We start from the raw sequence: 57,671 nt of genomic DNA, 5'->3' as shown, positions 1-57,671 counted from the left end.
TACTAATTGCGCTGGAAATCTCTTTCACCAGTGTTTGGACAGTCAACTTGGCGCTTGCTTTAATGGGCTTAGTGATCATTCTTTTCAGCCGTCCTAAGCTGAAAAGATTAGTCCTACTATTCTTCGTCCCGTTAATTCCCGCAATAGCACTGGCAGTAGCAATCTTATTACAGTCTAATGCTGGTATGCATTTCGCGCTGGTCCTATTTACTCGGATCTACGCTTACGTCTTCGTGGGCTCCGCGGCAACCTTAACCACTTCCATTTCTGATTTAGTGATGTCGCTGGAACAAAACGCTCACGTTCCAAGTAAATTTGCTTACGGCTTTTTAGGGGCGTTCAATCTGCTGCCAAAAATTGTCAGCGAAGTGAACATTATCCGGGCAGCCGGTAATATGCGCGGTCAAGCATTACACTTTTGGTCACCTCAGTTGTACTTCAAGGCAATCCTTGCATCACTGGACTGGTCAGAAAACCTGGCAGAAGCCATAACTTCTCACGGCTTCTCTGAAGGCGCGCCACGGACCTATTTTAAACAGATCCGCGTTCGCTGGTGGGATTGGCTGATTCTTTTCGGCAGCCTGGCAGCGCTTCAGTTTGTCCTTTTTGGACTGCACCTGCAGTAATTTGATTACCTCATTTGACTTAAAAGTTTTATAATATAGTTTAAAGAAGGTGATCATTATGGCTCGAAAACCACTTAAATTCACTACAGCATTTGGCGTTACCGTAATGGTATTGGGTGCGCTACTTGAATTGGGCGCGTTCTTCTATCATCTCGGCAGTATGGTCAGTGCTGAAACGGTCTTTACCGGCGCTATCGTTTTGACCATTGGCCACGCTTTTTACGGTATCGACAACCTCTTTTTATCCCTGCTGCTAACCTTTTTCAGCTCAATTGGAATTGGTTACTACGTTTTGGTACAAACTAACAGTTGGCTATGGTCGATTGTCGCCGCAATTGCGTTTTTTGCCTTCATCGTCACGCTGTTTGGATTCAGATCATCCATTCGCAATAAACACGGCATCTGGTAATTCGCGAAAACAGTATGCCATAAAAAAGCAACCTACTTAACGTTAAGTAGGTTGCTTTTTAGCTATCATCAATAGGCATTCCCGACAATAGTGTAAGTGACACCGCCGTCCACTGACTTTAGCAGTTGACCAGAAGCGTTTGTTTTATACCATGCAATCGTTGGACTGGTGCTTGGATCAGCACCCTGCGCCTTCATGTTTGGTGACTGATGATTTTCCTGCACTTGAACAGTATAGGTACCAGCACCAGACTGACTAAATTGGAACGTCAGATCCTGTGGTGCGTACCGGCCACTCAAAGACTGTGAAATCCGGTTTGCCACCGTTTGCTGCGTTACGGCTGGATGAGCTTTCGTTACCGCAGTTTGAGCGTGATTAGCTTTAGCCTGCTGCTGAGTTGAACTGCCACTCTCGCCGCTTATCTGATTAGTCTTTTCTGATTGAGATGACGAATCAGAATCAGCAGTCGTTTTTTTTGATGAAGAATCACTGATTGAATTAACCTTATCAGCTGCCTTTTTAGCAACCTTAGTGGTTTTCGGTTTAGTTGAACCAGAATGCGATTTAGTTTGTGAACCGCAGCCTCCAAGTAAGCTCAAGACAGCTAATGGTAATACTACTTTAATTAATTGTTTCATCGCTTGTCATTCGGCAAACCCATCCCACAGAGTCTGCCTCTCCCCCTTACTTATTTAAACCCATTATAACATGAGTACAACTAGATACGAGGGGGAAAGCGGACTACTTAACTGTGCCGGCAAAACTTGGCATAAAGTAGCTGCTGATGGTTTCAACATCAACGTTTTGACCTGGTTGAGGTGCAGCTACGAACTGGTGATTACCAATGTATATGGCGACGTGATGCGTTGCTCCGGCTGAACCCCAAAATAGCAGGTCACCTGGTTTAGCTTGTGAAACCGGCTTAGTAGACACTTTACTCTCCTGGGTAACCGTGTAGTGACCAAGATGGATGTTAGCAGCATGTGCGTAAACGTAATCCGTTAAACCAGAGCAGTCCATACCTTGCAATGATTCACCGCCCCAGACGTAGGGAATGTTCATGGTAGCCAATTTTTTAGCTAAGTTCACTACAGCCTTAGCTTGCGATGTTTGACCAGTTTCACTGCCGCTGATAACGGCATCAGAAGTCGCCTGTGTCGATTGTGTCGAGCTAGCAGTATCAGCACTCATCTCAACAGCATCGTGAGCAGCCTGCGTTTCACTTTGATTAGGCAAGGCTTGAATCGTTGCAGCTGAAGCCGTGGTCATCGTTGCACCAAACAGTGAAACGGCAGCTGTCAGCATCAATAAACTTTGTTTTAATTTCATATTAATCACCTCGTCTTAATAATTGATAGTATTCATTATACCTGAACCACATCACGAAAAGATTACAGCGCAATTGGTTTTATGTAACATCCTATTAATTACAAACTTTCTTTTTTGACTGACACCTTGCCACATCCCTGTTTAAGACCAGTGCAATGACTTTTTCAATTCCAGCTTATGATAGACGATTGGCCAGCAGGGCTCTAATTCTTTGGCGGACTCCCGAAAATCGTATATAATGAAGTGTAGGTTTAGTTGTGTTTAGTTTTAAGTCATATCAGGTGGAGGTATATTATGGAACAAGAAGTTAGCGGTATTGCAGAAAAAATTATTCAATATCAAAAGAAACATAATCTTACAGATACTGAACTGGCCTTAAATCTTCACATTACAGTTGAAAGATTGCACAATATCAAATCACAAGAGAGTGCACCAACCTCTGAAGAAACTGCGGTACTGAATCATTTTATCGGCGTAAACTAATTCACTGAATACAGCGCAAGCAGTATTGAGACTTAACGAATAAAGGGAACCGCCTGTTTACCAGATTCTATCTGATAAGCAGGCGGTTTCTTTACGCTGTCATTGCTTTTTTAAATGCGTTATAGGTGGCTTCATCATACGCCACCATCGTGACTTGAAGGGGTGCGTCAAAGTGGCGGATCGTAGAAACTGCGATGTCGCACGCATCCGCTAAGGGATAACCATAAATCCCAGTACTAATAGACGGGAAAGCAACCGTCTGACAATTATTTTCCACCGCGCGTTTCAAACTATTCTCATAACAATTACGCAGTAACTTAGGCTCTTCAAAGGAACCGTCCCGCCAAATTGGACCCGGTGTGTGAATCACGAATTTAGCCGGTAAATTAAAACCCGGCGTCACTTTTGCTTCACCAGTTGGACAGCCATGAAGTTTTCGGCAAGCAACATCCAGCTCCGGCCCCGCTGCTCGGTGAATAGCACCATCAACGCCACCGCCGCCAACCAAGCCAGTATTAGCTGCGTTGACAATAGCGTCCCCCTTAAACTTGGTAATATCGCCCTGAATCAATTTTAAATCAGCCATTTGATCACCTCATCTTTTCTTCCTGGACCACCAGTGCTTCTTAGGTTGCTTAGACTGCGAATGCTCGGGTTTACCCAATCGCGCCATTCCAACCCGCATCGGGTTAGAAGCTAAGTCATTCAGATTCAATGGCGTCTTTACCGAATCAGGTTCAGCTGATTTATCCTGTTTATTTGAGTCACTCATTTTTACATCCAACTTTCATGTTTTATGCTTATTTTACGGTATAATATGCCTAGTGCGTATACTTATATTTAGTATACCGCCAAACTTGAAATTGGTGAATGACGATGCCTATTAGTCAATGGCATTGATTTTATTAAAGAGGTGGACTTATGTCTATTCAAATCGTAACGGACTCAACCGTTCAGCTAACAGCTGAAGAACTGGCAACACTGCCGATTACAGTGGTCCCGTTGATCGTCCGGTTAGGAAAACAAGAATTTTTAAACGATGGCGTACAAATCACCAATGCCCAATTCCTCAGCCACTTAGTTAACGACGATGAACTTCCCAAAACCAGTCAGCCTTCAATTGGTCAGTTTTTAGAAGTCTTTAATCGACTTGGCCAAAATGGTGATGAGATTTTGTGCCTGAACCTGACGCATTTTCTAAGCGGTACCGTCAACGCGGCACGACAGGCGGCCGAAATGTCGGAAGCTAAAGTTACCGTTGTTGATTCGCTTTCAATCGATCGTGGTCTGGCATTTCAAGTAATCACGGCTGCCAAACTCGCAAAAAACGGCGCGCCAATGGATACCATTATCAACGCGATTAATTTGCATCGCTCCCACACCGAAATTTACGTCTTTCTCAACACCCTGGAAAACCTGATCCGGGGTGGCCGGATCAGTAAAGCGGCTGGTGGGATCGCTAATCTGCTCAACATTAAAGTCATGGCAGAAGTCAAAGACGGTGAACTCCGAGTAGCTGCCAAAGGCCGTGGCAAACGGTTTATCCGTAAAGAAATCACTGATTTGGTTGAACGCATCAAGCTGCTTGCGCCAGCTAAAGTTGGCCTCACTCACGTGGACAATCTGACGCAAGCCAGTGAAGTCGCTAACCAAATTAAAGCGGCGTTACCCAATACCCTAGTCACTATCCACGAAGCCGGCCCGGTAATCAGCACTTATACCAGTGTGGGCGCGCTGGCAATTGAATTTTACACCGATTAATTTACCCAAACATAAAAGGAGGTCCCTATATGGGTACCTCCTTTTATGTACGATCACTTCGTTCGTTTTTGCTTCACAGCACGGTTACGCTGACTATTTTCTTCGTGCTGGCGCGCCTGCTGCTCTTTTTTTATTCGTTCTAGTCGCTTAGCTTCAGCCTTTTTAGCTTTTTCTTTTTCAACCGTTTTGCTTTTGTGATAATTGTAAATAGCTACCAGCGCAAAACCAACGATGACTTGGAAAGGAAAAGCAATCAAAGTTGACAATGAATATGATTGATGCAAGAACAACGGGGATAAAAGATCGTAAATGATCAATAAAATGGCCATTGGCACAATAATTGCCATGGTATCTTTAAACCATTTTGGCAGCTTTTGCCATTTTTCCATCAATGAAGATCCCCCCCTTAAAGTTCGCCTTGATCGCGCAACTGTTTTTCGGTTAGCTGTGCGTCCAAATAGTCAAACGCGACCTCATCGATCTCGTCTAAGTCAATGAGCGTGCCCACCTTATCAACGACGGTTCCCTGTTCGACCAAGTGGAAAATAATCTCCTTACCGCCGAACTTACTGACGTAACCAACGATACTCTCATCACCGTTCAGCTGCAGCCGGATCACTCGCTGAAGCTTACAGGCCTGACTCAGCACTTCCTGAAACAGATTATCGTTACTATCAAATAACCGTTCGTCATTTAATCCGGGCTGAGTGACAACTCCCAGAATTTCGTCTAAATTAATGTAAGTTTTCATCACTGCCAGATAATCAGACTGGGTCGTCACTTGCGCAATGGCTGTGAGTTTTACCAGCCAATAACCGCCAAACTGCCCGGTCATATCGACCAAATTAACCATTACACTGTCTGCACCAACGGTATTGACGCGGCCAACGAAGAACATCCCTTCATCCGCCACCGGATTAATGGAAATTAACTGCTGAGTCTGTTCTGCATGATGGAGAACAGCCGCAATATCAGTTAGACTGGAAACCGCCCTTTTTTCAACCGGCGTTAACGTTTGTATGAAGCCCATGGCAGCGGTCTGCAAGGTCAGCTCCTTACCCTCAAATTCAATCAGACCGACATCTTTAAAGCTGATGGTCAGTAACGGATGCTGATCTAAATGAAACTTATTAAAAACCTGAAAATCAAAATCCTTTTTCGAGATTCGAGTAACTTCACCTTCATGAAGCTCACCGCTCTGTCTATCCAAGACCATGACAGTGGTTTCATCCACCATAGCAGTCTCCAAGACTTGCCTGATCAACGGACGGTTTTGATCAAACTCAGTGGTCATTCGGCCAAAGGTAAAGAAGTGTTCAGCCGTAGCGTTTTCAATTCGGTAACGCATATTATCGAGATCGTCGCTCTCAAACTCAACAAACTCGATCACATCAAACGTCAGATAGACGGCACCATCTTCACTGCCGCTATCATCAAACGTGGTTAAAATAATGCCAGCATCATCGACAATATCCACGTATCCCGTATAAACGATATCTTGCTTAGCCTGATAAACGTTCACCAACGCTTTTCGCTGCAATGCATATTGCAAATCATTCATGATCGAATTCATTGACGCACCACCTTTCTGTTTTTCAATTTATCTATGACAACACTGAAACTTTACGCTATTTCAGGCGTGAAAACAATTGATTTGCGTTAAAATGTAGTTAAAATTTTATTTCAGTAATAGGGAGATTCTAACATGCCAGACAAGTACCGCAAAGTTCAAAAACACCACAGCCTGCCGGAAATTAAAGCCGATATCAAAACACCGCCCAGTTCTGGTGGCATGATGGATTGGGGACCCATTTTCTCATGGTTGAAGTCCCTGTTTAACACAAAGCGGAAAAAGTAGGTCAGCCGTTTATTGAAAAAAGGTTTGACTTTCGAATTAAAGCCGACTATATTAGATGGTAATTAGAAAATGAAATTCTGATGGGAATAGTACCCAATGCGACTTTACTCAGCGACCTGCATTTAGTGAGAGGCAGGAAAAGCTCAATTTGGCGAATGAGCCCGTAAGTGATGGTTAGCTGTTCACGCAACTAACCCGTAAGGATGCGTTATCATCCCAGACATCAAAAGGTGTCGTTGAGGCAGTTCATGTAAGTGAATTGCGAAGATGGGTGGTAACACGGCGTTCGTCCCATACTAGTTTAGGCTGGTATGGGACGAACGCTTTTTTCATTTCTAACACACATATGCATATGGAAATAAATAGAACCGATTCGTCAATACTAATTAAGGAGCGATCAATATGGTTGAAAAACAATTACATTTTGAAACTAAACAGGTACATGCAGGTCAAGTTGTCGACGAAACGGGTGCGCGGGCAGTACCTATTTACCAAACCACTTCATACGTTTTCAAGGATGCTGCACAAGCGGCCGGCCGCTTTGCTTTAACTGATCCAGGTAACATTTATACGCGGCTCACCAACCCAACTACCGCAGTGGTAGAAAAACGGGTCGCTGCCCTTGAAAATGGGACCGCTGGCGTCGCTTTAGCAACCGGTGCCGCAGCTGTAACTGCAGCCGTCCAAAACGTCTGCAATCAAGGTGATAACATCGTTTCAGCCAGCACCCTTTATGGTGGGACCTATGATTTATTCAGCGTCACCCTACCTAAATTAGGTATTACCACAACCTTCGTTGATCCCGATGATCCGCAAAACTTTGCGAAAGCCATTGATGACCACACTAAGGCACTATATATTGAAACGATCGGCAATCCTGGTATCAACCTCATTGATATCGAAGCCGTGGCAAAAGTAGCGCACGATCATGGTATCATTCTGATTGCTGACAACACCTTCGGCACGCCCTACCTGATTCAACCACTTGATCACGGTGTGGACGTGGTTGTCCACTCAGCTACTAAATTCATTGGCGGGCACGGTACAAGCATGGGCGGTGTCATCGTTGAAAACGGTAAATTCGATTACGCGGCATCCGGCAAATACCCTGACTTCACCACGCCAGACCCAACCTATAACGGCATCGTTTGGAGCGATTTAGCTCCCGCATCGTTTACAACCAAGGTTCGTGCTCAAACCTTACGTGATACTGGTGCTGCAATTAGCCCCTTTAATTCATTCTTACTCATTCAAGGACTAGAAGACCTATCATTGCGGGTTGAACGCCACGTCGCGAACACCGAAAAAATCACCCGGTTCTTAAACGACCATCCAAAGGTGGCCTGGGTGAACTACCCTGACCTTGAAGACAGCAAGTACCACGCCTTAGCCAAAAAGTACTTCCCTAAGGGTACGGGGTCAATCTTCACACTGGGCCTTAAGGGTGGCGAAGCAGCGGGTAAGAAGTTAATCGAAAACCTTGATCTCTTCTCACTACTGGCAAACGTTGGTGATGCTCATTCCCTGATTATCCACCCTGCGTCGACCACTCATGCTCAGTTAAATGAAGAGCAGTTAAAGCAAACCGGTATTACTCCGGACTTGATCCGGATCTCAGTCGGTATTGAAAACGCCGATGATCTGATTGCCGATTTGAAACAAGCATTGGATAAGATTTAGTTTCCATCAAATGAAGTGCAATTTCTCAGATTCTACCCACTGATGAAGGGTTACGGTAATAAAATCTAGTAACGATTCAAGCAAAAAGACGTTAACCTAGTCGAAACAGACTAGATTAACGTCTTTTTATGCCACAATTGATTCCAGCTTTTCAAGCTGGTCAATCTCATAGGTGGGCTTAATATCGGTTTGGTTAGGCTGATGGCTAGGATTGAACCATACGGAATCAAGGCCAAAGCCGGCAGCGCCCTTAATATCCGAAGTTAACGAATCACCGATCACAATGGTTTTGGCTGGTTCATAGGACTGAATATCGGCCGTCACCCGTTGAAAAAACGCCTTGGCAGGCTTTTGAGCACCGACCAGTTCCGAAATGAAGACGTGCTTAAAGTAACGGTCAAAGTGCGCTTCCGACAGCCGCTTCTTCTGGGTTTTAGCCACCCCGTTGGTAACAATGTATAAATCGTGGTCCTGAAACAAATCGCTTAGTACTTTCGGCGCCTGAGGCATGGGCTCGTGACCCTGTGCCAGGTAGTAGCGATAACGCTCTTCCATTTTTTGCCCATCGATGTTAACGATCCCTAAATGAGCAAAAAGGGTATCAAACCGTTTAACCAGCAGTTTGGGTTTACTAATCTTTCCCAGTTCAAACTGCTGCCACAACGCCAGGTTTTCAGTATGATAAAAGTCGTAAATCTCACTGTTTAACGGTAACTTAAGTTCTTTAAAAAGCCCTTCTAAAGCTTGTTTTTCTGCCGCTTGGAAATTCAATAACGTATCGTCAACGTCAAATAGTAATGTCTGATATGCCATTTATAATTCATCCCTTACTGGCTTTGCCGGCCGTTTAATCAATCGATATCCTGTAATCAACGCTGCCACCGCGCAAATGATAGCCGCAATCAAGAATGCTGTGTGCATACCATAAATGAAGACGTCAGGCTGTCCTTTAAGATAAGTTGTCACCTTAATCCCCTTATAATGACTCATGCTGGCAAACAGAACGGTCGTGGCAAACGAAATGCCAACAACCATTCCTAAATTACGGACTAACGCATTCATTCCACCAGCAATACCGAGATTCTGGGGTTCCACCGAATTCATGACAATCGTGTTATTGGGGGCTTGAAAAATACCGTTTCCTAATCCAACAAACCCAACGATAGCCGTAAAGAGCCATAGCGGCGTGCCAAGATCCGTCAGCATATACCCAATCTGACTTAACAGGATCAAAATCAAGCCGCAAAAAGTAATTAATTCTGGTCCAATTCGGTCTGAAATTGCCCCGGCAAGCGGCGCGACGATTACTTGAACGATAGGAAAAGCCATTAAGATAAAGCCAGCCATGTTGGGTCTCAAGCCACGGGCATTTTCCAAGTAGAATGGTGAGATCACGTTAAAGAAGAAGTTGGTCACGAAAATCAAAAAGCCGCATAATAGGCTCATGGTGAACGCTCCGTTTTTAAACAGACTAAATGATAACAACGGGCTTTCCTGTTGATTTTCGAAGTGTACGAATACCACCCCAATAATAAGTGCAAAAACGAATAAACCGATAATTAAGGGGCTGGTAAAGCCAATCTCCTGACCCAGAAAAATACCAACAAACAATGAGATCGTGAATAATGCCATGGTCACTGCACCGAAGCGGTCAATTTTCTCATGGGACTTCGTGATGTCTTTGGGTAAGATTGCCTGACCAATAATAATTGTCACTACGCCAACCGGAACGTTTAACCAGAAAATATATCCCCAGGTTAAATGAGACAGCACAATACCGCCCAATCCCGGCCCCGCAATTGAGCCTAAAGCAACAAATGACCCAATCATACCAAGTGCCCGGCCACGCTCGCTAAAGGGAAAAATTTCGGTAATAATGCCGTTGTTATTCGCCATGGTCATCGATGCGCCCAGTGCTTGAACCACCCGAGCCGACAATAATAGATAAAAACTACCGTTAAAACCAGCTAAAAGCGAGCCAAAGACAAAGAGCACGGTCCCAATCCGAAAGATTTTAATCTTACCAACGGCATCACCCAGCTTACCAAACAGCAACAGAAGGGAACAAATGACGATTAGATAAATCGAAACTACCCATTCCGCTTGATTCATGGGGATTTTCAAATCACCAGAAATAACTGGCAACGCAATATTAACAATACTAGCATCTAAAGTTGACATAAACGTAAATAAGCCCACGGCCGCCAGAATCCACCAGCGGTGTTTTTGAACTTGCGGGTCTGTTGAATAACTTTTTACCGCCACGTTGCACCCCTTTTCACCCTTTATTCCAACCATTTACAACCTATTAATCTACGCTTCTTTGGCGCTTTAATCAAACACTTAATCCGCAAAATGAACGCCTTGCTTAACGTCATTGAGCCTGCTATTCTTATATCCGAGGTGTAAAACATGACAGATAATCGTTACTATCAACCTAAAGATGCCAAGGATGCCCTTCGTTATATTGAAGGTTTATTTAATCAGTATGTTCAAGCACCCTTAACCATGGAATTAGTGGCTTATCACCAAAAATTAGTGAAGCAGATTCAAGAAGACATTCTACCAACGGCCAAACAAGCCGGTCAAACCGTTCAAATCGAAAACGCCAAGCAAATGCTGCTGACGATGCAGTCGTGGCTGCGTATCCGCATGAGTGGCCAGCCGTTTGCGGGCAAAATGCACCACTTCAAATTTGAAGCCGATAACGCTAAACCCAAATTTAAGCGGCAAGTAATCAAGGGCAGAAGAAGTGGCGGCCACCGCTCCGTACGCCATTAAGAAGGCCTGTTTTGGGAGTGTAACCGAAAATAAAAAAATCTGATTATCAGTTTAAAACTGGTAATCAGATTTTTATTTTATTCTTCAAAGCTTTAGTGTGCGTTATATGCGGAAACTAAGTTTTGAATGGCCTTGTCAACATCTTTGTTAACTAATTGAGTTACACCTTTAGTGACGTTTTGGGTAACAGCCTGGGTAATTTTATCAGTATTATCGTTAACATATTTGAGTGCCGCATTTCTTATTGCCTGTTGCGCCTCAGATGTGCTTGGATCCCCATTTTTACCATCTTTATAATCTTGTTGCGCTTGCTTGTTGTATGCGTCGATTACCTGATTGAGATAGGCGTCAGACGCTTTTTGGTAGTTTGACTTATAATTTGCATCATAAGTTGCTTTATATTCTGCGTTAAATAATTTAGATTTAGTGTAGGCGTTCGCATATTTCTGAGCCGGTGAACTCTTAGTCACACTGGCCGTATAAGATTGGCCTTTATAACTTGGTAGCAAACCCGCCTTGTACTGGTTTAACTTAACCCGATACTTACTAGTACTGTACTTATAAATGTCCATCCGGTAAGTCGTCTTTGCGAGCTTCCCCTTACTCATCAGTCGATAATAAGTTGTCAGGGTTCGGTGACTCTTGCTCAACTTATACTTCGTTGGAATGGCGTAGTGAATAGAAGCATTCTTAAAGTCCCCAATAACAAGTACCTGACCCTTTTTACTGCCACTCTTAAATGTTTGCCAGCGGAAAGTATAATAAGCCTTTGCAACTTGAAAATTGCCGCTTGGAATTGACGAAATCTTGGTTGAAGCATGTGCTGTGGTTGGTTGCTGCGAGGCTACAAACCCACCAAGTGCCACCGTCAATACTACTAGTAACTTTGTTCCGATCTTCTTCATTGTTGCGGTTCCCCCTTTAAAAAATAACCATAACCTTAAACGAATCATATCATGCAAAAGACATCAATACAATTGTTTAACCCCTTTTTGTAACGGAAAATAATATGGATCCAAACGGACTTGAACCGTCGACCTCCTGCATGCGAAGCAGGCGCTCTCCCAACTGAGCTATGGACCCAACAACAATAAACAGACTACCACTAAATGCGTAGTCTGTTAAATAGTTAAGCCGATTAATTTTAAGAACTAATTTTCCACCATCATCAGCCCGTCAATATCATTAAGTTTAATGTGATTACGTCCCCGCTGCGAGATCAGCCCCGACGTTGAAAATTGCTTCAGCTTACGACTGATTGTTTCCGGCGAAGTCCCCAGATACAGCGCCAGGTCCTTCTTTTGCAGCGGTAAATCAAAATCATCCGTATCTAATTCTGAACTGGTTTCAACTAAATAGTTAGCTAACCGTTCGCCAACACTGGTAGTTAACGTAGCAGCCGCCTGCGCTTCCAGTTCTGACACCCGTTTGCCCAACGCATTCAGCATATTAATGGCAACCGTTGGTGACTGCTTGATCAGCTTTTGGAAGTCCTCGCGAGTAATCAAACAAATCTGCGTATCAGTTAACGCTTCCGCACTAGTCTGCCGTTCCGTATCTTCAAATAAGACTGACTCGCCGTCAAAATCACCGGTCTGCAGCAATCGAATCAACTGTTCACGGCCACTGGCGGAACTTTGTGTCACCTTGACCTGACCGTGTGCCATAATAATTAATGAATCAGCGTGATCCCCAGCCATAAAGACGAATTCACCCTTCTTAACGTGGCGTTCCTGCACCAAATCAGCTACAGCAGAAACGGTTTCATGATCAAGCTGCTGAAAGATCGGCACCAGTTTGACACAAGCAATCGCGTCATGATGTTCTAACATAACGTTGACCTCCATTCGACATAATCCTCTGCATTCATTCTAACCCGATTATAGCGGATAAAACAGCAATTCAACTTGACGTAAATCAAGTCGGTTGCAATTAAAATGCCAGTTGATTCTGACAGCTAAACAAAATATTGAGATCAACATTGATTTATCGGTGTCTACACGTTGAATTTCTACCTACTAAAGCCTTAAAATGAATAAAGAGAGGTGATTATTCTTGAAAAAATCTGAGAGAGAGCTTAAAGAGAGTGTTATCGTTGATATGAACGATTTCCTAATGGAGTACGGTGCCAAGAAATTAGGCAACCGAGATGATCTTGCCGAAGTCATCTACAACGCAGCAAAAGATGACATTAAGGGTTTAGATACACTATTTAAAGATAACGGTGAAGCCCGTGAGAAGATTTACAAAGCCGTTGGCGAAGGGTTCCTTTCGGACTACGAAGGCGATAAATCAGCCGACCAAATTAACGAGGAATCAAAAACCTTGGTTCACCAAGCAATCAATTATCTTGGTAAAAACGAGAAAAAAATGGACGACTGGAAGTTTAACTGATCCAGTTCATAAACAAATAAAGACCCGTTTTCCGATTTGGAAAACGGGTCTTTATTTGTGATTGATTCAATGACTACTTAACGACAATGTCATAATGACCGCCGTATGTACCACGATCGTGAACGACGCCCATGCCTAATGGTGTCTTGATCTTAGTACCAAACTTTTTGTTGTTCGCTAAAATCAAGTAGCCGTTCTTATCGTGACCGTTCAAGGTATAAGTGCCGTCTGAAGTATAGGCACCTAAACCAAAGATATGGGAACCATTTGGTGAGTAATACGTGAACACCCGTGAATGATAATGGACTCTGCCCATTCGCTTGAAAGCTGAAACACTCATAATCGCATCCGCCTTCGGATTATATTTAGTATTTGCAGCTGCAGTCGTTCCGGTCACACCGGCAACGCCCACAAACATTGATACGGCGAGTAATAGGCTCGCTACCCAAGTTTTAAGTGACAAGTTAAATTCTCCTTGAAATTACTGATTCGTTTCTACACAACATGGAACAGTATAATCAAAGAAAATTACGTAGCCATCTCATTCAAGTTAATATTTGTCAGTATTTTGAAATAATTGTCACATCACTGTCACATTACTCGTGCATTTTTTTAAATAACGCGGCTCTGAGATCCGTACCAATAATCTCCAAAACCACATTAATTAGTTGATCAGGCATATAGCCCGTGACGTCTAATTGAGCGTTATGCCCGTTTACATGAGTGATCGTTGTGCCATCGGTTGCAAGTTCAATGTTATATTCAGCCAATAGCGGCTTTAAAGCAGCTAATTGTGCTTCAGTCATACGCGCTTCCTCCAATCCTTATAAGGTTCATTATAATAATTGGCGTCAGCCCTTCGCAAGCCTTCATTAAGCTTTAGTGACCGCTAACGTAGGCGTCTTTACCCGAAACCAATGTCCGCACCGTTTTGCCTAGCACTTGTTCGCCAATAAACGGTGAGTTATGTCCTTTAGATAAGAAGTTCGCCGCTTCAATGGTTGCTGGAGTGGTTAAATCAAATATCGCGATGTCAGCTGGCACCCCTTCGGCAAGTTCACCGGCATTTAAACCAAACAGTACCGCTGGCTGCACAGCCATCCAGTTGATCAGCTGTGCCAAACTAAAGCGACCAGTTTTAACAAATTTCGTGTACAGCATGGCAAAGGCCGTTTCACTGCCGGTGATACCAAAGGGTGCTTTCAGCATCGACTGAGCCTTTTCCGCATCCGTATGCGGCGCGTGATCAGTAGCAATGAGATCAATCGTCCCATCCAGTAACCCGGCAATCAGCGCCTGCTGGTCCTCTTCACTGCCCAGTGGTGGATTCATTTTGAACATCGCATTATCCCTGGTAATATCCTCGTCACTTAATAATAAGTGGTGCGGTGATACCTCACAGGTCACGTTAACTCCCGCTGCTTTAGCCGACCGAATCACTTGGACAGTGGCAGCTGAAGAAACGTGACAGACGTGGTAATGAGCGCCAGTAGCCGCGGCCAAGGCCACATCCCGGGCTACTTGCGCGGTTTCGGAAACACTGGGGATTCCTGGTAAGCCCAACCGTTTAGAAACACTGCCTTCGTGCATCACACCGCCGTATGTCAGACTATCATCCTCAGCGTGTGCTACTACGGCCATCTTCAATTGAGCCGCCTGCAGCATGGCTTGATACATTGTCCCGGCGGTCTGAACACCGTTGCCGTCATTGCTGAAAGCAAACGCGCCGGCTGCCTTCAAACCGGCCATATCCACGAGTTCATCGCCACCGCGGTCAGTCGTGATCGTTGCATACTGAACCACGTGCACGGCACCATCCCGCTGGTTCAACGCCAGCATGTCACGCAGCCGTTCAGGGGTGTCAGGCGCTGGAATCACGTTCGGCATTGCCGCAATGGTGGTATAACCACCGTGAGCAGCTGCCAGACTACCCGTTTTAACCGTTTCCTTATCCGTCTGTCCGGGTTCACGTAAATGCACGTGAAGATCCACTAATCCTGGACTCACAAACAGCCCCTGGGCATCAATAATCTGATTGACCGGCATATCAGCGCTGATATGTTGATTGATTTGAGCAATCTTGCCGTCCTTAATCAAAATATCCCGAACTTGCAAATGACCATCAATTAAACACTGACCGTTTTTGATTAATCGCTTCATGTTAATCCTCGTCCACCAATCCTTGATACCGCAGCAAGCTAGTCATAATCGCCATCCGGACGTAGACCCCGTTAGCCATTTGCTGGAAGATCCTGGAACTGTCACATTCAACTAATTCATCCGCGATCTCAACCCCGCGGTTAACCGGTGCCGGGTGCATGATGATCGCATGTTCCTGCATCCGTGCTTTACGTGCGGGTGTCAGGCCATATTGCGCATTGTATTTAGCAGCGGTGAATTCCTTATTCTCCGAGGCATTCAGCCGTTCGTGCTGTACCCGTAAGAACATCAGCACGTCCATCTGATCCACTAAATCATCTACCGGCAGCCATGTACCATAAGCGTCAAAGCGATGATCAAACCACTTTGTGGGTCCGCCAAAGAAGACCTGTGCACCTAATTTATTCAGCACTTCCATATCTGATCGGGCCACCCGTGAATGAGCTAGATCACCAATGATGGCAACTTTCAAACCAGCAAAAGTACCAAACTCTTCGTAAATCGTCATCATATCCAGCATTGACTGCGAAGGATGCTCACCAGAACCGTCGCCGCCATTAGCAATCCCCAAGTGAATATTGCGGTCATTGACCAAATCATTATAGTATTCGTTGTGGCGGTCACGGATAGCAACCACGTCTACACCAATGGCCTGTAACGCTTTTACGGTGTCAGCCATGCTTTCACCCTTGTTCACTGAGCTAACAGCCGGGTTAAAATCAACCACTTGCAGACCTAATTTACGTTCCGCCATTTCAAAGCTGGTATGGGTCCGGGTGCTGTTTTCGAAAAACAAGTTGGCAGCGTAAGCCGGCCGGGTCAACTGAATCTGTTTGCCGGCTTTGAAAGCCTGGGCTTCTTTGATGAAGGCCATGACTTCATCAGCTTCCAAATCTTTCATACTGAGTACGTTTGCGTAACTTAACGGCTTGGTGGTTTCAATCATAGTTTTTTCCTCCTAAAATAAACGCGCCTTGCCGTGTTTGCAAAGCGCGCCTTTTAGGGTTTAACCATTGGACGTTTTGCTCTCACGGGAGACAATTAAATCGTCAGACAACAAAAACCTCTCTACCGCCTGTGGGTAGAGAGGTTCAATAAAAGCTAGACTTTCCGCCTAGTTCACCGTACCTTCATAGCCTCACAGGACTATTTGTTAAAGGTTTCATTGCTGATATCATACCCTGTTTGCTTGCCTGAAACAAGCTTTTTCGTAAATTTTTTTTGGGTATTTTAAAATTGTTTGCATCAATTTTCCCTCGCGTAACGACCGCGCTCCGTTAAGAGTGTATCATGCTATAATGGATTTCAGCTATGAACAAAGAGGAACGAAAAAATGACAATCACCAAATTAGGCATCCGTGAACTAGTGGAATTTACGCTGCGTTCCGGCGATCTTAATGCCAGCATGAACAGTATGAATACCGCCTTAGAAGGTGCGCAAATTCACCGAATGCTGCAGAAGTCCCGCGGCAAAAATTACCAAAAAGAATACAGTCTGGAACACGAAGTTGAACTAGCGGGCAAGCCCTACCTGGTTCACGGCCGTGCGGATGGCGTCATTTTAAACGGCAACGAAACTTTGATTGAAGAAATCAAAACTTCGGATGCCGCTTTTGAGGACCTCACTGAAAACACCCTGACGCTGTACTGGGGTCAAGCTAAAATGTATGCCTACATTTTGATGACCGATGAAGATTTAAGTCAGCTCAACCTGCAACTCACCTACTACCGGCGAACCACCGAAGAGGTGACCACTAAAAAAATCAGTTACACCTTAGCGGAAGCCACTGAATTCTTTAATTCCGTCACGACGGAGTACGAAACTTGGCTGAAGCTTCAAGCTGATCTGCGCAAAACTCGCAACGCTTCTATTAAGGACCTGGCATTTCCCTTTGACCACTATCGAACTGGGCAGCGGGAACTGGCCGTTGCGGTCTACAAAGCTCTGTGGCTCAAGAAGCAGCTCTTTATTGAGGCGCCCACTGGTACCGGAAAAACCATTTCAACCGTTTTTCCGTGCATCAAAGCCATGGGCGAAGACCAGATTCAGCGGCTCTTCTACTTAACTGCCAAACAGAGCACCCGTCGCGTCGCAGAACAGGCATTGCATCTGATGGCTCAGCAAGGACTGAAACTCAGGAGCATTACCCTCACCGCTAAGGATACGATCACCTTTCCCGAAGAAGCGGATCTGCCGCCAGAGGAAAATCCTTTTATGGTGGGTTATTATGACCGCTTAAAGCCCGGCTTAAAAGATATTCTAACCAACGAAACCGCCATTACGCGGGAAACTGTCGAAGCCTACGCTCGCAAACATCAGCTGGATCCCTTTGAATTTTCGCTGGATATCAGTCTGTTTTGCGACGTCATTATCTGCGACTATAACTATTTATTTGATCCACAGGTGTACTTGCAGCGGTTCTTTGCGGTAGACCACGATGACGATAACTTCTTTCTCGTGGATGAAGCTCATAATCTGGTGAGCCGCTCCCGAGATATGTATTCCACGGAACTGTCACTGGCACCGTTAACTGACCTGATTGCAGCAACCAAAGATGCAAACGAAGGCACCCCCGCCCTACTGCGGGCCTTTCGAGCCATGCGCCGAGCGTTCTTTAAAGTGGCCGGCCCGTTACTGGAAAGCGGCGAGGAAGAGAGCGTCTTCAACAGCCCCGCTGAAGATTTTAACAAAGCTGTAACCAAACTAAGTGATCATATCAATGACTGGCTTGGCGATGAACAGCGACCGCAAACCGATTACACAAAAGCGGTACTAGATTACTATTTTGCCTGCCTCAGCTACCTCAAAATTGCTGATTTTTACGATGAAACTTACCGGACTAAAATTAATTTAGGTGATGATCATGACCGGGAGATCACCTTCAAACAGCTGTGTCTTGACCCCAGTGCGTTTCTGCATGATTGTCTGGATAAGGGCCGCGGAGCCGTGCTATTTTCAGCCACCCTGTCACCACTGGACTATTATCAGCGGGTGCTTGGTGGTAATGATGACAGTCTTTGCTATCAGCTGCCATCGCCGTTTCCGCCTAAACACCAGAGTATCCTGATCACCGACTACATCAGCACCACCTATCGCAGCCGGGAAGCTAACTTAGCCAAAATCATTGCTAGCATCAAGACACTGGTGAACGGTAAAACGGGTAATTATCTGGTTTTTCTACCCTCTTATAGTTTTTTAAGCACCGTTAGCTTAGCTTTCAAAACGGCCTATCCAGAGCTAAAAACGGTCACCCAAACACCCAATATGAGCGAAACTGAGCGCAGCGACTTCTTGACAGCCTTCAAACCTAACCCCAGCGAATCACTGGTGGGCTTTGCCATTCTTGGCGGGTTATTTTCTGAAGGAATCGATCTGACTGCCAGCCGGTTAATTGGCGTGGCGATTGTTAGCGTCGGGTTACCCGGCATCAGTACCGAAAACAATCTGCTGCGTGATTACTTTGATTCTCAAGGTGAGCCTGGGTTCGAATACGCTTATCAGATACCTGGCCTCAACCACGTGTTTCAAGCCGCCGGAAGGCTGATTCGCAGCAATTCTGATCAAGGCATCATCCTGCTAATGGATCAACGCTTTGCCAGTCAGCGCTATACCCGCTACTTTCCGCCGCACTGGCAGTATCACCGGATTCTGCACAGCGCTAATGAGCTGGCACCCACCATTGAACATTTTTGGGAAATGACTGATAAGGAGCCGAGTTAACCGTGAAAACTAAACTCACATTAGAACTTGAAAAAACACTCTATGAAACGTGTGTAGAAGCCGGTAGTATCGCAGTGGAAGAAGTGACCATGCCTGATGATCAGGGAATCGTAGATACTTTAAGCTATCAGCATTTACCCAGCGGTGAAGACGAATGGCGCTGTTACGAATTAAAGGTCACCAAGAGCGACTTTCATTCCCACGCCAAACTTTCTTTCATTGGTAATTACAATTATTTCGTGCTGCCGCTGTCACTTTATCAAGACATCAAAACTGAGATTCCACCTGAAATCGGTGTTCTTAGCTATCAAAAGTACGATCCAGATCAACTAGCAGCCAGTACCGAGCCGGTTTTGACCCCTGGGTATCTCACGGTTGAGAAGAAGCCGCGTTATCAAGAGGTCACCCTCGATCAAGGAGAGCTCATGCGCCACTTTCTGTATTCGCTGGCCCGCGAAGTTCGTAAAGCTAAGCGCGTTGAAACGGGAATCAGTCAGTATCCTACTGAACGGCTCTTCAAGGAACTTAAAAAACGCCATCAGCACTACGATATTTATGACCCGGAAAACAATTTCTACGACCGCTTCATTGACGAAACTCGTACCAATACCATCACAGCACTTCAAGAAGAGGTCGATGCCTTGAATTTAGAAATTGCCAAGCTGCAGCGCCAACTCTACGAGGCAAAGCACAAATGATCTACTATCCCTATTTTCGCGGTCGTCAATTCGACCTGCGCGCGCTAACTGAATTTGCTCAGCATGCAGCCGCAACCGACATTGTGCCCATTATTGAACCCGTTCGTGATGTGCCAGCGCTGCCGAAAACCATCAAGACGTTCAGTAAGCATCATCAACATTTAGCCGTCATTCAGAATCCGCAAGTGGATCACTATGACTATCAGGCCGCTAAACGCTACCCAATTGATGACTTGTTTGAACAGCCTGAGATTCAAAGAGCCTACGTGCTGACCCCGCTACTACCACCCAATCTATTAAGCAACAGTCTGGTAATCGTTCAGCACTATGCTGATTTAAACCTGTTTCTTGATCACGATTGGCTGCCTAAATCCGCCACGCTGCTGGTTCCACCTGAAGCGCGAATTCGCAGATTACTTTTCGGTCGTCAATTTGGTCATCTCTTTGATCATTACACCGTCCCCGATCACAGTTTTGAATTCTCAGCAATGCCAGATAGTTTTTGGAGTAACGATATTGAGTTTGCCCACGAATATCATGAAATTGGTTTCAGTGACTATCTCACTCAGGGGGCCACGTACTTTGACCACGGACACCCCAGCCGAACCGTTGCGCTCCACTTAATTTACTTGAACCACCAGCAAGTTCGCATCCGCCACTTCGTCTCTGATCAGCACGATGATTTTAAACACCAGCGGGAAAAGTACTTTGAAGCTTTAGCAAAGGCTGTGAAGTGGATCAAAAACCAGCCAGCTATCAATCAAACCACTGCCACTGCCAAGTTAATCACACTAGAGAAGGAACATCATTTTCCTGGCATGGGCGTGCTGAAGGCGTTAACCATTGAGCACCATTTGGCAATTATGGAACGGTACTTACAGTCGGAGTCAACTGAAACGAATTAAATAACACAAGTCTACATCGACAAGGATTTAATTCAATTTCTGGACTCACACACATCCTAAAATTCGCTTTAGTTCATTACTAAAATATAGCCTTAACCTGTTCCACAACTCAGATTCCGGCCATATAACACCACAAGACGCCATCCCGATAAAGTACATCGGAATGACGTCTTGTGGTGTTATATTCTGGAATCTACCGAGTTGTGTCACAGCCTCCTAATTTGCCATCGTCCTGGCCAATAAACCAACGTACGCGGTGGCACCTTTAGTTTGTAAATGTACTTGATCAGAAGCAAACCACTCCGGCTCATCCTGACTAAAACGATACCAGTTCACCACGTGCACGTTACGGTGAGCTTTAGCCGTTGATGCAATCAGTTGATTAGTCTGGGCTTCCCATTTTTGCGTCGGGACATGGGTGTTGATCCAGTATACCTGTCGTTTTTGACCAACCACTTTCAAGAATCGCGAAACATCCGATTTCTCTGGTGGCCCATTGGTGCCAAGATTAACCACGACGTTATCAGCCAGCTTATTTTCGGCCTTTAAAGTTTGAGCGATACTAGGTAAATCATAAAATTGCCTCCCCACAGCCCCATTAACTAGAACATGCGGAAAAACTTGTTTCATTTCCGGTGCAATATCAACCATCACCGAGTCGCCAATTGCCGTTATCTTGGCGGTACGTGCTTGGACTGTTGCTTTAGGGCTTAAGTGATACTTCTTGGCGACCTTTTTCTCACTTGCCGTCAACTTGATTGGTTTTGGCTTAGTAACCGCCGGATGACTGAATAGGTCGGTAATTGGCTTGTAAACAACCGTGCCACCGCCGACTAATAAAATCAAAATAAGAACTAACCAAAAAATTGGCCGTTTCAAAATGGGCTTCTTTGGTGCAGCATGTCGTCTCATGGCAATCGTCCCTCTCTTTCCCTCCTTTACATTTTACCATCCCTGTAGCCGATGAGAGAGATTCTTCAGATCAACCAGCAATAGTCCGGCCGCTTGATAGAGGCCATGACTTTATCTGGCAAAATAAAATGGCTATTCCTAAGAATAGTCATTTTTTAAACTGTTATATTTCTGTGTCATTAATGTACGCGTTTAATTTAAATTCCCAAAACCAGTTTTAAGTACCCTGCAACTAACGTTAAACCAATTAGCCACAAGTCAAGTTCTTGCAATCCCCGTGCCTGTTTGGTCGTGTCAAAAACAATAAAGTGACCGCTAAAAAGTACCAAACTTGCAAATAACAGAAAAGCAAACAAGATTTCAGAAGTCCCCAGAATCAGGCTGATGAAGGTGACAAAATTTAGGGCCAGAATCAGGACTCTTCCCCATGTTACCTCTCGTCCCATAGCCACCAGCTGCAAATTAATTCGATTCATCATGTCTAACTCACTCCAATCTTTTTAGTTTTCTAACCAAGGACATTGTAACGCTTCCAATGCCGTTTTATAAGCATTTACAAGAGCTTTTAGCAAGTTCTAATACAGCCAAAAAGCCCGTGTCGTAAAGTTGATAGACACGGGCTTTTGAAAATGAGAGTGCTTAGATAAATCTTATTTATCCACTGTTATTTACTTATTTTACAGGAGCAACACAAACGCCTTCTGGCACCTTGAAGTCCTTTTGAACCATAGTCAATTTACCAGTATTAGCATCACGGCTGTATAACGTTGCGTTATCCGTATTTTGGTTAACCAGGATAATGAAACTGTCATCAGCATTGAAGTTGAAGTCACGAGGAAAATCACCTTCGGAGGAGATTTGGTCGATCATTGATAATTCACCATTATCTTCAACTTTGAACGTTGCGATTGAGTTGTAGCCACGGTTAGAAACGTAAACAAATTTATTGTCGCTGGATAACCGAATGGCAGCGGCACCGTTATGCTTCGTCCAGTCGCGTGGAATGGTCTTCAATGCTTCACGTAGCGTAAACTTACCAGCTTGTGCATCGTAGTCCAATACGTCTACGCCACTGCCAAGTTCACCAACTAAGTATGCGACGTTCTTGTCAGTGTTGAAAACGATATGCCGTGGACCAAAGCCAGCAGCACACTTAAACTTAGATTTTTCAGTTAACTTACCGTCATCACTCAAATCGTATAGGTAAACTGTATCTTCACCTAAATCACAGCAAACTAACCGCTTATCTGGGGTTAAATCCGCAATGTGCGGGTGTGGACCGTCTTGCTGCTCAGGTGCTGGGCCAACAGCACCAGTATGCTGAACCGTATCCGTCGTGGTCAACGTACCGTCTGCGTTGATCTTGTACACCGTGATGATACCAGTGTGATAGTTAGCGGTGAAGACCAATTGACGGTCCTCATCAACGGCTACATAGGCTGGGTTGGGTCCTGATGTCAGCGATTTACCCAATTCCTTAAACGGTTTTTCAGCAGCATCAAAGACCTTCAAGCCACCAAGCTTTTTACCATCTGCCGATTCAGCGTCAATGGCATAAACTTTGTGTGTCTTTGATTCAGCCACATAGGTTGGGTTGCCGGCGCGGCCAACCAATTCAAGGTTTTGCAGCTGCTGCTTGTCCGTGTCTAATTGTAATTCATAGACACCCTCACTACTTTTATGCGTATAGGTACCGATTAAAAATGTTTCGATCATGTTCAATCCTCCACCATGCTAAAGATTAAGTTTAACGAATCAATTATAGCACAGGTCTAGTCCGACTCTATAACGGACTACAAGGTTTGTGATAAATTTTACGAGGGCTTAAGGATTACGAATCACCCACATTTTATGTTACACTCATAGGCATCGACTTTTAAAAAGGAAGCATAACATGGCAAAATTTGAACTTTATCACCCCATTTTAACGCCGCATTACCAGCTGAATTGGCTGACACAATTTAAGGTGAAGGATATTAACGCTTTACGTCAGCGAATCAACCCCAGCGAAACAATGATTGAAACTGCCAACTACATTAACCGGGAAATGAGCACCGTAATGAACGATCAGGCACTCACCTGGGGGGTAAGCGATAAACAGCAAGAAGACTTTATTGGCATCGTCAGTTTGGTGCCAGTAAATCATCACTTTGATGAAACTTTGCTTACCATTACGCGGGTAACACAGGATGATCAAACCTTAGTAGACGAAGTTCAAGCCTACATGTCTGAATTCGCTAAGAACGAACTTCAAAGCTCGCATATGACCGTCAGATTAAGGTGAGGTTCTCTGGAATCTTTCTAAAAAAAGTGTTTTAATAAGGGTAGCTGATAATTACTCTAATCTGAAAGGAGAGTCTAATCATGAAAGAACCCGATGATACCTTGAGCACGGCTCTTAAAAAGCTCCGTGAGCAGCACGTCAGAATCACGCCGCAACGTAAACTTATTCTAGACTACTTAATGAATCATGAAAATCACCCGCCAGTTGAAGAAATCTATAAGGAACTGGCACCCAAAATGTCCTCTCTGAGTTTGGCCACTGTTTACAACACACTAAACCTTTTCGTTGAACTAGGAATCGTTATTGAAATTCCGAACGAAAACGGTGGTGTTCGGTACGACTTCTTCGGTCGGCCTCACTACCATGCTATCTGTGAAAACTGTGGTAAAGTCACCGACATTTACGATCCGAATTTGCCTCAAATCGACGGGATGCTGCAAAATACGGCCAAAAAACAATCAGGTTATAGTTTCAATGCCTGTCACATCGAGCTTTACGGCCTTTGCCCTGAATGCCAGGCAAAAGGCGTGACTTTAGCCTCTTAATTAACTCATAACTAAAAAGCAAAGCCGAGTTAACTTTAAATCTAAGTTAATTCGGCTTTTTAACTGGTTTTGATTATGTAACAAAAACCTTTAACTTAAGAGTTTTGTTACCTGTTTTTAACAAGAATGAAAATAAGCCCTCCTTAGCCTACCAAAGCAACGTCTAGGGCTGTAATATTAGGCTTTTATGGTCATTGTTCACTTGTCAATGCCCCTTTTTCTCGGTAGTATGATTTCAGAGAATGAATCGACCGTTCATTAAAAATTTGTTTATAGAGAGATGATTAATGTGAAAAAGTTTTCGTTACTACTTACTGGACTACTGACTTTGTTCACAGTGGGTACTGCTAGTACAACCACTGCACATGCCGCCAGTTCAGCCGTAAATGATTATATTTCGAGTCAAAACATTAAACCTGCAAAGGTTACCAGCAGTATTTGGGGCGGCTTCCCTAAACATGCTTACCGCCACGGTGTTGGTAAACCTGAAGGGGTCGTTATTCACGAAACTGCCAACCCAAGTTCCACAATTTACAACGAAATTGCTTATATGAAAGCTCACTACAACAACGCTTTTGTACATTCATTCGTTGATGCTTCACATATCATTAACATTGCTAACACGAACTACTTAGCTTGGGGTGTTGGTTTCCCAGGCAACTCACGGTTTGTTCAATTTGAACAAGTTGAAGTTCACAGCAAGAGCGCCTTTGCGCACGAAGTTTCTAACGCCGCTTGGTACACCGCTTACCTACTTCATCAATATGGCTTGAAGCCAAACGATGCTGCTTATGATGGCAAGGGTACTGTTTGGTCTCACGGTTCGGTTGCTAAGCACCTTGGCGGGTCTGACCATACTGACCCAGTGGGCTATTACTCAACTACGGGTAAACGGTACTTCGGTCAAGGCTACACCATGGCTGCTTTCTATCAATTAGTACATGCTTACTACTACAGCGATTTTAGCGGCTCGGCTTCAAAACCAAGCAGTTCAGCTTCAGCAAAACCGCTGGACAAGGTCACTTACACTAAGACTACTGCAACGGCTAAGCTTTCTAGCCAGTTTGGTACTTACCGGTTATACAACCACGTTAAGAACGCCTACACCAACATGTCAACGTACAGCTGGTCATCCGTTCAAGCCACTCCTGGCAAAACCATTTACATCAACAACAAGGGTGTAAAGGACAAGGCTGGCACAACGTGGTACCGCTTCACATTCAGTAATGATGCAAACGCCAAGCAGTACTGGGCATACTCTGGTGCACTTGACTTAAACTAATTTAGCTAAATAAAACGGCAACTCCAACTGGAGCTGCCGTTTTTGTTTGGTTCAGCTTACCTGAAAAATGTCATTTCGTTCCGTGAAACAGGCAACTCGTAGTGGGGTCGCTCCGGAACTATTTTTTCGGTAAGCCCACCGAAAAAAGGATTTCCTTCGTCTCCCGTAGTTGTAAGTGAGTAAAAAACACTCACTAACGACTACTCGCACCACGATTTACCTGTTTCACTGCACTGCATTTACCTAGAGCATCTTAACGACGAAACTGACTGGTTGCTGTCGCAAATGGGGCTTCTAACCGCCAAATTCAATTCAAAACTAAAGTAGTTTAGTAACATGGGAGCTGTTGGAGATCCGCCCCTTATGAACAAATCCCTGTTTGAATAAGACGAAAGTTTCGCCCTTTAAATCTGAAAACCGCACCCCTGACCGTTGCGCCAGTGGGTGTTTTTTGATACGTAGATAGCAAATGGCTGCTGATCAAAGGGTTCCACAACTCAGATCCGACCATATAAAACCACAAGACGCCATCCCGATAAAGTGCATCGGAATGGTGTCTTGTGGTTTTATATTCTGGAATCTACCGAGTTGTTCCTCAGCCTTTACTTTAAGAATTTCTTCCTCGCTTGCCGTTCACTGGCAACCATTGCCCAAGTGGTTAACGGAATCGTCGCAATGACGGACATCATTGAAAACAGCACCATTAATACTTCACCAACAAGAATTTTATCATTTAGAATTTCGCCTAGGGAGTAATGCACGCCTGCAAACCAGATAAACAGCGCCAAAAAGCCGCCGAAGAAACCGAAGAACAGCGTATTAAACGTGGTCCCAATGATTTGTGACCCGACCTTAAACCCAGCATTCTGCAGGTTCTTTAGTGTGATCTTTGGGTGCTGTTCCAGGATTTCAGCTAAACCGGCAGCAATCGCGATTGCCGCTTCCGCAATTGCGCCTAAAGTACTTAGAATAGCTGTAGAAATGGCGACGTTTAAATAACTGATGCCTAAAATGGTCGACATCCCTTCAAGATCTTCACTATCTTCTTGACCGAAGCCCTGAATCTGCGCCCAGTGCTCGACCGGAATAATTAATATCACTAATAAGAACAAAACCGCCACGGAAGCGTAAAAAGCTACCATTGTACTACTGGAATCATTGCCACCTAGGAAGATAGTCATCGCTAATACGATCACCCCAGTTACCAAAGTCACCAGTACTGGCGGCAAATGAAAGGCCATCAAAACCATGGCGAAAAACAGTGCCCCAAAGTTAAAAATCAAACTGATCCACGCCTGCAGCCCCTGAGTGCCGCCCACAGCGACCATACAGATCAGCAGTAACAGTCCTAATGCTGTAATCGTCCCCATGACTTATGACCTCCAATCATTAGACTTGTAATGCCGCAGGCAAGTGGAATTGTCAGCACAATACCGATACCGCTAATGAGGCTTTGAACCACGCCCAGTGACATGGTCATATTAAAGGTGTATCCCCATGAATTAGCGTTCTTCAGGAACAGTAATGCCAGCGGTAACGTTTCGGCCACGAAAATGAAAAACAGCACGTTCACTAACGGTCCCATGATTTCGCCGCCAATCTGCCTGCCGGATTTGAAAATCTGCTTAGCAGAAATGTCCGGTTTTTCAGTTTTCAACGCCATTAAAGAAGCAATGATATCGGTTGACTCATCCATTACCGCTCCCAGCGATCCCAGAATCGTTTCGGCTAGAAATAGCGGTCGCGGCAGCTGCGTCACGTACTGCATGGATTCGTAATACACCCCGCGTTCATGGGTTAAAGCAAAGACGATCAGTGCCACGACAATGGACAGTGCTGTCCCACCAATGGTCGCCAGCAGCGTCATTAGCATTTGCCGATTGAAACCAATCACGATCAGCAGTGTCAGCGCCGCAAAAACTATGGCCAGACCACCAAAAATCACTAACACAATGCCACCTTGCGTATTCGTGTTCCAACTGACAGCCAGCCAAAATAACACACCGTTAACGACCACGCTGGCGAGTGCCATAAAACCACTAAACCTCATCATTATTAGTAGTAGGCTAATTGTTAGCCAGACTGTAAACGCCAGTGCCGTATCCCGCTTAAGATTGCTAATGGTTGCGGATAGGCGTCCTTGATGATGGTGCACGGTCAAGAAAACCTTCTGCCCGGTATGATAACCCAGCGTCGTTGCCCCCGACTTTAAAAAGGTATTATCAATTTGCAGATGTTTTCCTTTATTGGGGCCGTTGGTAATTACACCGTGCAACGCCTGTTCTACCTGACGATCCTCATTATTAAACTGGTCGGTCTGCTTATCTGAACTGATTTGCTTAACCGATTGAATCTTTAAGATTGGTGTCTGGTATAATTGATCATCATGAGCAACGCCCAACACTAATAACGCACCCAAAATGACCACTAAGTACGGCCACCAGCGTTGCCAAAATGAGTGTGTGTCTTTTGTGCCATTTATCATTTCACTACCACCTTGTCACAAACTATCATATCATAACCGACGTTACCGAATTAACAGCATTTGCAGATTTAAACTAACCGTTAGTTTTACTTTTTAAAATACTGTTCTTGCAATTGAGTGGGGTTATAGGGTAGAATGGTCGAGTGATTGATTACACCATATTCATAAAGTGAGGGTTAGACATATGAGAAAAGCACATCCACATGGAGTACAAGGTCGCCGTCCAGTGAACCAAAAGAAGGACGCGAAGCGCCAAAAAGAAATTTCAAACTTGCAACAATGGCTTAAGAGCGAAAACAAGAAGTAATTCTTGTTGTTTGCAAGCATTGCGAGTAAAAAAGTCTCATTTAAGCGGCTATGCATGGTCACTTAAATGAGGCTTTTTTAATTTCAGGCAAGGAAACACGTACTTTTAAGGACGTGCTGAATTGCCCTTTTATTGCATTATTTGTTGGTAATACTTTGGGAATATTGTATAATGGGAACGTACGTTTGCTAACAATAAAATCAAAGGACGTTACCGTGATGACGCTAAAAGCCATTAAAACCCGTATCTATCCCACGCTTAAACAGCGAGAGAAGATGGTTACTGCCGTTTCGTTTGGAATCAGTTGCTTGATATGCAGAAGCAGCGCCATGCTAACGGTGGCAGTTACGTTAACGAGTTTGGCATGAACTACCTCATTAAGTGTTTGAAAAAGGAATACCCGTTTCTTAAAGCAGCGGAATCGACTTCATTGCTACATGTGAGTCGTGACTTACATCATGCTTATCAAAAATTGTTTAAGGAATATCGCGGGTTTCCGAAGTTCAAATCTCGTAAGTTTCCCAAACAGAGTTATCAATGTAATGCGGTTAATCACAATATCCAATTGGTTGATCAGCATCACCTTAAGTTGCCCAAGCTGGGATGTCTGAGATTTAAAGCTGGACGACAACCAATTGGCAAGATTAAGAATGTCACGATTCGACGCTCTGCTACTGGCAAGTTCTACGCCGTTATTCTGGTTGATACTGATATTGAGCCATTAAACCGCACTGGTAGGGTCATTGGAATTGATCTGGGTGTTGCTGACCTTATGATCACTTCCGATGGGGTCAAATACCCCACCATCAGATTTGATAAACGGCTCAGTAAAAGAAAACATTACTGGGAAAAACGTCTAGCGAGACGTCGTCAGCAAGCCCAAGCAGCGATTGCCTGGGATCATCACAATAAAGTAATTGAGCCACGCGAGCTGACCGACTTTAAAAATTATCAGAAAGCTAAACACATGGTCGCTAAATATAACGAAAAGATTGCCAATCAACGGGATAACATTCTGCATAACGTTACTAAAGAACTGGTTGAACAATATGACATGATTAAGATTGAAGATTTGAAAGCCAAAAATCTAATGAAAAATCATAAGCTCGCCCGAGCAATTGCTAACCAGTCATGGCGGAAACTTCGTGTCATGCTGGAATATAAGTGTACATGGTATGGTAAACAGTTGGTCACTGTTAACCCGCGCAAAACTTCCCAGCTCTGTTCCAGTTGTGGCTATGATGACGGCAAACACACCTTGGACATTCGCCAGTGGATCTGTCCTAATTGTGGCAGCAATCATGATCGCGATATCAATGCCGCGATGAATATTCTAAAAGCAACAGCATAATAAATGACCAACTGGGCTGGAACAGCCCTTAGTCAATAGCCGTAACCTCTGCACGTCATTCAACGAATGAGGTGTAAGTCAGCAGTGTTCCTAGAAGCCCGTTACCTTAGTGACGAGTAGTTCACTATGCTAAGCCTTGGTAAAGTTCATAGTATCGGCCATGAAGCCGCAGCAACTCCTCGTGGGTCCCCCGTTCAATAATCCGACCGTTGTCGATTACCAAAATTAAATCGGCATTAAACACCGTAGATAGCCGGTGGGCGATGACAAAGGTCGTCCGATTGGCCATCAAATTATCCATGCCGGCCTGAACTAACCGTTCCGTTCGCGTGTCGATGTTTGAAGTAGCCTCATCCAAGATCATAACTGGCGGGTCGACGATGGCTGCCCGCGCAATGGATAGCATCTGGCGCTGACCAGACGACAGTTCTTCACCATCACCGGAAATTTCCGTGTCATATTTCGCCGGTAACTCTTTAATGAAGACATCCGCCCGTGCCAGCTGAGCCGCGGCAATGACCGCAGAATCATCAGCTTCGGGAGCACCGTACCGAATGTTATCTCGGATGGTGCCGGTAAATAAATGTGTATCCTGCAAAACGATTGCCAGTGCCCGGCGCAGATCCGCCTTCTTAATCGTTGTAATATCCACACCATCATACATAATTAGACCACTATCAATATCGTAAAACCGATTCAGCATATTCGTCGTGGTTGTTTTTCCCGCCCCGGTCTCACCGACTAGGGCGATTTTTGCGCCCGCTTTAGCTTCAAACGTCAAATCATGCAACCCTGCGTTGGACTGCGGGTAAGTAAAATTCACGTGAGAAAAGGTAATGTCCCCTTTCACTGGGACCTGTGGCTGTGAAGAATCACCCGGCTGCCAGAACCAGCTTTCACCCTGCCTGACCAAAGTCATTGTCCCCTGGTCATCTTCTGGCTCTTCATCCAGCAGCTGAAAAATCCGACCGGCACCCGCCATGGCCTGCACGATTGAATTTAACTGCTGCGAAATTTGTGCGATTGGCTGACTGAAAGAGCGGCTAAGCTGTAAAAACGCAGCAATCGTCCCAAGCGTAATCAGTGTTGGGTGCATGATCGCTAAGCCGCCGCCTAACACCGCAATTAAGACGTACAGCAGGTTACCCATGTTACCCATAATTGGAAACAGCATAGTGGCAAACCCGTTAGCGTACCGAGCGTCATTGCGCAATGCTTCGTTGTATGTCTCAAACTCTGACTGTACCTGCTTTTCGTGGGAGAACACTTTAATGACCCGTTCGCCATTCAGCATTTCTTCCACGAAGGCGTCCAGTTGTCCCAGAGAAGCCTGCTGGGCTCGGAAATACTTGGCGCTGTGGTGCGTCAGCCAGCGAACAATGACGATACTGGTCGCAAATATTGCCAGCGATACCAGCGTCAGCACCGGGCTCAAAATCAGCATAGCGGCCAGCGCAAAGGTAACGTTAAAAAGCGCCACCACAAACTGGGGAAAACTTTGCGTGATCAGCTGCATCAGAGTATCTACATCGTTGGTGTACCGACTCATCACGTTTCCATAGTCATTTTGATCAAAGTAACGCAGCGGTAGCGTCTGCATTTTTTCAAACATCTGGTCTCGAATGGACTCTTGAATCCGCTGACCGATCACCGCCATGATTTGGGAGTAGATCACAGTGGCAATCACGCCAACGTAGAAAATGACGGCCATCACACCAATCGCATATAACAACGGTTTAAAGTCCGGATTAGTCGCACGGGTCAGCGGCATGATGTAGCGGTCGATCAGCCGCTGGATGAACAGCGATCCCGCCACCCCCGATAAAGCGCTTAAAATGATGGCTATCAGGCTGATACCTAGCCAACCCTTATAATCACTCACAAGCAGACGTAACAAGCGCCAGAGTGTCTTACTTCGTTTATTCATGGATGTCACCCCCGGTCTGCTTCTGCTGTGCCTGATAGAGCTGGCGATACCATTGATTAGATGCTATTAATTCCGCGTGAGTGCCAATTGCTTCAATTCCACCGCGTTTCATAATGATAATCTGATCAGCGTCAATGATACTGCCCACCCGCTGTGTGATCATCAGCTTGGTCACGTTAGGCAAATCACGTTTAAGGGCTTGTCTGATCCGGGCTTCGGTCTGAGTATCAGTGGCACTAGTGGCATTATCCAGAATCAAAATCTTCGGTTGCTTCAATAAGGCTCGGGCAATGGTCAGCCGTTGCCGCTGTCCGCCTGATACGTTTTGACCAGTTTGTTCGATTTTGGTATCTAATCCATCAGGTAAGCTATCCACAAAGCCTTTAGCTTGCGCCTGCTCCAGCACTTGATTCAGCTGTTCATCCGTGGCATCCGGATTGCCCCATTTTAAGTTTTCTCGAATGGTACCAGAGAATAGGATGGTATTTTGCAGCACCATGGCAACCTGATCGCGCAACGTTTTCAAATCGTATTGACGAACGTTTTGACCGCCCACCCGAACCACGCCGCTGGAAACGTCATACAGACGTGGAATCAGTGATACCAGGGTAGTTTTGGACGTTCCGGTTTCGCCGATGATCCCCACCACTGCACCACTATTAACGTGCAAACTCACATCACTTAACTGATCATCATCCGTCCCCGGATAGCTGAAGGTCACGTGTTCAAAGTCAATACTGCCATCTAGCACCTCGGTTTTTGCGTCTGCCAAGGCCACAATGTCTGGTGCTGTTTCTAGCACCTCTACTGCCCGCTCTGCCGAAGCCTGCGATACTGATAACTGGGAAAAAATCATTGCTAGCATATTCAAACTGTACAGAATTGAAATACTATAAGTAAATAAGCTGACGAACTGGCCGATCTCCAACGCCTTGCCAACAATTAACTTCGCGCCCAGCCACGACAGCAGCAACATGGTTGTGCTGATAACAAACTGCATGAGCGGCATGTTAAAGGCAACAATCCGTTGGGCTTTAGAAAAGACTTGGGCGATTTCTTTAGCCGCTTGGCGAAACTTACTGATTTCAGCACCCTGTTGCCCATACGTTTTTACGACTCGAATACCGCGTAAGTTTTCCCTAACAACCCGGTTTAACTTATCGTATTGACGAAATACTTGTCGGAATAACGGCCGCGACTTTTTGACAATCCAGAACAGCCCAATTGCCAGTACCGGTACCACGCAAACGAACAGCCAGCCAGCCTGTTTGCTCACAAGAAACGCCATAATAATTGAAAATAACAGCATGGAAGGCGCCCGGACAGCCACCCGGATCAACATCTGATAGGCCGTTTGAATATTGGTGATATCAGTGGTTAACCGGGTCACTAAACTGGACGTGGCAAAGTGATCCAAATTCTGGAAGGAAAAGGTCTGGATCTGACTAAAAATATCGTGCCGAAGATTCTTGGCAAAACCAGCAGCTGCCTGACTTGAAAACCAGCTGGCGCTAGCACCTAACGTGAGTGAAAGTAATGACATCAATAATAGCAATACCCCGACTCGAACAACGACTGACAGATTGCCGGGACGAATCCCCCGATCAATAATGGCAGCCATCAAAAATGGGATCAGCGTTTCAATCGCTGACTCGGACACCACGATCAACGGTGAAATAATGGTTTGAATGCGGTATTCACGCACCGATTTTAATAACGTGTGCAGCATTGCTTACACACCCCCACGTGTTGAAATTACCGTCAGTTTACCATGAGTGCCGTCAATTTTGAGGAATAAACACTTACTATTTCTCCGTATTCAAAAAGCGTACCTTCCCACTGATCAACAGCCAAAAAGTACGCATCTAAAAATTTTGTTTGCCGTTTCTGAATTAGTCACCAACAACTAGTACCGGTGTGATGGATCGACGAACAACATACCCCGTAGTTGAACCCATAATTGCTCGGTTCAGACCGTGAACACCGGACTTACCGATCACGGTCAGCGTGGTATCAAGCAAGTCTGGTAACGTTTCTGAGATCGCCTGCTTGGGAATTCCAACCTCAAATTCCGTTTCGACATCTACGCCAGCATCCTTAGCACGTGCCTTTGCTGCCTTCAAGGTTTCCTCAGCCTGTTCTTTCATATGTGCCATAATGTCGTCGCCAAAAATTGCCCCATACTGGGTATAGCTCTGATCATTGGCCACCGAAACAACGGTGATCTTCGAATCATAGTGCTTAGCAATATCAACCGCAGCATCAAGTGCCCGGTAAGCATTTTCACTGCCGTCCACTGGTACCAAAATTTTCTCAAACATGACTGACACCTCCACTCATTATTTATCCTTTATGCTACCACATTTGAAAGCGCTAACGTTAAAATTCGAACTAAAATATTGAACAAAATTTCACATTAAATTTCATGAAAATCTGGTCAAAAATTTTTTCTGTTTGTAAAACGCAACGTAACAGTACGTCACTTCACCTCTCCGAAATGTCAAGATTGAATTCCAAATTTTGGCTCCCTATAATGGAGCTTGAGTTTTCAAATCGGGGGGATATCAATGCAAGAGACGACAAAAGATTTATCATCAACTATCACGGAAGCCTACCATCACAACTGGGTTATTAAGCTGACGTTAAGCCGATCCCAAGCTGTCACGGGAATGGTCAACACTTCCCCAAGCCACGGTGTTTTTTACTTAACCCATAACGGTGACATCGAACGGTTTGAACTGGACGAATTAAACGACGTCACGGTCATCGAGAAAAATTGGTGGAAGATTTAAACCGGAATTAACTTTCCGAAAGTCAGCTGACGTTTTGTCATCAGCAGCACTGACTTTTTAATTCATGTCAAACAGCTCATCATTCAGTTTAGGGAACTAAACGGTGTGCGAATTCGGCGATTGTCAGAGTAAGCAACTACTCTGGCAGCGCCTTTTTTGTATCCAGAACTGTATGAAAGCTAAACTGGTAGTGTATAATAAAAGCAGTCTACAAACAAGATGGAGGTTATCAAATGGCAGATAAAATTGATCATAGTTTAATCAAAACTGATTTATACGACGCCGTAAACGGCGAATGGCTCAAAACAGCCACGATCCCCGGTGACCATTCAACGACGGGCGGCTTTACCGACTTGTCGGATGGTATTGAAAAAACGCTAATGGCCGACTTCAAAGATTTATTAGCCGGTAAATTAAAGCCTGAAAACGATGAAATGAACGAATTCAAGCAATTTTATGAACTGGTCAGTGACTTTGATAAACGGGACAAGGACGGCAGCGCGCCTTTAAAGCCCTACCTCGATCGAATCGAAGCGCTGAACAGCTATCAGGACCTCAGTGACCAGTTAGCTGACTGGATCTTAACCGGTCTGCCGACCCCATTTTCACTGGATATCGACTCTGATATGAAAGATTCTACCAAATACGCTTTATTCGCTAGCGGTCCCCGACTATTCCTGCCGGATAAAACCTACTACGAGAAAGATAACCAAGCCGCAAAACAGTTGCTGCCAGTCCTTGAAAAAATGATGGCTCAGTTGTTCAAACTAGCAGGCTATAAAGAGGCCGAAACACAATCGATCATTGAAAAAGCCACGGCCTTTGATAAACTGATCGCACCGCACGTAAAATCAGCCGAGGAGAGCGCTGATTACAGTAAAATGTATAATCCCCGCTCACTTGACCAAATCGCTGATAGTACCGATAAATTAGACCTGAGAACAGCGATTACCAGCCTGCTTCATGGCACACCGGAAAAAATCATTACTACTGAACCGGACTACTTCGATGCCTTAGGTGATTTGCTGACCGATGACCACTTCCAGATGATGAAGAGCTGGCTGCTCTTTAAGACCGTAATGGGCTTATCCAGTTACTTAACTGACGAACAGCGTCAGACCAGCACGATTTATGGCCGGGCAATGAGCGGCCGTAAGGAAGCCCGCAGCCAGGAAAAGTCTGCGTATGATTTAGCCACTGGTACCTTTGACCAAGTTGTCGGCGATTACTACGGCCGCAAATACTTTGGCGAGACAGCTAAACAAGACGTCCACGACATGGTCGTCAAAATGATCAACGTTTATAAGAAACGCTTAGCTAACAATACTTGGCTGGGCAAAGCTACCCGCGAAAAAGCAATTCTGAAACTCGATAAATTAGGAATTCAAGTTGGTTACCCCGACAAAATCGACCCGCTTTACAGCAAATTCAAAGTCACTCCTGCAAGCAACGGCGGCAGCGTACTGTCAAACTTAATGACGTTTACGCGCATCCGTAACGAAGACGATTTTTCACGCTGGAACCAGCCAGTTGACCGAACTCGCTGGGAAATGAGCGCCTCAACCGTTAACGCCTACTTCCACCCGTTCTACAACATCATTGTTTTCCCAGCTGCTATCCTGCAGGCACCGTTCTACAGCCTCAAGCAGTCTTCAAGCGAAAACTTTGGCGGTATCGGCGCTGTAATTGCTCATGAAATTTCTCACGCCTTTGATAACAACGGTTCGTTGTTTGACGAAAACGGCAGTCTCAACAACTGGTGGACCGAAGCTGATAATCAGCACTTCCACGAATTAGCCGAAAACATGGTCAAAGAATTCGATGGCCTGCCATACGCTGGCCAAAAGGTGAACGGTAAGCTCACCGTTTCCGAAAACATTGCCGATGCCGGTGGCCTCAGCTGTGCTTTGGAAGCCGCTAAGGGAGAACCGGACGTGGATCTCAACGCCTTCTTCCTTAACTGGGCAAAGATCTGGCGCCAAAAGGCCACTCCGGAACGGGAAAAACTGCTTCTTTCCATTGACGTCCACGCCCCAGCAAAACTGCGGGCCAATGTTCAAGTTCAAAATCTGGATGACTTCTTCAGCACCTTTGATATTCAACCAGGTGACAAGATGTATATGGCGCCGGAAAACCGCGTTAAGATTTGGTAATCTACGTACAGCAAAACGGACTCCTTTTCGGGAGCCCGTTTTTGTTCGTCCAGTCACCTCTTCGCGCTTGACTGACACAAAATTTTTACGTACCATGTTTAACAAAATGGTTGGAGGCTTTTTTCATGCATAATGTTTATTTTGATCATGATGGTAACGTTGACGATTTGGTTTCACTTTTACTGCTGCTTCAGATGCCAGACGTTAACCTCATTGGCGTCGGCGTTATCGATGCTGACGGCTATGTCGATCCCGCGTCTTCCGCTTCCCGGAAGATCATCGACCGGTTTGGCCATGAGGGCCGTAAACCGGCAACGGTGGCAAAGTCTAATTCCCGTCCAGCGCATCAATTTCCTAAAGAATGGCGGTTAAGTGCTTTTTCGTTTGACGACTTCCCTATTCTAAACGAACATGGTGAACCCAAAACACCGTTAGCGAAAAAGCCAGCTCACCTGGACATGGTAGATGCCATCAAACAGTCTGATACCCCCGTCACTTTGGTGATGACCGGGCCATTGACTGATCTAGCCCGCGCGTTAGCCGCAGAGCCAACTATTGCTGACAACATTGAGCAGCTATACTGGATGGGCGGTACCATGAACAGTCAAGGCAACGTTGCCGAGCCAGGACAAGATGGCACTGTGGAGTGGAATGCATACTGGGATGCACAGGCCGTTAAGGCAGTCTGGGATTCACCAATCAAAATTACCATGGTGGGGCTAGACAGCACCGATCAAGTCCCGTTGACAAAGGAGCTTAGGACACGCTGGGCAAAACAGCGACGCTATCCCGCCCTTGACCTCATTGGCCAGGGTTACTCACTGGTCCATTCTTTTGAAGCTAACTCCACCTACTACCTGTGGGACGTTTTAACGACCTTGATCAGCAACTATCCTGAACTGGTAGACTCAGTTCCGGTTAAGAGCGATGTCATCGACCACGCACCGGCTGAAGGCCGCACGTTCATTACTGACAATGGCCGTGACATTACTTTTGTTACCAACGTTCATGCTAAGGCCTTCTTTGATAAAATCGACGAACTAGCTAAACTCGCTACTGATTAACTCAATAATACCAGAACAGTAAAAAGCGGATATCCCAGATGGATATCCGCTTTTACTATCTAGTCTTAAGTTCTAAATAATGCCCTCACGCAAGCCTAGAAAAATGGTCAAAATCAGTAGATCCGCTGATCCGCCCAAACTCAGGTTACGCTCGGTAAAAATATTGTTTAATTCATTAAGAAATGCCATTCCCTGTGCTGTTCGGCTGCCGCCTAGAGCGAAGTAACGTTTGGACTGCTGGTGCGCCCAGTCAACGATATCGTTAGTTTGGGCACGTTTCACTAAATTAGTGTCTACGCTGTTGCCAACAATTGTCATCAACGTATCCAGCAGGCGCTGGTTCTTGGTTCCCTGGTGCTTTTTTAAAGCTGGCAGAGCAACATCGAATACCGTTGGGAAACCGGCCTCAGCTTCACCACGGATGCCTTTAATACCATAAGCTAAATACTCTTTTTCACCGGCCGTTAACGATTCAGGTGACTTATCAGCTAGCCCTTTAAAATCATTAACTGTCAGATCTTTCAGCATTAATTGAACGATTTTCTGTAACGAAAGTTCGCTATGATCAGCACGATAGGCATCCGCTGTGACCAAAATTCCCAGTGAGAAGATGGCACCCTTATGCGTATTAACACCTTGAGTTGCCCCAAACATCGCCCGTTCAGCTTCGACGCCAGCAGGCCGAATGGCTAAGAACAACGCTCTCAGATCATCACCATGGAAACCAGCACCGTGTTCAACGCAACGGTTAAAGTACTGCCGTAAACTCATAGTGCTGTCAATAAAGGTAAAAACGTCCATATCCGGATGCGGACCGCTGGAAACGGGATCAACCAATCCTGGCTTAGGATTCACGCTAACTTCGTAAAGCAACGCACGTAAAGCATCGCCAACCAGCGCATCCTTTTCAGTTTCATTCATGTCTAACGTCCTCCTGCAGGCTCAAATTCAGCGGTGTAAATTTCACTGATTCGAGCTTGTAATTCCGCTACAGAATGACGTCTGGAACGGGCGCAATCCTTAGCTTCACGATTGCAGATCAGACATTTACGTACCGGCAAATCAAAGTCGGAACGGGACAGTGCCCGCTCACCACCAGCGTGCAGCACGTCAACATCGAACAGCCGGCCAAGATGGTCGTGGTCTTCGAAATTAACGGCTAACCGTTTCACAGTTGTAGGGTCTAGTTCAATGGTTATGAACAGCTCATTACCTGTTAGTTTATCCCACTGCGTTACCGTTTGAAAGTGCCGAGTCTGCGCCTTCAACTGGTCGTAAAAACGTTGCATACCGGCAGTAAAAAGCTGCTTAATCTGCGCGTTGTTCTTAATTGGCCCAGGAATATTCAGTTTAATGGCAATCAGCGTTTCGTTTGGATAATGCTTCAGCAATTGTTGCTGCAGTGCCACCCGCGCATCACGATTTTCAAGCACATCAGTGATTTCTTGCGGCTGACCAGTTTGAAAAATGGCGGTCATCAACTCAGTCCTTTCTTAAATCTAAATTTAGTCCTTAACTTCCTTGATCGTGTCAATAATTGAACCATCACGGTATTCGATCATGGCAACGGTCCGATCAGTGAATTCAAGCGGCTTTGGCTTACCCACTTTTTGTTCAGCCAACTTTTGGAGGTCTTCAATCTTGTAAACTGGCACACCAGGCAAGTTGCCAAGTGCTTTTTGAAGGTCTTTGCGCTTGGGGTTGATTGCAATCCCATATTCAGTAACCAAAACGTCAACGGAATCACCTGGGGTAACAACAGTGGTGACGTCTGGCACAACCGTTGCAATCCGGCCACGAACTAATGGTGCGGAAATGATGGTCAGCTTAGCCGTTGCGGCATCTTGGTGACCACCAATGGCGCCACGGATCACACCGTCGGAACCTGACATCACGTTCACGTTGAACTTCGTGTCAATTTCTAAGGCACTCAGAATAACTACGTCCAATTGGTCAACCATGGCACCCTTGTTATCAGGATCAGCGTACCATGACGCGTCAATTTCTTGTTGGTTGGCGCTGGTGTGCATTGATTCAGCAGCACCCTTGTCAAAGTCTTGAACGTCCATGATTTTATCGATTAAGCCTTCCTTCAATAAGTCAGTGGTTGGCTTGGTAATCCCACCCAGAGCAAATGAGGCTTTGATCTTATTATCGATCATGGCTTGACGCAGGTAACGGGTAACGGCTAACGCTGCACCGCCGGAACCAGTTTGGAATGAGAAGCCGTCCTTGAAGTAAGGTGAGTTAACGATGACATCGTTAACCGTTGAGGCAATTTTTAATTCCTTAGGGTCCTTCGTGAAACGGGTAGCGCCAGAACCAATCTTATCAGGATCCCCAACCTTATCAACTTTCACCACGTAATCCACTTGAGTCTGCTTGATTGAAGCTGGTGTGTTTGGATAACTCACAATGTTATCAGTCAATAAAACGACTTTGTCGGCGTATTGGGCATCCATTAAAGCATAACCCAATGAACCGAAGACGGCGTCGCCATCCATCCCGTTGGCGTTACCAAGTGCATCCGCATTAGGAACACCCAAGAAGGCAACGTCAATCTTAATGTCGCCGTGTTCGATTGCCCGGGCACGGTTACCGTGTGAACGGAAGATCACTGGGTTCTTTAAACCACCGTGTGACACGAAGTCACCCAATGAGCCACGCATACCAGAACTGGTGATGTTGGTGATGGTACCAGCTTTGATAGCTTCAATCACCATGTCGTTCATCACACCAGTCAATGATGATGGTGCCAAGGTCAAGTCCTTGTAACCAGCATCAATAATTTCACGCATCACCATATTGAATACAAAGTCACCGTTTCGGAAGTGGTGATGGAAAGAAATGGTCATACCATCCTTTAAAGTATCTTTGATGACTTGCTTGATCGAGGTAACAACCTTATCGTCACCGGTTGAAACGTGCACTTTAGGCGCAACCCGTTGAATCTCTGGATGACCAATTTCAGTGGATTCGAATGGTTGGTAGTTCAAATCCTTCATAACATCTTCTGGTAAGTCGCGATTAACACTATTTTTCAATGTAATTACCCTCCTCATCAACTAGGTTGGAAGCCTTAGCAAGCCGCATTACACGTTGCGCACGTAAAACAACTGGCCGATCGACCATTTGACCGTTCATAGAAATCACACCTGAACCCTTAAGGCGGGCTTCTTCAATGGCGTTAATAACGTTCTTGGCGTTGAGAATTTCCTTTTCAGTTGGTTCGTAAACTTTGTTAACCATTTCGATTTGACGGGGGTTAACCAGTGACTTGCCGTCGAAACCAAGTTGGTGAATGTATTCTGTTTCGCGGTAGAAGCCTTCAGTGTCGTCCATGTTGGTAAAGACGGTATCAAAGGCGGCAACACCTGCCGCACGGGCAGCATGAAGCACCATGTTACGGGCGAATTCAAGTTCGGCGCCATCTGGATAACGGTGGGTCTTCATATCAGTGGTGTAATCTTCAGCTGACAAAGCAATCCCAATCATCCGGTCTGAAGCTGCGGCGATTTGCGGTGCGTTCAACACACCCTTGGCACTTTCAATGGCAGCCATCAGATGAGTTGAACCCTCTTCTCTGCCAAATTCCTTTTCGGCAGCTAAGATGTCAGCCTCAAGTTGTTGCACCATTTCTGGTGATTCAGCTTTTGGCAAACGGATAACGTCGATGCCGGCTTTAACCATTGCTTTAACGTCGTTAGCATAAAATTCAGTATCTTGACCGTTGACCCGGACAACTAATTCTGCGTTGCCGTAGTCTTGGGTTTGGAGTGCTTCGTATACCAATACACGAGCAGCATCCTTTTCTGACAGTGAAACGGAATCTTCAAGGTCAAACATGATTGAGTCGGCGCCATAGATACCGGCATCCTTCACCATTGCTGGGTTATTACCCGGAACAAACATCATTGTCCGACGTAAACGTTCTTCATTTTCAGCCATTTTATAATACCTCCCATGCTGGTTGATTGGTGGTCTGGCTAGCACGTTGCGCTGCCGCAATCGTACGGGCCTTGATCACACAGTCAAGCGCACCTTTGTCTACCGCTTTTACCTTAGCTGCGTTAATGCCTAAGTGATTAAGCGTTGTTGTAATGACCTGACGAATCTGATCGCCGAATTGTTTTTCCACATCGGACTGTAAATCAATTTGAATGCCATCGGTTGCTTTAGAGATCATAATTTGAATATCTGATGATTCTAAAGTTCCAGCAACAGCTGTTTCTTTAATTTCCATCAATGTTCATTCCTTCCTGAATCCGTTTTTGTAGGGTTGTTAAATGATTTTGGATAAAGCGAGCCGTCGTTTCCGGCACAAATGCCGTTAAACTGCTTGTCTCACCATTTTTGATGAACTGTCTAACTTGTGTTGCGGTGATCACTTGCTGATCACCAGTAAGTGTCTGATGACGATCAATCACCTTCACCTCAACTGCCGGCGGTAATTCTCGTGTCAGCACTTCGTTGTAAATATTGGTTGTCCGCGATAACGGTTCAGAACCAACGTAGCGGACCTTGATATTCAAAGCCGGAGCGATGACGTTCCGAAAGATGCGGGCATCTAACGTTGTCTGATATGTCACAGCGTGATCCGGTGACGCTAAGAAGTAGGCTGGGAACGTGACGTAGCTGACCATGTAGTCACCGCCGTTAACAACGATCACGTTATCTAAATCAGCCGTACCATCCTTCACTAACTGGAACCGTTCTGCGGTACTAAACAATGACGCATCCGTATTCACCACGAAAACGTAAACTAGATCGTTTTGTTTCGCAGCCCGTTCCACCAGATACCTATGACCCAGTGTAAACGGGTTCGCGTTCATGACGATTCCGGCGACTTGTTTATCGTCTTGATTATCGACGCGGGGAATCTCAGCCAGAAAGTCGTGAACATCCGGACTGCCGGTTTCTAAGAACGCTGCCTCGTCTGAATGCACCAGCTCGCTGAAGCCAATATGCTGAAAGCTATCGCTGTACTTGAGTTTAGTAAACACAAACAGATGATAAACGTGGTTGGCAAACTGACGGTTGACCAGCTCCGAAACAATGGCGTTGAAACGGGAGCCGGTAGTCACGCCCTTATTGCAAACCCCGATATATTTGAGCACGTTACCAGCAACGGACCCCGTAGCCACCAAATCATCACCGTTATAAATACCGATGGTGTAATCGATTTGGTCAACTTCATTGGCCGAAAAGTTGGTGATATTCAGACTGGTCAAAAAGTCTTGCCAGTCCTTTTTCACCTTAGGGTTGCTCAGGTATAAATCGACAATTTGGTTGTCCATATCAGGCCTCCGTAATCAATTCTTTCTTCTGATCATCGGCGTAATCTTCAACTGATTTACTGACAGTCGCTACCACTTGATCATTAAATACACCGGGAACGACCTCTTCAGCAGTGGGTGTTTCAACGACACTAGCCAGTGCTTTAGCAACAACTAGCTGAAGGTTTGAATCAACGTGAGTGATCCCACTGGCTAATAGACCCTTGAACAAACCGGGGAACGCCAAAATGTTATTGACTTGGTTAGGATGCTGGCTGGAGCCAGTAGCAATCACCTTGGCACCCGCCTTAGCGGCTTCTTCTGGTTCAATTTCTGGAACCGGGTTTGCTAACGCAAAAACGATCGGGTCGTTAGCCATCCGCTGAACGTCGTGCCCTGACAGCAAATGCTGATCAGAAAGGCCAATAAAGACATCTTGGTCATCCATGACATCGGTGAGCTTCAGGTCCTTTTGATCATCACTGCTGTTAATTTTGGCAGCAAATTTACGTTGGTAACGGTTATAGCGCAAGTCATTTGGTGTAACAACGCCATAGACATCGACCAGCGTCAGGTTTTTGATACCCGCTGCGTAAAGCAATTTTGCAGTCGCCAATCCCGAAGCACCGATACCGTTGATCACAACGCGCATGCTCGTCAGTTCTTTGCCAACCACCTTAGCGGCATTGATCAATCCGGCTAGAACGACAATGGCAGTCCCTTCTTGGTCATCATGATAAACTGGAATATTCAGTGACTTACTCAAAGCTTCTTCAATTTCAAAACACTTCGGTGCCGCAATATCTTCCAAATGAATCCCGGCAAAAGACTGCGAGATGTTTTGAACCGTTTTAACGATTTCTTCAGGTGACACCTGATTTACGGCAATGGGAATGGCGTTGATCCCCGCCAAGTCCTTGTATAGTAAGGCTTTACCTTCAATAACTGGTAACCCGCCGGCAGGGCCAATATTACCTAAGCCCAGAACGGCCGAACCATCCGTGACCAAAGCAATTAATTTACCGCTTACGGTATACTTATTTTTTAACTCCGGCTGCTTTGCAATCAGCTTAGATAGCACCGCTACCCCAGGCGTATAGGCTTTCCCTAAATCGGCTTTATTATGTACGCCTAAGTCGGACTGGATATCCAAGACACCCGTATGATTCTCATGCACTTTTAAAATTTCGTTATTATCTGTCAATCGCACCACTCCTTCTAAACAGACACTTGTGATTTTATTATCAAGCTTTTTCTACACTTTTAGTTTACTCCGTCTTTTTAACTTTTTCAAATATATTTTGTATTTTTGATATTTTTAAAATAAATATTTTTGTTCTGACAAAAGTATTTAAAAAAGTGAGTTTTTTAGATTATCATGCTATGATAGTAGGGAAGCAATCAAAAGACTTGTTTAATGCTGACCCGTTTCAGCATTTTCGAAGAGAAGACAATCCAGGTACTGATAGTAGTTTAGTCACACCTGCAGTTCACATTTATAGGAGGAACCTCATTGGATAACATGAAATCCCGCGAGCAGTTAGCTAACATTGCTCGCGATTACTACCTATCTAAACTCACTATTTCGCAAATATCCAAGAAATATAACCTCAGCCGTTATTTGATCACTAAAGCATTAGACGATGCACTGACCAATGGCCTAGTTAAAATCTCGATCAACGCACCCATTGACCGTAATATGGAAATGGAGGCACGGTTTAAGAAACAGTTTGACCTGCAAAATGCCTTTATCTTGAAAGATGCGGATAATACTAACGAAGACTACGAAAACATTGTTGAATTCGCTGCTGAAGAAATTCAGGATATGCTGCACCGCAGTTCGGTTATCGGCGTTGGTTGGGGCGGTACAGTTGCCAACGTCATTAACCATTTTCAATCGGAAATTCTTGATGACATCGTTTTTACGCAGTTTATGGGTGATAATCTAAAGTATAATTCAACCTTAGGTGCAACGCCGCTAGTTCAAAAAGCTGCTACCAAATTTGGTGCCAGTTTCCGAACCATTCCAGCTCCGCTTTACATTCTTAACGATTCAACCAGAGCTGCCCTTCAGGATGAACCTGCGCTGATCTCCGCGTTTACTACCATGGCCAAGATGGATCTGCTTTTTGCCGGTATCGGCACCCTAGCTTCAGTTGATTCAATTCCGCTATGGCGCAACCACCGCAGTGAGATCTTGGGAGATATCGAACCGGATGACGTGGCAGGCATGTTATATGGTCGGCCATACGATATTAACGGCCGAATTCTAAATACCGATCACGATAAGCTCTTTGGAGCATCGCTAGATGTCATTCTCACAGTCCCTCACCGGCTGGCCATCGTTAAGAGTAAGTTTAAGGGCCGGGCTCTGCTTGGTGCTTTACGTGGCGGTTTAGTCACCGACTTTGTCACCAATGAATCCGTTGCAAACAGAGTCCTACTTGAAATGGATCGCTCGTAAGTTGTTGAATAAAAAAACGACTGATTTCCCAGTTTAGGAAATCAGTCGTTTTTTTATTTATAGTTCTTTCAAAAACGCTGATAGTGCGTCATTAAAAGCAGCTGGCTGTTCTGCCATCACAATGTGACCAGAACGATTGATCACTTGTGACTGCCCCTGTGGTACCAAACCCGCAGTAGCTGCCGCAAATTTAGGGTCAAAGTAAGGCGACTTTCCACCGGCAATCACTAACAGTGGCACCTGCAAGCCTAAGAGGACATCACGCCAATCTTGAAAGGCATGGTCGACTAAGCAGACATAGTTTTCTTCAGCATCGTATGGATGTGCCTGTCTAGCGACCTGAACCTTAGAACGAACCTCTTCGGAAACTGGTGTGGCCGTTCCTGAACCCAACGGGAATTTTAACATTGCCGGGAAAGTTTCCCACGTCAGCCCCTTGAACCCATACTGCCACGTCTCATCACTGATCATCTTGGGGCTCTGGTCAATATCGACCAAAGCACTGAACTGCTGCGTGCCGAACAACGATACGTAAGCAAACAGTGTACTGGCACCCATGGAATTACCAATCCCGATTACATTGTTTACTTCCAGGTGTGCCAGTAATTCCTGCACGTCGATCGCATGCCGGCTGATTCGCCGCCCTTTCAGCGTCCGCTGTGAAGCACCCTGATTCCTGGCATCTAAATTAATTACCCGATAACCGGCTTCAATCAAGAACTGTTTCGTGGGTAGCCAGATTTCACGGTAACTGCCAATCCCATCAAGCAGTAAAACCGGCTGACCGTCACCTTCATCGGTATAGGAAAGCTTAACATGGTCACTTGTAATAAAGTCCATTTTTTCACCTCAAATAAAAAACGAGCTGTCAGCATTAGCCTACCCAACTCGTTTAATTAATTTTATTTTATCACTTAATTATTCAGCAGCTAGCAAAATTTCGTTCATCTTACGCGCTGATTCTTGCATCTTCTCTGTCTCTTCGTCAGTCAAACTCACTTCGATGACCTGGCGAATACCGCCACCGTTAATAACAGCAGGTGTCCCAATGTAGCCGTCTTCCAGACCATATTGACCGCTAACCGGCGCTGAAATTGGCATCACTAAGTTTTCGTCCAGTAAAATAGCACGGCAAATCTTCATCAGACTAACGGCAACGCCATAGAAAGTTGCACCCTTACGACTAATGATCGCGCCACCCTTTTTCTTAACGTCGTCCTCGATTTGAGCTAACCGGGCAAGGTCAACGTTTGGCAAGCTTAATAATGGCTGGCCGCTAACCGTTGCTTCATTATAAGCAGCAAAGGAACTGTCACCATGTTCGCCTAAAACGTAAGCGTCAACGTCACTGGTGCTAACATCTAATTCCTTACCAAGTGCAACCTGCAAACGGGCACTGTCTAATGAAGTACCGGTACCAATCACACGGTTCTTTGGAAAACCAGAAATGTGCTGTGTTAAAGCAGTCAAAATATCAACCGGGTTAGCTGAAACAACGAAGACGCCATTAAACCCACTTTCAACAACAGGTGCCACGATTGATTCCAAAATTTTAGTGTTTTTATTTACAAGGTCAAGACGGGTTTCGCCGGGCTTACGCGGAACACCAGCAGTCAGAACCACGATGTCTGCATCCGCAGCATCCGAATATTCGCCGGTTCTGATTCGGGCTGGCATCATCATTGGTGTTAAATCTTCCAAATCAAGACTATCACCTTCAGCGTGTTCCTTTTGAAGGTCAACGATTACCAATTCATCGATCCCGCAATTTTGTAAAAGTGAAAAAGCAAATGATGACCCAACGGCGCCATCACCAACCAATAATACTTTCCGGTGCTTTTTTATCATAATGATAGTCTCCTTTCAGCCAATCCTGATATCTAATGACTAACTCCGCTAAATTTGTTTGTTATTTATGTCACATTCATTATACTGCATTTTAAATAAAAAGTGTTTACTTTTTTAAAAAATATCGGTATTTTTTTAAATTTATTAAATTAGTTTTTACTAAATAGCAAAAAACGATGGTTTTAGTTAAGGCAATCAATTTAACATGGTATCAGATCGTTTGCAATACTTTTCACGAATTCACTATTTAGCCTCAATTTTCAGTGTTGCACTGTCAACCTTTAGAAGGCTAAACGATTTTGCTTGTGAAGCTGACTAAGAATTAAATTTTGAACAAAAAAATCTAGCTCGGCCATTAGCCTTGCTAGATTTGATGGCACATTTTCATGTTTCGAAACTTAACGCGTGCTCTTTCGAATGATCAGCTTAGTGCCAACTGATACTTTCAGCGGTACTTCACGGCCCCGTTCAAGACGGCTTTGCATTAACTCCACAGCACTGATCCCCATTTGGTCGGTTGCAACGTGGACGGCACTGAGCTCGGGATAAACATACTTAGCCACCGAGGTGTCATTGAAACTAAATAAGCTGACCCGGTCGGGAACTTCAATGTTCTCCTCGCCCAATGCTTTTAACGCGCCAATCGCCATGGGATCATTACTGACAAAGAAGGCATCGGGTAAATCATCACCCAAGTCCTTCACAGCTTGTTTCATTAAATCATAGCCTGCTTGGTTGGTGTAGTTACCCTCATAAGCAAATCGCGGTTCAAACAGGTTACGTTCCGTCATAATTGATTTAAACGCTTTAAATCGTGGATCTGGAATCTTGAGCTTGCCATCCGTCGTATATTCGGAACCATAGATAATTCCGAGATTACGGCTCCTTGGCAGTAAATAATCGATTACTTTAAGCACCGCTGGTTTGAATTCAGTCACAACGCTATCAAATCCACGCGCCATCTCGCTCCAGTCCACAAAGACCAGATTATCACTGATAGCGCTCAGTTCATCAACCTGTGCCTCGCTGTATTTACCAACCGCAATGATGCCATCGACATCCTTATCGATTTCTGAAACCTGATTTTGAAAAACTGGAATCGTTTGAATGTGCAATTCCTGGCTCCGCTTTTCAATCTCCATTCGAATCGTCATGAAGTAAAGATCATCCAGCTCTTTATTGATTGAATACCACTGAACTACGGCAATCTTATAATTCTCAGGCGTTTTGGGTACCCGCTTATTTTTGGTATAGTTCAGCTCCTCCGCGACCTCAAAAATACGTTGCCGCGTACTGTCACTGACAGATAACGTCGTATCGTAATTAAGAACTCGCGAAACAGTAGACAGGGAAACACCCGCTTTTTGAGCGATATCTTTTAAAGTCACTTTCATGGTAATGTTTCCCTCCTTGTTTAAATTGACCTACCCAATCTGAGCGATAAAGCGGTCAAAGGCTGCTTGCCCTTTAGCATCCCACTTAAAGACCCCAGCATCTTGCAGAACACGCGCAAAGACTTTACCGATAGACTGATCAATAATGTCATCAGCATTGTCAGCAGTAAATTGATGATCTGCCTTTAACTGATCAGCCCACGTCTTGTGATAATCCTTCATTTCGTTTGGTTTACCCAATACGTACTTTTTAACTTCTTGCATTTCCGTCTTGAGCCGCGCAGGTAAAATCGCCCGCCCCATGACTTCAATCAAACCGATGTTTTCCTTCTTAATGTGCTGCACATCCTGATGAGGATGGAAGATACCGTCTGGGTACTTCTCTGAGGTTTGGTTATCCCGCAAAACGACGTCCAAGACGAACTTTGAACCGCGACGATAAGCAATTGGCGTAACCGTGTGGTGCCGTTCGCCATTAGTGTACGAACGAACATCAACTGATTCGTCATCGTAGTGCTTCCAGCTATCAGCAATAGCAGTAGCAGCATTGATCAGCGGTTCAGGAGTATCACCTGAAAGGCGAATCGTCGACATTGGCCACTTCACGATTCCAGCATCCACATTATCAAAACCGGCTAACTTAATTTTACGATCCAACGGTGATTTCATCATTGGAAAATCGTGTCTGCCGCCCTGATAATGATCCTGTGCCAGCATTGAACCACCAACAATTGGTAAGTCAGCGTTGCTGCCCACAAAGTAGTGCGGGAACAGCCGGACGATTTCCAATAAGTTGCCAAACGTATGCTGGTTGATCACCATTGGCCGGTGTTCCTGCAGCAAGAAGATAGCATGTTCGCTAAAGTACGCGTATGGCGAGTACTGGAAGCCCCAAGGTTCACCGCCAAGGGTTAACCGAATAACCCGGTGGTTAGTCCGTGCAGGGTAGCCCAGCCGGCCACGATAACCTTCGTTTTCAATCGCTAACTGACTCAGCGGATACGTGTTGGTCTTCTGTGTCCGAGCCGCTGCAATTGCCTTGGGATCCTTTTCAGGCTTCGACAAGTTAATGGTAATTTCCAGATCACCGTATTGCGTTGGTGCGTTGAAAACAATGTTTTTTGCAATTGATCTCGTTTTAATGTAGTCGTTTTTACGACTTAACTTATAGAAGAAATTGGTCGCATCTTCCGGTGATTTTTGGTATTCATTCCAGAATTCCTGGTTTACCTTAGCTGGCGTTGGGGTCAGCAAATCGGTCAACTCCGCTTCCAGAATGTCCCGGTCAGATTGACTGTCTTCAATTTTACCGTTTTTAATGGCAGTTTCAAGCAAAGCGTCCACGAGATCCAGTAGATCATCGCTCTTTGCCTCAACAGCAGGATCATCACCCACTAGGCCCAAGACCCGGTTAGTCACGTAAATCCGGTCTAATGGCTGATAAGTGCCGCTGTCAATGATTGCATCAACAAATTGATCAACAGTTTTTGTCATAATTAGACTTCACCTCGGTCATTGTAGCCCTTTGGATGAGATTGCTTCCAGTTCCAAGCGGTTTTAATAATTTCCTTCACATCATCATACTGCGGCTTCCAGCCTAAGACTTTACGTGCTTTGTCACTAGCCGCAATCAAAGTACTTGGGTCACCGGCACGACGGGGAGCATCTTCAGCAGGAATTGGTTGCCCAGTTGCTTCACGAGCAGCTTCCAGGATTTCCTTATTAGAGAATCCGGTTGATGAACCAAGGTTAAAGGCATTACTGTCATTACCGGCCTTCAAATATTCCAAAGCCAGAATATGAGCATCCGCTAAGTCCACAACGTGAACGTAATCACGGACGTTGGTACCGTCTTTTGTAGGGTAGTCGGTACCAAAGATCTTCAAACCAGTCCGCTCACCCGCAGCAACTTGTAAAATAATTGGAATCAAGTGGGTTTCTGGATGGTGATCTTCACCAATTGAGCCATCAGCCTTGGCGCCAGCAACGTTAAAGTAACGCAGAGCAACAAACTTGATACCGTATGCGAGATCAGACCAGTGAATGATCTTTTCCATGCATAACTTACTCTCGCCATATGGGTTAGTTGGAATCTGCGGGTCAGTTTCCTTGATAGGAATCTGCTTTGGTTCGCCGTAAGTAGCGGCTGTTGAACTGAAGATGATCCGCTTAATGTCGTGGTCACGCATTGCTTTCAGTAAGGTGATCATGCCACCAGTGTTGTTATCAAAGTACTTCAATGGATCCTTCATCGATTCCGGAACGATTGAAAAGGCAGCAAAGTGAATCACGCCTTCAACGTTCGTTTCCTTGTTAAAGACTTCATCCAAAAAAGCCCGGTCATGAATATCACCCTGGTAAAAACGGGCCTTAGGGTTGACCGCTGCTCGGTGACCTGTAATCAGGTTATCGATTACCGCAACGTCATATCCCTTTTCAATCAATCGATCAACTGTGTGTGAACCAATATAGCCCGCACCACCTAATACAACAACTGTCATAAATGATTACCTCCATGCTTTCTCTTTAAGCTAATTCCGATACAAAAGCGCTCTGCAAGTTTGATTGCTTTGCGCTTTTTTAAAAATATTAAGCTTTGATTTCTCTTGGGCCATCGCCGATACTTGCAACGTAAAAGCTAGCTGCATAACCGATTTCCTTCTTGTAAACATCACCGACGTTCTTGATAAAGTCATCAACGTTAGCTTTGTTGACAATGGCAATGGCGCAGCCACCGAAGCCGGCACCCGTCATACGAGCACCAAGAACCCCTGGTTGCTTCCATGCGGTTTCGGCTAAGGTATCCAATTCCTTACCCGTAACTTCATAGTCATAATGTAAGGAAACGTGTGATGCATTAACTAATTTACCGAAGTCTTCAAGCTGTCCATTACTCAAAGCCTTCTTCGCACGCAACGTCCGCTGGTTTTCAATAACCGCGTGACGTGCACGTTTGATCAAGGTATCATCGTTGACTAGGTAAGCATCCTTATCGAATTCTTCTTGTGATAGGTCACCTAGCGTCTTAACGTCAACGCCGCCCTTTTGCAAAAGAGCCACAGCCTTTTCACATTCTGACCGACGTTCGTTGTACTTAGAATCAGTAAGTTCACGCCGTTTGTTGGTATTCATGATCACAATCACGTTGTCACCTAATTCAACGGGAACGTATTCATACTTCATCGTATTAGCATCAAGTAATACGGCTTGGTTCTTCTTGCCCATGCCAATAGCGAACTGATCAAGGATACCGGTGTTAAGACCTAAGTAATCATTTTCAACAGCTTGGCCATTCTTGATCAACGTCATCTGGTCAACGCCCCAGTTAAACTCTTGATTTAAAATGTTACCAATTAACAGTTCAATTGATGCGGATGAAGAAAGACCTGAAGCGTCTGGTAAATCGCCGTGAACAAAGAGGTCAAACCCATGATCAACGGTCTTGCCCTGCTTTGCCATTTCGTACATGACACCGCGTGGGAACTTAGCCCAGCTATCATTTTTATCAAAATCCAGTTTATCAATTGGGAAGGTCAAAACGCCGGCATCTGGAAGGTTAGCGGAATAGACGCGAACCTGGTCGTCTTTACGACCTGCATAGACACCATAAGTTCCCATGGTGATAGCGCAAGGAAAAACGTGACCGCCGTTATAATCAGTATGTTCACCAATTAGATTGATCCGGCCTGGTGCAAAGTAAACTCGTTCACCTTCGTAACCAAAAGCTTTCTTAAATTCTTCTTTTAAGCTTTGATAGTCCATAATTATGCCTCCACAAATTTTACTAAATTTTTACTACCTCTAAAGTAACCTAAAATCGGGGGAATGTCAACGAAAAATGAAATCGTTTTCTTTAGCTTTAAATCAATCTTTTTACGCGTTCATAATTACTCAATATCAATACTGGCTAAGCTGACGCGGTCCAGCGAGATAAAAGCGGTCCGATCTGATCAACTAACAAATTGATTAAACCGAACTGCTTTTATTTTTACTACAAATGCAAACTCACCTTTGCAACTCGCTTATCTTAATCTTTTACCCACTGAGTCAAAGCCTTTTCGAAATCAGTTAATTTCTGCGTGGCTTCTGCGTCAGTTTTACCGTTAGTCCCAATGTAGAACTTGATTTTTGGTTCAGTACCTGAAGGCCGTACGGCGATCCAAGTACCATCTTCTAACCAGTATTTCAATACGTTTGAAACTGGTAATGAAAGTTTTTCAGTGCTGCCATCTTGATGGGTAGCTACCTGGGTCTGATAATCATCCGTAGTTTCAACTTTGATGCCAGCAAACTCGGTTGGCTTACTCTCACGCAATGACTTCATAATTGCGGCCATCTTGTCAGCACCATCGACACCATCAAATTCTTTAGCAGTCGTCTTTTCTTTGTAATAACCATACGTCTTGTACAGCTGTTGAATACCATCGTAAAGGGTCAGTCCCTGCTGCTTGTAATACGCAGCAACTTCAGCCAGCAGAATCGTTGATTGAATGGCATCCTTGTCACGGACGAATGGGTTAATCAAATAACCGAAGCTCTCTTCAAAACCAAATAGGAAGGTGTGGTCATGATTCTGCTCAGCCAGTTTGATCTGCTCGGCAATGTATTTGAACCCAGTCAGCACGTTGACCATCTTGACACCATAATGATCAGCAATCTTAGTTGCTAATTCGGTCGAAACGATTGATTTTACAACCATCCCGTCTGCTGGTAACTTGCCAGCATCCTGCTTAGCTTTCAAAATGTAATTCAGTAAGACTGAAGCAATCTGATTACCAGTCATCAGTTGATATTCACCATTAGGCATCCGAACGGCGGCACCCAAACGGTCAGCATCAGGGTCGGTGGCAACCAATAAGTCAGCGTCTTCCTTCTTACCCAGTTCAATCGCCATGTTGAAGGCTTCTGGAAATTCTGGGTTTGGGTGGGTAACCGTTGGAAATTCTGGATCAGCAATGGCTTGTTCCTTGACCATCGTAAAGTGGTTATACCCGGTATCTTTAAGTGCTCGGTAACCAATGATATGACCGGTCCCATGCAACGGTGTGTAAATCAAAGTCATGTCTTTGCCGACTTCATCCACTAGTTTTGGATTGATTGAAACAGCCTTAACACCCGCCAGATAATCTTCGTCAACGTCTTCACCGATGATGTGAACTAAGTTTTGCTTACGTAAAGTCGTTTCCTTGACTGTCTTAACGGTGAACATGTTATCAATACCGTTGACATATTCAGTGATCTGGTCAGCAGCCTTTGGTGGCATTTGACCGCCATCTGGGCCGTAAATCTTAAACCCGTTGTACTGCTTCGGGTTATGACTAGCCGTAATCATGATACCGGCATACGTGTGCAAGTGACGAACGGCGAATGATAATTCTGGTGTGGGCCGAATGTCGTCAAACACAAAGCTTGGAATCCCATGAGCACCTAATACTTGTGCTGAATGGTGAGCAAATTCACGTGAGTGATAACGAGAATCAAAGCTAATTGCAACTCCACGCTGCTTATCCTTATCATCCAACGTATCCATAAAGCGCGCTAGGCCTTCAGCAGCTGCGCCCACGGTGTAAATGTTCATCTCACCGATGCCGGGACCAATTAGTCCCCGCATACCGGCAGTTCCAAACGCCATCGGTTTCGTAAAGGCGTTCTCCAAAGCTTCCTGGTCACCCGCCATATCCGTTAATTCTTGTGCTAATGCAGGATCTAAGTCTTGATAGTTCTTCCATACTTGATAATTATCTTGCCAAGTCATCGTATCGCCACTCCTCTTGTTTTAAATTGCTCATTCTCTATTATGCTTCCGACTTAAGTATAAGCCGAAACAGTCAAAAATAGTAAAATTTTTACTAAACAATTTTAATTATTTGTATTCTTTGGATACCCTTACAATTTTACCATCTTTCATATCCGCTTGCAGTGCGGATCTCAATTGCACTGATGCAATTTAGAATCCGTCGAGTGGTAAACTAGAATTAATATACGTGAATACGAGGAGAGCTATAATGAGTGTTAAACCATTTGATTTTAGTCAGCTGTTCGTACAACAGCCATTAGCGCAGCAAAAGAAGTTTGGCAAAAAATTACGTACCGCTTATCCGTTTGAAAAACTTGGTCACTACATTGCTGTAAATCGTGACTCTACTCAGTTAATGGATGAAGTCCGTTCAATCTTGATCCCTGAGCTGTTACCAGAACGTACCCAACGAATGGGTCAGTCTAGTTTTACCTTTTTTCGGGGAACTGCTGAATTAATGGAGTATGATTTGGCTCACCAGGATAACTCACCCATTCATACTGTTAGCTGCGGCGATGCCCACATTGGTAATTTCGGCTTCTTTGGCTCACCGGAACGCCAGCTGCTATTCGATCTCAACGATTTTGATGAAGCGGGCATCAACCCCTTTGAATGGGATGTGAAACGGCTGGCTGTCAGCACCCTGCTGGCTGGCCGTGAACATCAATTTGAGAATGAAAAATTAACCTTATTAGTGAAGGGACTTGGCGAAACCTACCGTAAAAGTTTACAGGATATGTTTGAAAAAACCGCGTTAAATCGGTTCTACCCTGTCAATAGCGTTGAGAATATCTTGAACACGATTCCGTCTAAGGAAATGCATACTAAGAAACTCAGTAAATTTCTCGCCAAAGCTGGCAAACGCGATTCGGAACAGGTGGTTCGGAAATTTACGACGACGGATGCCGACGGTCAGATCTTGTTCAAGGAAAATCCGCCGCGAACCCGGCACGTTAAAGACCGGGTGACCAAGCACATGGCCAAATATCTGGTTCAATACCGGCAATCGCTGTCTCCCGATGTTAGCCTGATGCTTTCCCAATACAACGTCACCGACGTTGTCCGCCACAGTGTCGGCGTGGGCAGCTTCGGTTCGCTGTGTTACTTATTGCTGCTCACCGGTACCGATGATTCACACCTGGTGTTGCAAATTAAAGAAGCACTTCCGCACCGTCAATTAGCTAATCAGCTGGAAGAGGAAAACGTTCAGTACGAACAAAATGAAGGTAAGCGAATCGTTGACTGCCAGAAGATTCTTCAATCCGCATCCGATCCGTTTTTGGGGTATTTTGCAACCGAAAAGAAAAGCTTTTACGTTCGTCAGTTCCGTGATATGAAAGCCTCCATTGAACTGTCTGAACTGGACTGGGATCAATTCGATGCCTACGCTAAGACCTGCGCATGGGTACTAGGCATTGCCCATGCCCAAAGTCCAACTGCCGGCGTGGTTCTGGGTTACACTGGTCATTCAGATAAATTTGATACCGCAATCCAAAGCTGGACAACCGCTTACGTTAAGCAAGTTGATGAAGATTTCACTGCTTTTAAACACCATCGTCTATGAATTTAACCCGCTGCTTGATTGACTTTCTACCAAGCAGCGGGTTCTTATTTCAAACCGCGAGGCCATATTCTTGACTGTCTTACTAAGGGTAAGTATGCTGAAGCCACCAAATATATATTCTTTGCTGGAGGCAAATATTATGGCATTCACCAATGGTTACGAACAAAACGAAAACGAAACGGCTCTCAAATTTCTAAACTTAAACCAGTTGGAGACAGAAGCTAAAAAAATTATTCCTACCGGTGGCTTTGGCTATATCAGCAGCGGTTCAGAAGATGAATGGACCTTGCAGGCTAACCGGAAGGCATTCCAACACCGTCAAATCGTTCCTAAAGCACTGAGTAATATGGAAGATCCTCAAACTGATACCACGGTCTTCGGCTTAGATTTAAAAACACCAATCATGATGGCACCTGCTGCGGCACAAGGGTTAGCTCACGCTAAGGGTGAAGTTGATACCGCCAAGGGGGTCGCTAAAGCGGGCGCCTTAATGGCACAAAGTACCTATTCATCGACTTCGATTGCTGATACTGCCGCGGGCGGCAACGGTGCTCCCCAATTCTTCCAGCTTTACATGAGTAAAGACTGGGCCTTTAACCATGCCCTTTTAGATGAAGCTAAAAAAGCGGGAGTCAAGGCGATTATTCTCACCGTTGACGCAACCGTGGGCGGCTACCGTGAAGCCGATATTATTAACAACTTCCAGTTCCCAATTCCAATGGCTAACCTGGTCAAGTTCAGTGAAGGCGATGGTGAGGGTAAGGGTATTTCGGAAATTTACGCTGCTGCCGCTCAAAAGATCGGCCCAGACGACGTTAAACGCATCATTGATTACACTGATTTACCTGTCATTGTTAAGGGAATTGAATCCCCTGAAGATGCTCTTTACGCCATTGGCGCGGGTGCCGCTGGTGTTTATGTTTCTAATCATGGTGGCCGTCAGCTTAACGGTGGTCCTGCCAGCTTCGACGTTCTTGAAAGCGTGACTAAGGCTGTTAACCATCAAGTCCCCGTCATTTTTGACTCTGGCGTCCGCCGTGGATCTGATGTATTCAAAGCCATTGCTCTCGGTGCCGACTTAGTTGGTATTGGTCGGCCCGCAATCTACGGCTTAGCTCTGGGTGGTGCAGATGGCGTTTATTCCGTCTTTGAACACCTGAACAAGGAATTAAAGATCGTGATGCAGCTGGCTGGAACCAAGACGATTGAAGACATTAAACACGCAAAATTATTAAATATTCAGTACTAAAAGTTCAAAATTAAAGGGCTCAGACGGCTCGACTCCTGTCAAGTGGACAGTCAAATAATTAAAAGTTTATGCGCAATTTTGAATGGCATGATTTCGGTATTTTTCCGGGGTCATGCCATTTAGTGTTTGTTGCAGACGTTCGTTGTTGTACCAATAAATATACTGGTTAATT

Annotated in this window: 56 protein-coding genes, 1 tRNA gene and 2 pseudogenes (1 of these 59 running past the window's edge); 21 read left to right on the top strand and 38 right to left on the bottom strand. The window is 45.1% G+C overall.

The annotated features are described in order from the left end of the window. Nucleotides 1–626: the 3' portion of an energy-coupling factor transporter transmembrane component T family protein gene (locus JUE95_RS05950; protein WP_203649934.1), read on the top strand. The gene continues 31 nt to the left of window position 1, outside the view; the window shows 626 of its 657 coding nt (coding positions 32–657); its start codon lies off the left edge, out of view; the stop codon is at nucleotides 624–626. A gap of 58 nt (nucleotides 627–684) precedes the next feature. Then, nucleotides 685–1,035, top strand: coding sequence for a hypothetical protein (locus tag JUE95_RS05945; RefSeq protein WP_203649932.1), 351 nt, complete (start codon nucleotides 685–687; stop codon nucleotides 1,033–1,035). A 68-nt stretch (nucleotides 1,036–1,103) separates the two neighbouring features. On the opposite strand, the gene JUE95_RS05940 is transcribed toward JUE95_RS05945, so the two are convergent. Both JUE95_RS05940 and JUE95_RS12895 read right to left on the bottom strand, forming a co-directional pair. After that, on the bottom strand, nucleotides 1,104–1,673 hold the full coding sequence (locus JUE95_RS05940) for a hypothetical protein (protein WP_203649923.1): 570 nt from the start codon (nucleotides 1,671–1,673) through the stop codon (nucleotides 1,104–1,106). Between the two features lie 103 nt (nucleotides 1,674–1,776). Beyond that, nucleotides 1,777–2,145, bottom strand: a pseudogene (locus JUE95_RS12895) (C40 family peptidase); the annotation flags it as partial. Between the two features lie 513 nt (nucleotides 2,146–2,658). On the opposite strand from JUE95_RS12895, the gene JUE95_RS05930 reads away from it, so the two are divergent. Further along, nucleotides 2,659–2,847 carry an LBP_cg2779 family protein gene (locus tag JUE95_RS05930; protein WP_203649921.1) on the top strand — a complete coding sequence of 63 codons (189 nt, stop codon included), beginning with the start codon at nucleotides 2,659–2,661 and terminating at the stop codon, nucleotides 2,845–2,847. A 91-nt stretch (nucleotides 2,848–2,938) separates the two neighbouring features. Here JUE95_RS05930 and JUE95_RS05925 read toward each other — a convergent pair whose 3' ends face one another. Next, nucleotides 2,939–3,433, bottom strand: coding sequence for an O-acetyl-ADP-ribose deacetylase (locus JUE95_RS05925; protein ID WP_203649919.1), 495 nt, complete (start codon nucleotides 3,431–3,433; stop codon nucleotides 2,939–2,941). 9 nt (nucleotides 3,434–3,442) lie between these two features. After that, the gene (locus JUE95_RS05920; protein ID WP_203649917.1) at nucleotides 3,443–3,619 is read right to left on the bottom strand and encodes a hypothetical protein; all 177 of its coding nucleotides are present in this window, start codon (nucleotides 3,617–3,619) and stop codon (nucleotides 3,443–3,445) included. A 149-nt stretch (nucleotides 3,620–3,768) separates the two neighbouring features. On the opposite strand from JUE95_RS05920, the gene fakB reads away from it, so the two are divergent. Further along, nucleotides 3,769–4,608 (top strand): DegV family protein, encoded by an 840-nt coding sequence (gene fakB, locus JUE95_RS05915; protein WP_203649915.1) that lies wholly within the window; start codon nucleotides 3,769–3,771, stop codon nucleotides 4,606–4,608. Nucleotides 4,609–4,661: 53 nt separating this feature from the next. Here fakB and JUE95_RS05910 read toward each other — a convergent pair whose 3' ends face one another. After that, complete coding sequence (locus tag JUE95_RS05910; RefSeq protein WP_203649914.1) at nucleotides 4,662–4,997, bottom strand: hypothetical protein; 336 nt, start codon at nucleotides 4,995–4,997, stop codon at nucleotides 4,662–4,664. Nucleotides 4,998–5,014: 17 nt separating this feature from the next. Further along, on the bottom strand, nucleotides 5,015–6,181 hold the full coding sequence (locus JUE95_RS05905) for a hypothetical protein (protein ID WP_203649913.1): 1,167 nt from the start codon (nucleotides 6,179–6,181) through the stop codon (nucleotides 5,015–5,017). A 132-nt stretch (nucleotides 6,182–6,313) separates the two neighbouring features. On the opposite strand from JUE95_RS05905, the gene JUE95_RS05900 reads away from it, so the two are divergent. Beyond that, entirely contained in the window at nucleotides 6,314–6,466 is a 153-nt protein-coding gene (locus JUE95_RS05900; RefSeq protein ID WP_203649912.1) for a hypothetical protein, read from the top strand. Nucleotides 6,467–6,868: 402 nt separating this feature from the next. Continuing rightward, a complete protein-coding gene (locus JUE95_RS05895) occupies nucleotides 6,869–8,146 on the top strand; it encodes an O-acetylhomoserine aminocarboxypropyltransferase/cysteine synthase family protein (RefSeq protein ID WP_203649911.1) in 1,278 nt (425 codons plus the stop codon). Between the two features lie 126 nt (nucleotides 8,147–8,272). Here the strand turns inward: JUE95_RS05895 and JUE95_RS05890 are convergent, their stop codons facing one another. Both JUE95_RS05890 and JUE95_RS05885 read right to left on the bottom strand, forming a co-directional pair. Then, nucleotides 8,273–8,959 (bottom strand): YjjG family noncanonical pyrimidine nucleotidase, encoded by a 687-nt coding sequence (locus JUE95_RS05890; RefSeq protein WP_203649910.1) that lies wholly within the window; start codon nucleotides 8,957–8,959, stop codon nucleotides 8,273–8,275. Next, nucleotides 8,960–10,444 (bottom strand): MFS transporter, encoded by a 1,485-nt coding sequence (locus tag JUE95_RS05885; RefSeq protein ID WP_203649909.1) that lies wholly within the window; start codon nucleotides 10,442–10,444, stop codon nucleotides 8,960–8,962. Between the two features lie 114 nt (nucleotides 10,445–10,558). On the opposite strand from JUE95_RS05885, the gene JUE95_RS05880 reads away from it, so the two are divergent. Continuing rightward, nucleotides 10,559–10,927 carry a hypothetical protein gene (locus JUE95_RS05880; protein ID WP_203649908.1) on the top strand — a complete coding sequence of 123 codons (369 nt, stop codon included), beginning with the start codon at nucleotides 10,559–10,561 and terminating at the stop codon, nucleotides 10,925–10,927. A gap of 92 nt (nucleotides 10,928–11,019) precedes the next feature. Here the strand turns inward: JUE95_RS05880 and JUE95_RS05875 are convergent, their stop codons facing one another. The 3 genes from JUE95_RS05875 to JUE95_RS05865 form a co-directional block, all read right to left on the bottom strand. Further along, nucleotides 11,020–11,832 carry a hypothetical protein gene (locus tag JUE95_RS05875; RefSeq protein ID WP_203649906.1) on the bottom strand — a complete coding sequence of 271 codons (813 nt, stop codon included), beginning with the start codon at nucleotides 11,830–11,832 and terminating at the stop codon, nucleotides 11,020–11,022. Between the two features lie 105 nt (nucleotides 11,833–11,937). Further along, nucleotides 11,938–12,010 (bottom strand) — tRNA-Ala (locus JUE95_RS05870). 68 nt (nucleotides 12,011–12,078) lie between these two features. Further along, complete coding sequence (locus JUE95_RS05865) at nucleotides 12,079–12,759, bottom strand: Crp/Fnr family transcriptional regulator (protein ID WP_203649905.1); 681 nt, start codon at nucleotides 12,757–12,759, stop codon at nucleotides 12,079–12,081. Nucleotides 12,760–12,982: 223 nt separating this feature from the next. On the opposite strand from JUE95_RS05865, the gene JUE95_RS05860 reads away from it, so the two are divergent. Next, nucleotides 12,983–13,321: a hypothetical protein gene (locus tag JUE95_RS05860; protein WP_203649904.1), complete on the top strand. Its 339-nt coding sequence runs from the start codon at nucleotides 12,983–12,985 to the stop codon at nucleotides 13,319–13,321. Between the two features lie 73 nt (nucleotides 13,322–13,394). Here JUE95_RS05860 and JUE95_RS05855 read toward each other — a convergent pair whose 3' ends face one another. The 4 genes from JUE95_RS05855 to JUE95_RS05840 form a co-directional block, all read right to left on the bottom strand. Continuing rightward, nucleotides 13,395–13,784, bottom strand: coding sequence for a hypothetical protein (locus tag JUE95_RS05855; protein ID WP_203649903.1), 390 nt, complete (start codon nucleotides 13,782–13,784; stop codon nucleotides 13,395–13,397). A gap of 133 nt (nucleotides 13,785–13,917) precedes the next feature. Next, entirely contained in the window at nucleotides 13,918–14,127 is a 210-nt protein-coding gene (locus tag JUE95_RS05850; RefSeq protein WP_203649902.1) for a hypothetical protein, read from the bottom strand. Nucleotides 14,128–14,200: 73 nt separating this feature from the next. Next, the gene (pyrC, locus tag JUE95_RS05845) at nucleotides 14,201–15,481 is read right to left on the bottom strand and encodes a dihydroorotase (protein WP_203649901.1); all 1,281 of its coding nucleotides are present in this window, start codon (nucleotides 15,479–15,481) and stop codon (nucleotides 14,201–14,203) included. 1 nt (nucleotide 15,482) lies between these two features. Further along, on the bottom strand, nucleotides 15,483–16,427 hold the full coding sequence (locus JUE95_RS05840; protein ID WP_203649900.1) for an aspartate carbamoyltransferase catalytic subunit: 945 nt from the start codon (nucleotides 16,425–16,427) through the stop codon (nucleotides 15,483–15,485). A 387-nt stretch (nucleotides 16,428–16,814) separates the two neighbouring features. On the opposite strand from JUE95_RS05840, the gene JUE95_RS05835 reads away from it, so the two are divergent. The 3 genes from JUE95_RS05835 to JUE95_RS05825 are packed head-to-tail and all read left to right on the top strand — an operon-like array spanning nucleotide 16,815 to nucleotide 20,805. After that, entirely contained in the window at nucleotides 16,815–19,202 is a 2,388-nt protein-coding gene (locus tag JUE95_RS05835; protein WP_203649899.1) for a helicase C-terminal domain-containing protein, read from the top strand. Between the two features lie 2 nt (nucleotides 19,203–19,204). Beyond that, a complete protein-coding gene (locus tag JUE95_RS05830; RefSeq protein WP_203649897.1) occupies nucleotides 19,205–19,900 on the top strand; it encodes a PH domain-containing protein in 696 nt (231 codons plus the stop codon). After that, nucleotides 19,897–20,805 (top strand): sce7725 family protein, encoded by a 909-nt coding sequence (locus JUE95_RS05825; protein WP_203649896.1) that lies wholly within the window; start codon nucleotides 19,897–19,899, stop codon nucleotides 20,803–20,805. Before JUE95_RS05830 ends, JUE95_RS05825 begins: the two co-directional genes overlap by 4 nt. Nucleotides 20,806–21,021: 216 nt before the next feature. Here JUE95_RS05825 and JUE95_RS05820 read toward each other — a convergent pair whose 3' ends face one another. From JUE95_RS05820 to JUE95_RS05810, 3 genes are all read right to left on the bottom strand, one after another. Next, the gene (locus tag JUE95_RS05820; protein WP_203649895.1) at nucleotides 21,022–21,717 is read right to left on the bottom strand and encodes an SGNH/GDSL hydrolase family protein; all 696 of its coding nucleotides are present in this window, start codon (nucleotides 21,715–21,717) and stop codon (nucleotides 21,022–21,024) included. Nucleotides 21,718–21,914: 197 nt separating this feature from the next. Further along, entirely contained in the window at nucleotides 21,915–22,196 is a 282-nt protein-coding gene (locus JUE95_RS05815) for a hypothetical protein (RefSeq protein WP_203649894.1), read from the bottom strand. Nucleotides 22,197–22,389: 193 nt separating this feature from the next. Further along, a complete protein-coding gene (locus JUE95_RS05810) occupies nucleotides 22,390–23,433 on the bottom strand; it encodes a lactonase family protein (RefSeq protein WP_203649893.1) in 1,044 nt (347 codons plus the stop codon). Nucleotides 23,434–23,611: 178 nt separating this feature from the next. On the opposite strand from JUE95_RS05810, the gene JUE95_RS05805 reads away from it, so the two are divergent. The 3 genes from JUE95_RS05805 (at nucleotide 23,612) to JUE95_RS05795 (ending at nucleotide 25,828) form a co-directional block, all read left to right on the top strand. After that, nucleotides 23,612–24,001, top strand: coding sequence for a hypothetical protein (locus JUE95_RS05805; RefSeq protein WP_203649892.1), 390 nt, complete (start codon nucleotides 23,612–23,614; stop codon nucleotides 23,999–24,001). An 80-nt stretch (nucleotides 24,002–24,081) separates the two neighbouring features. Beyond that, nucleotides 24,082–24,546: a Fur family transcriptional regulator gene (locus JUE95_RS05800; protein WP_203649891.1), complete on the top strand. Its 465-nt coding sequence runs from the start codon at nucleotides 24,082–24,084 to the stop codon at nucleotides 24,544–24,546. Nucleotides 24,547–24,826: 280 nt separating this feature from the next. After that, a complete protein-coding gene (locus tag JUE95_RS05795; protein ID WP_203649889.1) occupies nucleotides 24,827–25,828 on the top strand; it encodes a peptidoglycan recognition protein family protein in 1,002 nt (333 codons plus the stop codon). 602 nt (nucleotides 25,829–26,430) lie between these two features. Here the strand turns inward: JUE95_RS05795 and JUE95_RS05790 are convergent. Beyond that, a complete protein-coding gene (locus JUE95_RS05790) occupies nucleotides 26,431–27,198 on the bottom strand; it encodes a YibE/F family protein (RefSeq protein WP_203649887.1) in 768 nt (255 codons plus the stop codon). Beyond that, complete coding sequence (locus JUE95_RS05785) at nucleotides 27,177–28,313, bottom strand: YibE/F family protein (RefSeq protein WP_203649885.1); 1,137 nt, start codon at nucleotides 28,311–28,313, stop codon at nucleotides 27,177–27,179. The genes JUE95_RS05790 and JUE95_RS05785 overlap by 22 nt, the downstream gene beginning before the upstream one ends. A 525-nt stretch (nucleotides 28,314–28,838) precedes the next feature. Here JUE95_RS05785 and JUE95_RS05780 point away from each other — a divergent pair. Then, nucleotides 28,839–29,971 (top strand): annotated as a pseudogene (locus tag JUE95_RS05780) (RNA-guided endonuclease TnpB family protein). A gap of 124 nt (nucleotides 29,972–30,095) precedes the next feature. On the opposite strand, the gene JUE95_RS05775 reads toward JUE95_RS05780, so the two are convergent. The 3 genes from JUE95_RS05775 to JUE95_RS05765 all read right to left on the bottom strand — a co-directional run bounded on the left by JUE95_RS05775 (nucleotide 30,096) and on the right by JUE95_RS05765 (nucleotide 34,219). Then, nucleotides 30,096–31,898 carry an ABC transporter ATP-binding protein gene (locus JUE95_RS05775; RefSeq protein ID WP_203649883.1) on the bottom strand — a complete coding sequence of 601 codons (1,803 nt, stop codon included), beginning with the start codon at nucleotides 31,896–31,898 and terminating at the stop codon, nucleotides 30,096–30,098. Beyond that, nucleotides 31,891–33,627, bottom strand: coding sequence for an ABC transporter ATP-binding protein (locus JUE95_RS05770; RefSeq protein WP_203649881.1), 1,737 nt, complete (start codon nucleotides 33,625–33,627; stop codon nucleotides 31,891–31,893). Before JUE95_RS05770 ends, JUE95_RS05775 begins: the two co-directional genes overlap by 8 nt. Nucleotides 33,628–33,790: 163 nt before the next feature. Further along, nucleotides 33,791–34,219, bottom strand: a complete 429-nt coding sequence (locus JUE95_RS05765) for a universal stress protein (RefSeq protein ID WP_203649879.1) — start codon at nucleotides 34,217–34,219, stop codon at nucleotides 33,791–33,793. A gap of 246 nt (nucleotides 34,220–34,465) precedes the next feature. Between JUE95_RS05765 and JUE95_RS05760 the strand changes: the two genes are divergently transcribed. From JUE95_RS05760 to JUE95_RS05750, 3 genes are all read left to right on the top strand, one after another. Next, nucleotides 34,466–34,690: a hypothetical protein gene (locus JUE95_RS05760; protein WP_203649878.1), complete on the top strand. Its 225-nt coding sequence runs from the start codon at nucleotides 34,466–34,468 to the stop codon at nucleotides 34,688–34,690. Nucleotides 34,691–34,923: 233 nt separating this feature from the next. Then, nucleotides 34,924–36,843, top strand: a complete 1,920-nt coding sequence (locus tag JUE95_RS05755) for a M13 family metallopeptidase (protein WP_203649876.1) — start codon at nucleotides 34,924–34,926, stop codon at nucleotides 36,841–36,843. 125 nt (nucleotides 36,844–36,968) lie between these two features. Then, nucleotides 36,969–37,907, top strand: coding sequence for a nucleoside hydrolase (locus JUE95_RS05750; protein WP_203649874.1), 939 nt, complete (start codon nucleotides 36,969–36,971; stop codon nucleotides 37,905–37,907). A 72-nt stretch (nucleotides 37,908–37,979) separates the two neighbouring features. On the opposite strand, the gene citG is transcribed toward JUE95_RS05750, so the two are convergent. The 7 genes from citG to JUE95_RS05715 are packed head-to-tail and all read right to left on the bottom strand — an operon-like array spanning nucleotide 37,980 to nucleotide 44,387. Continuing rightward, nucleotides 37,980–38,828: a triphosphoribosyl-dephospho-CoA synthase CitG gene (citG, locus tag JUE95_RS05745; protein ID WP_203649872.1), complete on the bottom strand. Its 849-nt coding sequence runs from the start codon at nucleotides 38,826–38,828 to the stop codon at nucleotides 37,980–37,982. A 2-nt stretch (nucleotides 38,829–38,830) separates the two neighbouring features. Continuing rightward, the gene (citX, locus tag JUE95_RS05740) at nucleotides 38,831–39,385 is read right to left on the bottom strand and encodes a citrate lyase holo-[acyl-carrier protein] synthase (protein ID WP_203649871.1); all 555 of its coding nucleotides are present in this window, start codon (nucleotides 39,383–39,385) and stop codon (nucleotides 38,831–38,833) included. A 27-nt stretch (nucleotides 39,386–39,412) separates the two neighbouring features. Beyond that, nucleotides 39,413–40,951: a citrate lyase subunit alpha gene (citF, locus tag JUE95_RS05735; RefSeq protein WP_203649869.1), complete on the bottom strand. Its 1,539-nt coding sequence runs from the start codon at nucleotides 40,949–40,951 to the stop codon at nucleotides 39,413–39,415. Next, nucleotides 40,941–41,855, bottom strand: a complete 915-nt coding sequence (citE, locus tag JUE95_RS05730) for a citrate (pro-3S)-lyase subunit beta (RefSeq protein WP_203649867.1) — start codon at nucleotides 41,853–41,855, stop codon at nucleotides 40,941–40,943. The genes citF and citE overlap by 11 nt, the downstream gene beginning before the upstream one ends. Before the next feature lies 1 nt (nucleotide 41,856). Next, nucleotides 41,857–42,150: a citrate lyase acyl carrier protein gene (gene citD, locus JUE95_RS05725; RefSeq protein WP_203649865.1), complete on the bottom strand. Its 294-nt coding sequence runs from the start codon at nucleotides 42,148–42,150 to the stop codon at nucleotides 41,857–41,859. Beyond that, on the bottom strand, nucleotides 42,140–43,204 hold the full coding sequence (citC, locus tag JUE95_RS05720; RefSeq protein WP_203649863.1) for a [citrate (pro-3S)-lyase] ligase: 1,065 nt from the start codon (nucleotides 43,202–43,204) through the stop codon (nucleotides 42,140–42,142). Before citC ends, citD begins: the two co-directional genes overlap by 11 nt. Nucleotide 43,205: 1 nt before the next feature. After that, a complete protein-coding gene (locus JUE95_RS05715) occupies nucleotides 43,206–44,387 on the bottom strand; it encodes an NAD(P)-dependent malic enzyme (RefSeq protein ID WP_203649861.1) in 1,182 nt (393 codons plus the stop codon). A gap of 309 nt (nucleotides 44,388–44,696) precedes the next feature. On the opposite strand from JUE95_RS05715, the gene JUE95_RS05710 reads away from it, so the two are divergent. Next, nucleotides 44,697–45,647, top strand: a complete 951-nt coding sequence (locus JUE95_RS05710) for a sugar-binding transcriptional regulator (RefSeq protein ID WP_203649859.1) — start codon at nucleotides 44,697–44,699, stop codon at nucleotides 45,645–45,647. A gap of 57 nt (nucleotides 45,648–45,704) precedes the next feature. Here JUE95_RS05710 and JUE95_RS05705 read toward each other — a convergent pair whose 3' ends face one another. From JUE95_RS05705 to JUE95_RS05675, 7 genes are all read right to left on the bottom strand, one after another. Beyond that, nucleotides 45,705–46,487: an alpha/beta fold hydrolase gene (locus JUE95_RS05705; RefSeq protein ID WP_203649857.1), complete on the bottom strand. Its 783-nt coding sequence runs from the start codon at nucleotides 46,485–46,487 to the stop codon at nucleotides 45,705–45,707. Nucleotides 46,488–46,565: 78 nt separating this feature from the next. Next, a complete protein-coding gene (locus tag JUE95_RS05700) occupies nucleotides 46,566–47,495 on the bottom strand; it encodes an L-lactate dehydrogenase (RefSeq protein WP_203649855.1) in 930 nt (309 codons plus the stop codon). A 398-nt stretch (nucleotides 47,496–47,893) separates the two neighbouring features. Then, a complete protein-coding gene (locus JUE95_RS05695; RefSeq protein ID WP_203649853.1) occupies nucleotides 47,894–48,889 on the bottom strand; it encodes a LacI family DNA-binding transcriptional regulator in 996 nt (331 codons plus the stop codon). Between the two features lie 30 nt (nucleotides 48,890–48,919). Then, nucleotides 48,920–50,383 carry a UDP-glucose--hexose-1-phosphate uridylyltransferase gene (locus JUE95_RS05690; RefSeq protein ID WP_203649851.1) on the bottom strand — a complete coding sequence of 488 codons (1,464 nt, stop codon included), beginning with the start codon at nucleotides 50,381–50,383 and terminating at the stop codon, nucleotides 48,920–48,922. A gap of 2 nt (nucleotides 50,384–50,385) precedes the next feature. Beyond that, nucleotides 50,386–51,390 (bottom strand): UDP-glucose 4-epimerase GalE, encoded by a 1,005-nt coding sequence (gene galE / locus JUE95_RS05685; RefSeq protein ID WP_203649849.1) that lies wholly within the window; start codon nucleotides 51,388–51,390, stop codon nucleotides 50,386–50,388. An 88-nt stretch (nucleotides 51,391–51,478) separates the two neighbouring features. Further along, nucleotides 51,479–52,651: a galactokinase gene (locus tag JUE95_RS05680; RefSeq protein ID WP_203649848.1), complete on the bottom strand. Its 1,173-nt coding sequence runs from the start codon at nucleotides 52,649–52,651 to the stop codon at nucleotides 51,479–51,481. Nucleotides 52,652–52,916: 265 nt separating this feature from the next. Continuing rightward, nucleotides 52,917–54,644 (bottom strand): phospho-sugar mutase, encoded by a 1,728-nt coding sequence (locus JUE95_RS05675; RefSeq protein ID WP_203649846.1) that lies wholly within the window; start codon nucleotides 54,642–54,644, stop codon nucleotides 52,917–52,919. 250 nt (nucleotides 54,645–54,894) lie between these two features. Between JUE95_RS05675 and JUE95_RS05670 the strand changes: the two genes are divergently transcribed. Both JUE95_RS05670 and JUE95_RS05665 read left to right on the top strand, forming a co-directional pair. Beyond that, nucleotides 54,895–56,250, top strand: coding sequence for a DUF2252 domain-containing protein (locus JUE95_RS05670; protein ID WP_203649844.1), 1,356 nt, complete (start codon nucleotides 54,895–54,897; stop codon nucleotides 56,248–56,250). 139 nt (nucleotides 56,251–56,389) lie between these two features. Beyond that, nucleotides 56,390–57,499 (top strand): lactate oxidase, encoded by a 1,110-nt coding sequence (locus tag JUE95_RS05665; RefSeq protein ID WP_203649842.1) that lies wholly within the window; start codon nucleotides 56,390–56,392, stop codon nucleotides 57,497–57,499. Between the two features lie 66 nt (nucleotides 57,500–57,565). Here the strand turns inward: JUE95_RS05665 and JUE95_RS05660 are convergent, their stop codons facing one another. Then, nucleotides 57,566–57,670, bottom strand: coding sequence for an IS3 family transposase (locus JUE95_RS05660; protein ID WP_268920899.1), 105 nt, complete (start codon nucleotides 57,668–57,670; stop codon nucleotides 57,566–57,568). Between the last annotated feature and the right edge of the window lies 1 nt (nucleotide 57,671).

This window comes from Secundilactobacillus yichangensis (genome assembly GCF_016861565.1).
GTDB lineage: Bacteria > Bacillota > Bacilli > Lactobacillales > Lactobacillaceae > Secundilactobacillus > Secundilactobacillus yichangensis.
Note: the sequence above shows the minus strand (reverse complement) of the source record. Positions and strands in the feature narration are given on the sequence as shown.

Excerpts from the sequence above, each read along its gene's own strand:
- JUE95_RS05675 (WP_203649846.1), bottom strand. The coding sequence starts at position 54,644 with ATGACTTGGCAAGATAATTATCAAGTATGGAAGAACTATCAAGACTTA.
- JUE95_RS05670 (WP_203649844.1), top strand. The coding sequence starts at position 54,895 with ATGAGTGTTAAACCATTTGATTTTAGTCAGCTGTTCGTACAACAGCCA.
- JUE95_RS05850 (WP_203649902.1), bottom strand. The coding sequence starts at position 14,127 with ATGACTGAAGCACAATTAGCTGCTTTAAAGCCGCTATTGGCTGAATAT.
- JUE95_RS05785 (WP_203649885.1), bottom strand. The coding sequence starts at position 28,313 with ATGATAAATGGCACAAAAGACACACACTCATTTTGGCAACGCTGGTGG.
- JUE95_RS05885 (WP_203649909.1), bottom strand. The coding sequence starts at position 10,444 with ATGGTTGGAATAAAGGGTGAAAAGGGGTGCAACGTGGCGGTAAAAAGT.
- JUE95_RS05755 (WP_203649876.1), top strand. The coding sequence starts at position 34,924 with ATGGCAGATAAAATTGATCATAGTTTAATCAAAACTGATTTATACGAC.
- JUE95_RS05765 (WP_203649879.1), bottom strand. The coding sequence starts at position 34,219 with ATGTTTGAGAAAATTTTGGTACCAGTGGACGGCAGTGAAAATGCTTAC.
- citE (WP_203649867.1), bottom strand. The coding sequence starts at position 41,855 with ATGGCTGAAAATGAAGAACGTTTACGTCGGACAATGATGTTTGTTCCG.
- JUE95_RS05880 (WP_203649908.1), top strand. The coding sequence starts at position 10,559 with ATGACAGATAATCGTTACTATCAACCTAAAGATGCCAAGGATGCCCTT.
- JUE95_RS05905 (WP_203649913.1), bottom strand. The coding sequence starts at position 6,181 with ATGAATTCGATCATGAATGATTTGCAATATGCATTGCAGCGAAAAGCG.
- JUE95_RS05820 (WP_203649895.1), bottom strand. The coding sequence starts at position 21,717 with ATGAGACGACATGCTGCACCAAAGAAGCCCATTTTGAAACGGCCAATT.
- JUE95_RS05930 (WP_203649921.1), top strand. The coding sequence starts at position 2,659 with ATGGAACAAGAAGTTAGCGGTATTGCAGAAAAAATTATTCAATATCAA.
- JUE95_RS05825 (WP_203649896.1), top strand. The coding sequence starts at position 19,897 with ATGATCTACTATCCCTATTTTCGCGGTCGTCAATTCGACCTGCGCGCG.
- JUE95_RS05835 (WP_203649899.1), top strand. The coding sequence starts at position 16,815 with ATGACAATCACCAAATTAGGCATCCGTGAACTAGTGGAATTTACGCTG.
- JUE95_RS05700 (WP_203649855.1), bottom strand. The coding sequence starts at position 47,495 with ATGATAAAAAAGCACCGGAAAGTATTATTGGTTGGTGATGGCGCCGTT.
- JUE95_RS05775 (WP_203649883.1), bottom strand. The coding sequence starts at position 31,898 with ATGAATAAACGAAGTAAGACACTCTGGCGCTTGTTACGTCTGCTTGTG.
- JUE95_RS05795 (WP_203649889.1), top strand. The coding sequence starts at position 24,827 with ATGATTAATGTGAAAAAGTTTTCGTTACTACTTACTGGACTACTGACT.
- citG (WP_203649872.1), bottom strand. The coding sequence starts at position 38,828 with ATGAATGAAACTGAAAAGGATGCGCTGGTTGGCGATGCTTTACGTGCG.
- JUE95_RS05690 (WP_203649851.1), bottom strand. The coding sequence starts at position 50,383 with ATGACAAAAACTGTTGATCAATTTGTTGATGCAATCATTGACAGCGGC.
- citC (WP_203649863.1), bottom strand. The coding sequence starts at position 43,204 with ATGGACAACCAAATTGTCGATTTATACCTGAGCAACCCTAAGGTGAAA.
- JUE95_RS05815 (WP_203649894.1), bottom strand. The coding sequence starts at position 22,196 with ATGATGAATCGAATTAATTTGCAGCTGGTGGCTATGGGACGAGAGGTA.
- JUE95_RS05910 (WP_203649914.1), bottom strand. The coding sequence starts at position 4,997 with ATGGAAAAATGGCAAAAGCTGCCAAAATGGTTTAAAGATACCATGGCA.
- pyrC (WP_203649901.1), bottom strand. The coding sequence starts at position 15,481 with ATGAAGCGATTAATCAAAAACGGTCAGTGTTTAATTGATGGTCATTTG.
- JUE95_RS05800 (WP_203649891.1), top strand. The coding sequence starts at position 24,082 with ATGAAAGAACCCGATGATACCTTGAGCACGGCTCTTAAAAAGCTCCGT.
- JUE95_RS05705 (WP_203649857.1), bottom strand. The coding sequence starts at position 46,487 with ATGGACTTTATTACAAGTGACCATGTTAAGCTTTCCTATACCGATGAA.
- JUE95_RS05760 (WP_203649878.1), top strand. The coding sequence starts at position 34,466 with ATGCAAGAGACGACAAAAGATTTATCATCAACTATCACGGAAGCCTAC.
- citD (WP_203649865.1), bottom strand. The coding sequence starts at position 42,150 with ATGGAAATTAAAGAAACAGCTGTTGCTGGAACTTTAGAATCATCAGAT.
- fakB (WP_203649915.1), top strand. The coding sequence starts at position 3,769 with ATGTCTATTCAAATCGTAACGGACTCAACCGTTCAGCTAACAGCTGAA.
- JUE95_RS05925 (WP_203649919.1), bottom strand. The coding sequence starts at position 3,433 with ATGGCTGATTTAAAATTGATTCAGGGCGATATTACCAAGTTTAAGGGG.
- galE (WP_203649849.1), bottom strand. The coding sequence starts at position 51,390 with ATGACAGTTGTTGTATTAGGTGGTGCGGGCTATATTGGTTCACACACA.
- JUE95_RS05790 (WP_203649887.1), bottom strand. The coding sequence starts at position 27,198 with ATGGGGACGATTACAGCATTAGGACTGTTACTGCTGATCTGTATGGTC.
- JUE95_RS05875 (WP_203649906.1), bottom strand. The coding sequence starts at position 11,832 with ATGAAGAAGATCGGAACAAAGTTACTAGTAGTATTGACGGTGGCACTT.
- JUE95_RS05750 (WP_203649874.1), top strand. The coding sequence starts at position 36,969 with ATGCATAATGTTTATTTTGATCATGATGGTAACGTTGACGATTTGGTT.
- citX (WP_203649871.1), bottom strand. The coding sequence starts at position 39,385 with ATGACCGCCATTTTTCAAACTGGTCAGCCGCAAGAAATCACTGATGTG.
- JUE95_RS05810 (WP_203649893.1), bottom strand. The coding sequence starts at position 23,433 with ATGATCGAAACATTTTTAATCGGTACCTATACGCATAAAAGTAGTGAG.
- JUE95_RS05695 (WP_203649853.1), bottom strand. The coding sequence starts at position 48,889 with ATGAAAGTGACTTTAAAAGATATCGCTCAAAAAGCGGGTGTTTCCCTG.
- JUE95_RS05945 (WP_203649932.1), top strand. The coding sequence starts at position 685 with ATGGCTCGAAAACCACTTAAATTCACTACAGCATTTGGCGTTACCGTA.
- JUE95_RS05840 (WP_203649900.1), bottom strand. The coding sequence starts at position 16,427 with ATGATTGAAACCACCAAGCCGTTAAGTTACGCAAACGTACTCAGTATG.
- JUE95_RS05665 (WP_203649842.1), top strand. The coding sequence starts at position 56,390 with ATGGCATTCACCAATGGTTACGAACAAAACGAAAACGAAACGGCTCTC.
- JUE95_RS05900 (WP_203649912.1), top strand. The coding sequence starts at position 6,314 with ATGCCAGACAAGTACCGCAAAGTTCAAAAACACCACAGCCTGCCGGAA.
- JUE95_RS05680 (WP_203649848.1), bottom strand. The coding sequence starts at position 52,651 with ATGGACTATCAAAGCTTAAAAGAAGAATTTAAGAAAGCTTTTGGTTAC.
- JUE95_RS05805 (WP_203649892.1), top strand. The coding sequence starts at position 23,612 with ATGGCAAAATTTGAACTTTATCACCCCATTTTAACGCCGCATTACCAG.
- JUE95_RS05920 (WP_203649917.1), bottom strand. The coding sequence starts at position 3,619 with ATGAGTGACTCAAATAAACAGGATAAATCAGCTGAACCTGATTCGGTA.
- JUE95_RS05770 (WP_203649881.1), bottom strand. The coding sequence starts at position 33,627 with ATGCTGCACACGTTATTAAAATCGGTGCGTGAATACCGCATTCAAACC.
- JUE95_RS05940 (WP_203649923.1), bottom strand. The coding sequence starts at position 1,673 with ATGAAACAATTAATTAAAGTAGTATTACCATTAGCTGTCTTGAGCTTA.
- JUE95_RS05895 (WP_203649911.1), top strand. The coding sequence starts at position 6,869 with ATGGTTGAAAAACAATTACATTTTGAAACTAAACAGGTACATGCAGGT.
- JUE95_RS05890 (WP_203649910.1), bottom strand. The coding sequence starts at position 8,959 with ATGGCATATCAGACATTACTATTTGACGTTGACGATACGTTATTGAAT.
- JUE95_RS05865 (WP_203649905.1), bottom strand. The coding sequence starts at position 12,759 with ATGTTAGAACATCATGACGCGATTGCTTGTGTCAAACTGGTGCCGATC.